The sequence below is a fragment of the Streptomyces sp. NPDC088910 genome (assembly GCF_044749865.1).
GTDB lineage: Bacteria > Actinomycetota > Actinomycetes > Streptomycetales > Streptomycetaceae > Actinacidiphila.
The window spans coordinates 173,015-230,685 of sequence record NZ_JBIVIV010000006.1 but is presented as its reverse complement, the minus strand read 5'-3'; the positions used below and the strand labels follow the sequence as shown (position 1 = coordinate 230,685).

43 protein-coding genes and 1 pseudogene (2 of these 44 running past the window's edge) are annotated in these 57,671 nt (G+C 74.4%); 28 read left to right on the top strand and 16 right to left on the bottom strand.

The window, feature by feature from the left end:
* The 6 genes from ACIP4Z_RS16290 to ACIP4Z_RS16265 form a co-directional block, all read left to right on the top strand.
* Window positions 1-245, top strand: the end of a protein-coding gene (locus ACIP4Z_RS16290; protein ID WP_401308520.1) for a hypothetical protein. Its footprint begins 748 nt before the window's first position; 245 of the gene's 993 nt are visible here — the last part of the coding sequence; its start codon lies beyond the left edge, outside the window; its stop codon occupies window positions 243-245.
* Between the two features lie 112 nt (window positions 246-357).
* Window positions 358-1,551, top strand: a complete 1,194-nt coding sequence (locus ACIP4Z_RS16285) for a CbiQ family ECF transporter T component (protein ID WP_401308914.1) — start codon at window positions 358-360, stop codon at window positions 1,549-1,551.
* Window positions 1,548-3,215, top strand: coding sequence for an ABC transporter ATP-binding protein (locus ACIP4Z_RS16280; RefSeq protein WP_401308517.1), 1,668 nt, complete (start codon window positions 1,548-1,550; stop codon window positions 3,213-3,215). The genes ACIP4Z_RS16285 and ACIP4Z_RS16280 overlap by 4 nt, the downstream gene beginning before the upstream one ends.
* A gap of 98 nt (window positions 3,216-3,313) precedes the next feature.
* Complete coding sequence (locus ACIP4Z_RS16275) at window positions 3,314-4,138, top strand: ECF transporter S component (RefSeq protein ID WP_401308911.1); 825 nt, start codon at window positions 3,314-3,316, stop codon at window positions 4,136-4,138.
* A 79-nt stretch (window positions 4,139-4,217) separates the two neighbouring features.
* Entirely contained in the window at window positions 4,218-4,511 is a 294-nt protein-coding gene (locus ACIP4Z_RS16270) for a DUF1905 domain-containing protein (RefSeq protein ID WP_355341469.1), read from the top strand.
* 136 nt (window positions 4,512-4,647) lie between these two features.
* On the top strand, window positions 4,648-5,283 hold the full coding sequence (locus ACIP4Z_RS16265) for a DUF1345 domain-containing protein (protein ID WP_391045963.1): 636 nt from the start codon (window positions 4,648-4,650) through the stop codon (window positions 5,281-5,283).
* A 161-nt stretch (window positions 5,284-5,444) separates the two neighbouring features.
* Here ACIP4Z_RS16265 and ACIP4Z_RS16260 read toward each other — a convergent pair whose 3' ends face one another.
* Both ACIP4Z_RS16260 and ACIP4Z_RS16255 read right to left on the bottom strand, forming a co-directional pair.
* Window positions 5,445-7,394: a hypothetical protein gene (locus ACIP4Z_RS16260; RefSeq protein WP_401308513.1), complete on the bottom strand. Its 1,950-nt coding sequence runs from the start codon at window positions 7,392-7,394 to the stop codon at window positions 5,445-5,447.
* 850 nt (window positions 7,395-8,244) lie between these two features.
* Window positions 8,245-8,667 carry a MerR family transcriptional regulator gene (locus ACIP4Z_RS16255; RefSeq protein WP_401308510.1) on the bottom strand — a complete coding sequence of 141 codons (423 nt, stop codon included), beginning with the start codon at window positions 8,665-8,667 and terminating at the stop codon, window positions 8,245-8,247.
* Window positions 8,668-8,766: 99 nt separating this feature from the next.
* Here ACIP4Z_RS16255 and ACIP4Z_RS16250 point away from each other — a divergent pair, with 99 nt between their 5' ends.
* Entirely contained in the window at window positions 8,767-9,222 is a 456-nt protein-coding gene (locus ACIP4Z_RS16250; RefSeq protein WP_401308507.1) for a hypothetical protein, read from the top strand.
* Window positions 9,223-9,347: 125 nt separating this feature from the next.
* On the opposite strand, the gene ACIP4Z_RS16245 is transcribed toward ACIP4Z_RS16250, so the two are convergent.
* A complete protein-coding gene (locus ACIP4Z_RS16245) occupies window positions 9,348-10,067 on the bottom strand; it encodes a TetR/AcrR family transcriptional regulator (RefSeq protein WP_401308504.1) in 720 nt (239 codons plus the stop codon).
* 190 nt (window positions 10,068-10,257) lie between these two features.
* Between ACIP4Z_RS16245 and ACIP4Z_RS16240 the strand changes: the two genes are divergently transcribed.
* Window positions 10,258-11,133 carry an SDR family oxidoreductase gene (locus tag ACIP4Z_RS16240; protein WP_401308501.1) on the top strand — a complete coding sequence of 292 codons (876 nt, stop codon included), beginning with the start codon at window positions 10,258-10,260 and terminating at the stop codon, window positions 11,131-11,133.
* A gap of 26 nt (window positions 11,134-11,159) precedes the next feature.
* On the opposite strand, the gene ACIP4Z_RS16235 is transcribed toward ACIP4Z_RS16240, so the two are convergent.
* Window positions 11,160-12,035, bottom strand: a complete 876-nt coding sequence (locus tag ACIP4Z_RS16235; protein WP_401308498.1) for an alpha/beta fold hydrolase — start codon at window positions 12,033-12,035, stop codon at window positions 11,160-11,162.
* Between the two features lie 462 nt (window positions 12,036-12,497).
* Here ACIP4Z_RS16235 and ACIP4Z_RS16230 point away from each other — a divergent pair, with 462 nt between their 5' ends.
* From ACIP4Z_RS16230 to ACIP4Z_RS16220, 3 genes are all read left to right on the top strand, one after another.
* Window positions 12,498-13,496: a hypothetical protein gene (locus tag ACIP4Z_RS16230; RefSeq protein WP_401308495.1), complete on the top strand. Its 999-nt coding sequence runs from the start codon at window positions 12,498-12,500 to the stop codon at window positions 13,494-13,496.
* Window positions 13,497-13,629: 133 nt separating this feature from the next.
* Window positions 13,630-14,190 (top strand): GNAT family protein, encoded by a 561-nt coding sequence (locus ACIP4Z_RS16225; RefSeq protein ID WP_355341499.1) that lies wholly within the window; start codon window positions 13,630-13,632, stop codon window positions 14,188-14,190.
* A gap of 107 nt (window positions 14,191-14,297) precedes the next feature.
* Window positions 14,298-15,158 (top strand): aminoglycoside adenylyltransferase domain-containing protein, encoded by an 861-nt coding sequence (locus tag ACIP4Z_RS16220; RefSeq protein ID WP_401308491.1) that lies wholly within the window; start codon window positions 14,298-14,300, stop codon window positions 15,156-15,158.
* A gap of 409 nt (window positions 15,159-15,567) precedes the next feature.
* On the opposite strand, the gene ACIP4Z_RS16215 is transcribed toward ACIP4Z_RS16220, so the two are convergent.
* The 3 genes from ACIP4Z_RS16215 to ACIP4Z_RS16205 form a co-directional block, all read right to left on the bottom strand.
* A complete protein-coding gene (locus ACIP4Z_RS16215) occupies window positions 15,568-15,939 on the bottom strand; it encodes a hypothetical protein (protein WP_401308488.1) in 372 nt (123 codons plus the stop codon).
* A gap of 116 nt (window positions 15,940-16,055) precedes the next feature.
* Window positions 16,056-16,583: an NUDIX hydrolase family protein gene (locus tag ACIP4Z_RS16210; protein WP_355341772.1), complete on the bottom strand. Its 528-nt coding sequence runs from the start codon at window positions 16,581-16,583 to the stop codon at window positions 16,056-16,058.
* 121 nt (window positions 16,584-16,704) lie between these two features.
* Window positions 16,705-17,445: an SAM-dependent methyltransferase gene (locus ACIP4Z_RS16205; protein ID WP_391163267.1), complete on the bottom strand. Its 741-nt coding sequence runs from the start codon at window positions 17,443-17,445 to the stop codon at window positions 16,705-16,707.
* Window positions 17,446-17,604: 159 nt separating this feature from the next.
* Between ACIP4Z_RS16205 and ACIP4Z_RS16200 the strand changes: the two genes are divergently transcribed.
* Both ACIP4Z_RS16200 and ACIP4Z_RS16195 read left to right on the top strand, forming a co-directional pair.
* A complete protein-coding gene (locus tag ACIP4Z_RS16200) occupies window positions 17,605-19,170 on the top strand; it encodes a PP2C family protein-serine/threonine phosphatase (protein ID WP_401308485.1) in 1,566 nt (521 codons plus the stop codon).
* A 90-nt stretch (window positions 19,171-19,260) separates the two neighbouring features.
* Entirely contained in the window at window positions 19,261-19,422 is a 162-nt protein-coding gene (locus ACIP4Z_RS16195; protein WP_401308906.1) for a hypothetical protein, read from the top strand.
* A 115-nt stretch (window positions 19,423-19,537) separates the two neighbouring features.
* On the opposite strand, the gene ACIP4Z_RS16190 is transcribed toward ACIP4Z_RS16195, so the two are convergent.
* Window positions 19,538-20,293: an SDR family oxidoreductase gene (locus ACIP4Z_RS16190; RefSeq protein ID WP_401308482.1), complete on the bottom strand. Its 756-nt coding sequence runs from the start codon at window positions 20,291-20,293 to the stop codon at window positions 19,538-19,540.
* 193 nt (window positions 20,294-20,486) lie between these two features.
* Here ACIP4Z_RS16190 and ACIP4Z_RS16185 point away from each other — a divergent pair, with 193 nt between their 5' ends.
* From ACIP4Z_RS16185 to ACIP4Z_RS16170, 4 genes are all read left to right on the top strand, one after another.
* Window positions 20,487-21,332: a helix-turn-helix domain-containing protein gene (locus ACIP4Z_RS16185; RefSeq protein ID WP_401308479.1), complete on the top strand. Its 846-nt coding sequence runs from the start codon at window positions 20,487-20,489 to the stop codon at window positions 21,330-21,332.
* A gap of 300 nt (window positions 21,333-21,632) precedes the next feature.
* Entirely contained in the window at window positions 21,633-22,232 is a 600-nt protein-coding gene (locus ACIP4Z_RS16180; RefSeq protein ID WP_401308476.1) for a sigma-70 family RNA polymerase sigma factor, read from the top strand.
* On the top strand, window positions 22,229-23,647 hold the full coding sequence (locus ACIP4Z_RS16175; protein WP_401308473.1) for a hypothetical protein: 1,419 nt from the start codon (window positions 22,229-22,231) through the stop codon (window positions 23,645-23,647). Before ACIP4Z_RS16180 ends, ACIP4Z_RS16175 begins: the two co-directional genes overlap by 4 nt.
* 58 nt (window positions 23,648-23,705) lie before the next feature.
* Entirely contained in the window at window positions 23,706-28,493 is a 4,788-nt protein-coding gene (locus ACIP4Z_RS16170; protein WP_401308470.1) for an FtsK/SpoIIIE domain-containing protein, read from the top strand.
* A 60-nt stretch (window positions 28,494-28,553) separates the two neighbouring features.
* Here ACIP4Z_RS16170 and ACIP4Z_RS16165 read toward each other — a convergent pair whose 3' ends face one another.
* A complete protein-coding gene (locus ACIP4Z_RS16165) occupies window positions 28,554-28,862 on the bottom strand; it encodes a WXG100 family type VII secretion target (RefSeq protein ID WP_188282265.1) in 309 nt (102 codons plus the stop codon).
* A gap of 55 nt (window positions 28,863-28,917) precedes the next feature.
* Complete coding sequence (locus ACIP4Z_RS16160; RefSeq protein ID WP_391045924.1) at window positions 28,918-29,820, bottom strand: hypothetical protein; 903 nt, start codon at window positions 29,818-29,820, stop codon at window positions 28,918-28,920.
* 209 nt (window positions 29,821-30,029) lie between these two features.
* Here ACIP4Z_RS16160 and ACIP4Z_RS16155 point away from each other — a divergent pair, with 209 nt between their 5' ends.
* The 3 genes from ACIP4Z_RS16155 (at window position 30,030) to ACIP4Z_RS16145 (ending at window position 41,600) form a co-directional block, all read left to right on the top strand.
* Window positions 30,030-37,892: a putative T7SS-secreted protein gene (locus ACIP4Z_RS16155; protein ID WP_401308466.1), complete on the top strand. Its 7,863-nt coding sequence runs from the start codon at window positions 30,030-30,032 to the stop codon at window positions 37,890-37,892.
* On the top strand, window positions 37,889-40,579 hold the full coding sequence (locus ACIP4Z_RS16150) for a right-handed parallel beta-helix repeat-containing protein (RefSeq protein WP_401308463.1): 2,691 nt from the start codon (window positions 37,889-37,891) through the stop codon (window positions 40,577-40,579). The genes ACIP4Z_RS16155 and ACIP4Z_RS16150 overlap by 4 nt, the downstream gene beginning before the upstream one ends.
* Before the next feature lie 88 nt (window positions 40,580-40,667).
* On the top strand, window positions 40,668-41,600 hold the full coding sequence (locus tag ACIP4Z_RS16145) for an RICIN domain-containing protein (protein ID WP_401308460.1): 933 nt from the start codon (window positions 40,668-40,670) through the stop codon (window positions 41,598-41,600).
* A gap of 90 nt (window positions 41,601-41,690) precedes the next feature.
* Here the strand turns inward: ACIP4Z_RS16145 and ACIP4Z_RS16140 are convergent.
* The 3 genes and pseudogenes from ACIP4Z_RS16140 to ACIP4Z_RS16130 all read right to left on the bottom strand — a co-directional run.
* Window positions 41,691-41,948: pseudogene (locus ACIP4Z_RS16140) on the bottom strand (hypothetical protein); the annotation flags it as partial.
* Between the two features lie 104 nt (window positions 41,949-42,052).
* Window positions 42,053-44,749: a YfhO family protein gene (locus ACIP4Z_RS16135; protein ID WP_401308457.1), complete on the bottom strand. Its 2,697-nt coding sequence runs from the start codon at window positions 44,747-44,749 to the stop codon at window positions 42,053-42,055.
* Window positions 44,750-44,864: 115 nt separating this feature from the next.
* Window positions 44,865-46,478 carry a glycosyltransferase family 2 protein gene (locus ACIP4Z_RS16130; RefSeq protein ID WP_401308454.1) on the bottom strand — a complete coding sequence of 538 codons (1,614 nt, stop codon included), beginning with the start codon at window positions 46,476-46,478 and terminating at the stop codon, window positions 44,865-44,867.
* Window positions 46,479-46,646: 168 nt separating this feature from the next.
* Between ACIP4Z_RS16130 and ACIP4Z_RS16125 the strand changes: the two genes are divergently transcribed.
* The 4 genes from ACIP4Z_RS16125 to ACIP4Z_RS16110 all read left to right on the top strand — a co-directional run bounded on the left by ACIP4Z_RS16125 (window position 46,647) and on the right by ACIP4Z_RS16110 (window position 50,125).
* Window positions 46,647-47,084 carry a BlaI/MecI/CopY family transcriptional regulator gene (locus tag ACIP4Z_RS16125; RefSeq protein ID WP_401308451.1) on the top strand — a complete coding sequence of 146 codons (438 nt, stop codon included), beginning with the start codon at window positions 46,647-46,649 and terminating at the stop codon, window positions 47,082-47,084.
* A 226-nt stretch (window positions 47,085-47,310) separates the two neighbouring features.
* Window positions 47,311-48,399: a M56 family metallopeptidase gene (locus ACIP4Z_RS16120; protein WP_401308448.1), complete on the top strand. Its 1,089-nt coding sequence runs from the start codon at window positions 47,311-47,313 to the stop codon at window positions 48,397-48,399.
* 105 nt (window positions 48,400-48,504) lie between these two features.
* Window positions 48,505-49,248 (top strand): glucose 1-dehydrogenase, encoded by a 744-nt coding sequence (locus tag ACIP4Z_RS16115; protein WP_355341557.1) that lies wholly within the window; start codon window positions 48,505-48,507, stop codon window positions 49,246-49,248.
* Window positions 49,249-49,363: 115 nt separating this feature from the next.
* Window positions 49,364-50,125, top strand: a complete 762-nt coding sequence (locus ACIP4Z_RS16110) for an NAD(P)H-binding protein (protein ID WP_391045909.1) — start codon at window positions 49,364-49,366, stop codon at window positions 50,123-50,125.
* A 58-nt stretch (window positions 50,126-50,183) separates the two neighbouring features.
* On the opposite strand, the gene ACIP4Z_RS16105 is transcribed toward ACIP4Z_RS16110, so the two are convergent.
* A complete protein-coding gene (locus ACIP4Z_RS16105) occupies window positions 50,184-51,485 on the bottom strand; it encodes an MFS transporter (RefSeq protein ID WP_401308443.1) in 1,302 nt (433 codons plus the stop codon).
* Window positions 51,486-51,688: 203 nt separating this feature from the next.
* Here ACIP4Z_RS16105 and ACIP4Z_RS16100 point away from each other — a divergent pair, with 203 nt between their 5' ends.
* Window positions 51,689-52,045 (top strand): YciI family protein, encoded by a 357-nt coding sequence (locus ACIP4Z_RS16100; RefSeq protein WP_391045906.1) that lies wholly within the window; start codon window positions 51,689-51,691, stop codon window positions 52,043-52,045.
* Window positions 52,046-52,052: 7 nt separating this feature from the next.
* A complete protein-coding gene (locus ACIP4Z_RS16095) occupies window positions 52,053-53,366 on the top strand; it encodes an RNA polymerase sigma factor (RefSeq protein WP_401308440.1) in 1,314 nt (437 codons plus the stop codon).
* Window positions 53,367-53,397: 31 nt separating this feature from the next.
* Here the strand turns inward: ACIP4Z_RS16095 and ACIP4Z_RS16090 are convergent, their stop codons facing one another.
* On the bottom strand, window positions 53,398-53,880 hold the full coding sequence (locus ACIP4Z_RS16090; RefSeq protein ID WP_401308437.1) for an NUDIX domain-containing protein: 483 nt from the start codon (window positions 53,878-53,880) through the stop codon (window positions 53,398-53,400).
* Window positions 53,881-54,163: 283 nt separating this feature from the next.
* Here ACIP4Z_RS16090 and ACIP4Z_RS16085 point away from each other — a divergent pair, with 283 nt between their 5' ends.
* Window positions 54,164-55,165, top strand: a complete 1,002-nt coding sequence (locus ACIP4Z_RS16085) for a threonine/serine dehydratase (protein ID WP_355341575.1) — start codon at window positions 54,164-54,166, stop codon at window positions 55,163-55,165.
* A 108-nt stretch (window positions 55,166-55,273) separates the two neighbouring features.
* On the opposite strand, the gene ACIP4Z_RS16080 is transcribed toward ACIP4Z_RS16085, so the two are convergent.
* Window positions 55,274-56,359, bottom strand: a complete 1,086-nt coding sequence (locus tag ACIP4Z_RS16080) for a DUF5937 family protein (RefSeq protein ID WP_401308434.1) — start codon at window positions 56,357-56,359, stop codon at window positions 55,274-55,276.
* A gap of 99 nt (window positions 56,360-56,458) precedes the next feature.
* On the opposite strand from ACIP4Z_RS16080, the gene ACIP4Z_RS16075 reads away from it, so the two are divergent.
* On the top strand, window positions 56,459-57,671 hold the 5' portion of the coding sequence (locus ACIP4Z_RS16075; RefSeq protein ID WP_401308431.1) for an MFS transporter. The gene runs 2 nt beyond the window's last position; 1,213 of the gene's 1,215 nt are visible here — the first part of the coding sequence; it begins with the start codon at window positions 56,459-56,461; the stop codon is cut by the window's right edge — 1 of its three bases falls inside, at window position 57,671.

Genomic DNA, 57,671 nt, shown 5'->3' with positions numbered 1-57,671 from the left:
CCACCTCGGCCCCGCCCACCGCGACCCCCACCGGGACCGCGCCCGCGAGCACCGCGCCGGGCACGGGCACGGCCACGGGCGCAACGCCGTCGCCAGGGCAGCCCCGCACGCAGGACGCGGAGCCGACCGCCGCCGCGAGCCATTCGTCCGGCTCGGTCCTGCCCTTCGCCCTGACCGCGGCCGTCGTGGCCGTGATCGCCGGATTCATCGTCGTCAGGACCCGGCGGCGGCGGAACGCGGAGTAGCGCGTTGTCCACCGCCCCGCCTCCGTCCCCGACCGGCGGTCCCGCGCACGCCGACGCGGTACCGCCGCGCGCCGCCGCCTCCCCGCACACCGGGCGGCGGCTCCCGCGCACCCTGCACCCGGTCGCCTGGTGGATCTGGGGCATCGCCCTGGCCACCGCGGTCAGCCGCACCACCAACCCGCTGCTGCTCGGCCTGGTCCTGGTCGTCCTCGGCTACGTCGTCACCGAGCGCCGCACCGACGCCCCCTGGGCGAAGGGCTTCAAGTACTACCTGTACCTCGCGCTGACGGTCGTCGTGATCCGCGTCGTCTTCCGCTGCGTCTTCGCCAGCGGCATCACACCCGCCGACCACATCATGTTCTCGCTGCCGCACATCCCGACTCCCCACTGGTACGCGGGAATTCAGCTCGGCGGCCCGGTGTCGCTCGAGGCCACCCTGTCCGCCGCGACCGACGGACTGCGGCTGGCCTGCCTGCTGTGCTGCATCGGCGCCGCGAACACCCTCGCCAACCCCAAGCGGGCCCTGCGCGTCCTGCCCGGCGCGCTGTACGAACTCGGCGTCGCCGTCACGGTGTCGCTGAGCGTCGCCCCCCAACTCGTCGAAAGCGTCCAGCGGGTGGCGCGCGCCCGACGGCTGCGGGCCGACCGGGCCAAGGGGCTGCGGGCGCTGCGCGGCATCCTCATCCCCGTACTGGAGGACGCGCTGGAACGCTCCCTGCACCTGGCCGCAGCCATGGACTCGCGCGGCTACGGCCGGGCCGGCACCGCGACCCGCGCCTCACGCCGTACCACCGCCGTCCTGATGCTCGGCGGCATGCTCGGCCTGTGCACCGGCATCTACGGGCTGCTGGACGGCACCACCCCGCGCGCGCTCGGACTGCCCGCCATGCTCGGCGGGTCGCTGCTGTGCTGCGCCGGACTCGCGCTCGGCGGGCGGCGGATACGGCGCACCAGCTACCGACCCGACCCCTGGCGGTCCGCGGAGTGGGTGGTCGCGCTGTGCGGCGTCGCCACCGCCACCGTGCTGTTCCTGACCGTCGGCTACAACGCCGCCGACCTCAACCCCAGCCTGTATCCGCTGCGTTGGCCGTCACTGCCGTGGCTGCCCGCCGCCGCGATCCTGCTCGCGGGCACCGCCGCCTTCGCCGCGCCGCCCCCGCCGCGCACGTCCGCAGCGAAGAGCGCGAAGAGCACGAAGAGCGCGAGAAGCGCCACGGCCGGGCGCTCCGCCGTGCCGCCCGGCGGAGCCGCCGCGACCGCCACCACCGCCGAAACCGCCGACAAGCCCAGCGAGGCCCTGCTGTGATCCGATTCGACCAGGTCAGCGTCGTGTACGCGGGCTCCGAGCAGCCCGTGCTGCGGGACGTGGACCTGACCTTGGAGGAAGGCGAACTGTGCCTGGTCGTCGGCAGGACCGGCGCGGGCAAGTCCACGCTGCTCGGCACGGTCAACGGCCTGGTGCCGCACTTCACCGGCGGCACACTCGCGGGCCGTGTCACCGTCGACGGCCGCGACACCGCGACGTACCCGCCGCGTGAACTCGCCGACGTGGTGGGCGTCGTGGGCCAGGACCCGCTCGCCGGATTCGTCACCGACACCGTCGAGGAGGAACTGGCCTATGTCATGGAGCAGTTGGCCGTCCCCGCCGACGTCATGCGCAAGCGCGTCGAGGAGACCCTCGATCTGATGGGCCTGGCCGACCTGCGGCACCGCGCGCTGAGCGAGCTGTCCGGCGGCCAGCAGCAACGCGTCGCCATCGGGTCCGTCCTCACCGCCCACCCCAAGGTCCTGGTGCTGGACGAGCCCACCTCCGCGCTCGACCCGACCGCCGCCGAGGAAGTCCTCGCCGCCGTGACCCGGCTCGTGCACGACCTCGGGGTGACCGTCGTGCTCGCGGAACACCGCCTGGAGCGCGTCGTGCAGTACGCCGACCGCGTCCTGCACCTGACCGGCGACGGCACCGTCACCTCCGCCCCGCCGTCCGTCGCCTTCCGTACCGCCTCGGTCGCGCCCCCCGTGGTCGACCTCGGCCGCCTGGCCCGCTGGGAACCGCTGCCGCTGTCCGTACGCGACGCCCGCCGCGCCGCAGTTCCCTTGCGCGAACGGCTCGCCGGACGCCCGGTGCCGCCGGTCCGCGTCTCGCACGGCACGGGCACACCGCTGCTGACCGCCAGCGGGATCGTCGTGCGCTACGGAGACGTGGTCGCCGTCCGCGAGGTGGACCTGGAACTGCGGGCCGGTGAGGTCACCGCGCTGATGGGCCGCAACGGCTCGGGCAAGTCGTCCCTGCTGTGGGCGGTCCACGGCGCCGGGCCGCGACAGGGCGGAACCGTACGGTTCGCTCAGGGCGCGGACCCGGCCGCACCCGAGCCGGGGGCCTCGGCACGGCGGTTCGGCGGACGGCGTACGACGTCGGGACCTGAGCGCCGCCGCGTCGGCCTGGTCCCGCAGACCCCCACCGATTTGCTCTACCTGGAGACGGTCGGCGCCGAACTGGCCCAGGCCGACCGGGAGTCGGCCGGGGCGGCCCCGAGCGCCGCGCGGGTGATCCTCGACCGGCTCGCGCCCGGCATCCCCGACGACACCCACCCCCGCGACCTGTCGGAAGGCCAGAAGCTCTCGCTCGTGCTGGCCATCCAGCTCACCACCGCCCCCGACGTCGTCCTGCTGGACGAGCCGACCCGCGGCCTCGACTACCAGGCCAAGCAGGCCCTCATCCGGATCGTGGACGCGCTCGCCGCCGAGGGCCGCAGCGTCGTGATCTCCACGCACGACGTGGAGTTCGTCGCCGCGAGCGCCGACCGCGTGATCGTCATGGCCGAGGGCGAGACGGTCGCCGACGGCCCCACCGCCGATGTCATCGTCGCCTCACCGGCCTTCGCGCCACAGGCCGCCAAGATCCTCGCCCCGCTGCCCTACCTGACGGTCGGTCAGGTCGCGGACGCGCTCGCGGAAGCCGAGGCGAAGTGATGGCCACGGCCAGGACGGGCGCCACGCACACGAGCGGGGGCGCGGGCAACGGCAAGGGCGCGGCCGGGCGTTGGACGGGCCGTACCACCGCCGTCCGGATGCACGCGACGGCCGTCGTCACCATCGTCCTGGCCGCCTTCATCGGCCTGGTCGCCTTCTTCTGGCCCTTCGTCGTCGCCCCCGGCCGCTTCGGCACCTCCTACGCGCCGCCGCTGATCTTCGGCGTCCTGCTGATCCTCGTCCTGGCGGTGGTCTTCGCCCAGATCGCCGACGGCGGCATCGACGCCAAGGCCCTGGCCATGCTCGGCGTGCTGTCCGCCGTCAACGCCGCCCTGCGCCCGCTCGGCGCGGGCACCGCGGGCATCGAGACCGTCTTCTTCGTCCTCGTGCTTGCGGGCCGCGTCTTCGGCCCCGGCTTCGGCTTCACCCTCGGCTGCACGTCCCTCTTCGCGTCCGCGCTGCTCACCGGCGGTGTCGGACCCTGGATGCCGTACCAGATGTTCGGCTGCGCCTTTGTCGGGATGCTCGCCGGGCTCCTCCCGCGCGCCCGCGGCAGGGCCGAGATCCTGATGCTCGCGGCCTACGGCTCGGCGTCCGGCTACCTCTTCGGCTTCCTGCTCAACCTCTCCTTCTGGCCCTTCTCGCTCGACCCCGGCAGCTCCATCGCCTACCTGCCGGGCCTGCCCTTCACCGAGCAGTGGCACCGCTACCTGGCCTTCGACGTGGCGACCTCCCTCGGCTGGGACACCGGCCGCGCGGTCACCAACTTCGTCGCCATCCTGCTGGCCGGCCCCGCCGCCCTCATCACCTTCCGCCGCGCCGCCCGCCGCGCCAACTTCACCGCCCCCATCCACTTCGCCCCGCCCGCCCCGCCCTCTCCGCCCGCTGGGTCCGCTCCGGGCGCGGGCGCGGACGAGACGTAACCCGTACTGGTCTAGCCTGGCTGTCCCCGACGGACGCGCGGGACGCGGGACGTAGGACGTGGGAGAAGGGGCTGGGGGCGTGGAGCTGGTGTTCGCGGGGCGGGTCGTGGAGTGGCGCGGACCGGCGCCGTACTACTTCGTGCCCGTGCCGGAGGAGGAGTCCGCGGACATCCGCGAGGTGGCGACGACGGCCTCGTACGGGTGGGGGGTGATCCCGGTGCTGGCCCGGATCGGCGGCACCGATTTCGCGACCTCGCTCTTTCCCAAGGACGGCGGCTATCTGCTGCCGCTCAAGAACGCCGTGCGCAAACCGGAGGGGCTTTCCGAGGGGGACGACGTGACGGTGGAGATGACCGTCCGCCTCGACACGTAGGGAAGGCGATCCCGTGCCGAATCCCGCCGAATCCCCGGACCGATTCCCCGGGCCGATTCCCCGGCGCCGATCCGGCACGGCACTTTTGCGCGGCCATTGCCGTGCCGACAGCGGTGAACCACTAGCGTTACGGCCTGTGAGTACGAGTATCCGGTTTTCGCCGTCCGCGGCTCCGCGCCTTGCCGGTTCGGTCGCCTTCGGGGCGGTGGTCGGGGCGTGCGTGGGGTCGTCGACCGACACGCCGCTGGGAATTCTCTCGGCCATCGCGGCCACCGAGTCGTTCTTCGTCGTGGTCGGCTGGTGCGTGCTGTGGCCGATGGACGCCGCCGCGACCCGCCACAATTCGCGGCGCGAGGACCTGCGACCGCTCGCCGAGGAGATCGTGGTCGTCGCGGTCGCGCTCTGCGGCCTCATCGGCATCGTCGTGTTCCTGCTCGGCAACTCCGACACCGCCCACGCCGCGACCGCGCTCATCGGCGTCTTCATGGCCTGGGCCGCACTGCATCTGATGTACGCGGCACGGTACGCGTATCTGTATTACGAGGAGTCCGAGGGCGGGATCGATTTCAACTCCGAGGACGAGGCCCCGGCCTACCGCGATTTCTTCTACTTCAGCTACAACCTCGGCATGACCTACCAGGTCTCCGACACCGACGTCTCCAGTTCGACGATCCGCGCGGTCGTCCTGCGGCACACACTGCTGTCGTATCTGTTCGGTACGAGCATTCTCGCGACCGCCATCAACCTCGTCGCCGGAATCTTCACGCGGTGAGCGCACGGCACTTGCCCTGGCGCCTGTCCTGATACCTGCCTGACGCCTGCAACGTCCTGAGACCTGCGCTGTCCTGATCCTGCGCTGTCCTGACGCCCGCACTGACACGTGTCCGGCACCGCGCGATGCCTTCCGCGCGGTGCCGGACACGTGCCGGAGGGTCAGCGGCAGCCCACTCCGTAGGTGCCGTTGCCGGAGTCGGCGGCCGGGTCGCTGGAGACGGACAGCCCGACGTACGGGTGATCGCGGTCCGGGGTGAACGTGTACCGGTCCGTGAAGGTGTAGCTCTGCGCGCCCTTGGGGAACTGGGCGGTCTGCCGGGCCAGCGTGACGGCGCCCTGCGGCTTGCCCGTGGCGCTGTGCCACCACGTCAGGTGCAAGGTGCCCGCCTCGGTGCCGTCGTAGGTCACGTACACCGTGGCGGTCGCCGTGCGGCGCTTGCCGGTCGGGCAGTCGAAACCGGTGACGGCGATGGACGCCACGTGCGGCCCGGCAGCGGGCTTCCCGGTCGTCGTCGGGTCGGCCGAAGGGGTGGTCGGCGCGGTGGTGGGCGGCGTGCTCGGCGTGCTCGGCGTGCCGGTGGGCGTGCTCGACACGGTCCTGCTGGGCGTGACCGCCGTCGTCGGTGTGCCGGTCGGCGAGACGTTGACCGTGGGCGACGCCGACAGGCTGACGGTGGGGGACGGGTTGGCGGGCGCGGTGGTCGGGGTCGTCGCGGTCAGCGACGTGACGGCGGTCGGCGTCGGGCCCGCCACGGGGGTGTCGTCGCTCTTGTTGCCGGTCGCCACCGCCGTGACGGTCACCGCGCCCGCGATGATCACGGCCGCCGCGACGACGGCGAGGACCTTCGCGCGTCGGCTGAAGCGGGGTGCGGGAGCCTCGGGGCCGCCCGCGGGGGCGTGGTGGGGCGCGTGCTTGGGCGGTACGGGCGGCGCACCCGCCCCGGACGCGGCGGACGCGGCCACGGCGACCGGTACGGCGGCGGGCTGCGGCTGCTGGGCCGCTTCCGCCGCGGCCTCGCCGGACGGCGCCGCCAACAGGACGACCAGCGCGGCGAGTTCACCGCGCCCGCGCTCCTCCCAGTCCTCGCCGTAGGCGGCGACGGCGACCGCCTCGGCCTCGGCGGCGAACTCGGCCGCGCTCTGCGGCCGTTCCGCCGGGTCCTTCGCCAACCCGAATGCGAGCAGCGGCCGTACGGGCTCCGGAGCCTGCTCGGCCGGGACCGGCGCCTCGGCGTGCTGGGCCGCCGGTTCCGCCGCCGTGGCACCCGCGTACGGCGGCGCGCCGGTGAGGCTCTGGTGGAAGACGGCCGTCGCCGCGTAGACGTCGGAGGCCGCGGTCGCCGGTGCGCCCGCCCACCGCTCGGGCGCGCTGTAGGGGGTGGCGGAGGGTACGGCGTCCGGCTCGGCGTTCGCCTCCGCCTGATCCGGGGCGGGAGCCGCCGGTTCGGCGTCGGTGAGCTGGACCGTGCCTTCGGGAGTGAGCAGGACGTTCTCGGGCGTGTCCGGCTCGGCGTTCGCCTCCGCCTGATCCGGGGCGGGAGCCGCCGGTTCGGCGTCGGTGAGCTGGACCGTGCCTTCGGGAGTGAGCAGGACGTTCTCGGGCGCGATGTCGCCGTGGGCGCCACCGGCCTCGTGGGCTGCGGCGAGCGCGAGCAGCGAGCCCTTGAGGACGACGAGCGCCGCCTCGGGCGCGAGCGCGCCCTGCTCCTGGAGGAGGGCGACAAGTCCGTTGCTGCTGACCGGAGTCGGCGTCCCGGCCGCGGGCTCCTGGGGCTCCGGGGCCTCGGTCGCGGCCTGGGACGGTGCCGCCTTCGAAGCGGCCGGTGCCGTCTTCCGCCCCTTCGCCGGGGGCCTGGTCCCCGCCGCCTTCTTCGCCGCGCCCGCGGGCGCGGCCGCCGCCGCGGTCTTCCGTGTCTGCGCCGTCTTGGCCGCGGTTCTCGCGGGCGCCTTCGCGGGTGCCTTCGCCGGAGTCCCGGCCGGTGCCTTGGCCGCCGTCTTCGCGGTCTTGGCGGCCTTCACGGCGGGCTTCTCCGCCACCTGCTTCTGCGCCGCCTTCGCCGCCGCGGCTGCCATGGGAGCGGCCTCGGGCTGCTTCTGAGCCTCCGTCACCTTGCTTGCGGTGGCGGGTACTTCGGCCGCCGCGGTCTTCTCGGCGGGCTTTGCGGCAGCGCGCTTCGGCGCGGCCTTCGTGGGCTTCGCGGGCTTTGGCGCCGCCTCGGACGGGGCGGCTTCCTGAGCGCCGCCCTCGGGCTGCGCGTCCGCCACCGCGTCCGTGTCCCCTGCCGTGCCCCCTGCCGTGTCCGCTGGCGTCTCCGCTGCCGTCTCCGCTTCCGCCCGGGCGGGAGCCTGGGCGCGCTTACGGGGCTGCGCCGCAGCCTTCCGCGCCCGGGCCATGGGCCTCGGGCCCGGCTGCCGCTGTCCGGCCGGCTTGCCGTCCCCGGCCGTCGCGCCGTCCTCGCCGGGTATGCCCGTGCCGTTGTCGTCGTCCACCTGATTCCGCCCCTCGCGCTGCCCCTTGAGGAGGAGCCGCTGTGCGCGGCACCTCGACGCCCTGTTCCGTACTCGGATTTCCCACCGCCAGCCGGGCCGATCTGCCGGGGGTCACGGCTGTCCGCCCGAACTGCCCCTTCCACGGGAGGGCCGAGCGCCGAAGGCGCCGACAGGGGACCGGGGTTCGCCCGGGAACCGTGGAGGAGGTGCCGTGAGGATCAAGAGGGTACTGGTGGCCGGGCACCAAGGGGAGATCGGGGCGGCCCTCATCCCGCCCCCGCACCCCCCTTTGCCGGACAGCCAGGGGCATATGCCTCGCCGATCCACCCCCTACGCGTGTCCCCCGATGCGGACGGTACGCACGGGGCGGCGGCGATGACGGCGCGGGCGCGGAACAGACGCTCGGCGCGGCCGGGTTGGGCCTTGCCGCCGTATCGGCGCCAGCACCGGCACCGTGTCACTCGGTCCTTCAGACGACTGGCCGGATGGCGTGGGCCAGGGGGCGGGCCGTCACGCGCATGGCACCGTCGCCGTCCGGTTCGACCGCCCGGAGGGGGCAGCCTGTGCCGACGCGGTCGGTGAGTTCGGTGCGCAGGGTGGCGAGTTCGGCCATGCGGGCGTCGAGGAGGCGGATCTTCTCCTCGAACAGCGCGGAGAGCGCTACGGCGGGGTCCGGTGCCGCGCGCAACTCCTCGCCGGTCCGGGCGATTTCGGCCAGGGAGAATCCGAGCGTCTGCGCGGTGCGGACGTAGTGCAGCCAGGCCACCGACTCGGGCGGGAAGTCGCGGTAGCCGTTGGTGAGGCGTCGGCCCGTGACGAGGCCGACCTTCTCGTAGAACCGGATCGCGTCCCTGGTCATCCCGGTCTGAGCGGCCAGCTCTCCGATACGCATGCCGCGCCTCCCCCTCGGCCGATGAGCTTGACCTTGGACCGTACTCCACTGTTTAGCGTGAGGCCGTCGCTGAGCCCCCCAACCGGCCGGAGCCTCCCCATGATCCGTTTCCACGCCCCCGCACGCCCCGCCTATCTCCGCGTCGTACGCGCGAGTGCCTGGTACGACCTCGCGGTCACCGTGGGGTTCGTCACACCGTGGACCTACGCGCGGGTGCACGACGCGCTGTCCTCGGCGGGCGACGCGCTCGGCTGGGGCGGCCTGCCCGAACTCGACGTGTGGCAGACCCTGTTCGCGAATCTGATGGGCTCTGTGGTGGTCGTCTGGGCCGCCCTCCGCATCGTACGGACCCTGCCCGAACACGGCCTGCTCGACGGCATCGCGCGCACCCTGTTCTCCGCGTGGATGGCGTACGCGCTGGCCCAAGGCGCCTCGCGGATCCTGTGGCTGTTCCTCGCCGCCGAGGCCACCTGGGGAATCGTCCAACTCACGCCCTGGCTGCGCCCCGCCGTCGACCACCGGACCGCCCGACCGGAACACTCAGGGCTGGGTTGATCGCCAGCCGCCAGCCGCCAGCCGCCAGCCGCCAGCCGCCAGCCGCCAGCCGCCAGCCGCCAGCCGCCAGCCGCCAGCCACGGCGGCCCTTCGGGGCGCGGACGGGCTACGGCCTACGGCTACTGCTACGGCTTCGCGGTGGCGATGCGGTCGAGCCAGTCGCGCAGGAGGGCTTGTTCGGTGGCGGTGAGGGCGGAGGTCCGGGGGAGGACGGCGCGCAGGGCCACGGCGGCGGTGACGGGACCGGAGGCGGGGTCGGTGGCGGCCGGGGCGTCGGTGGTGATCGCGGCGATGACCGCTTCGCGGGCCAGGGCGGCCAGTTCCGGGTCGCGGCGGTCGGGCGGCAGGGAGATCAGCGTGTTGGTGATGCCCTGGCCCGCGGCCTGGACGAGCAGCGAGGCGCGTTCCTCGCTCACGCGCAGTCGGCCCGCCTCGGCGATCCGGCGGATGTGCCCGGCCAGCACCGCCACGCCCGCGACCTCGGCGGGTGTCGGCGGCACCGAGCCCCTGGTCCGCTCGTACATGACCTGGTAGAGCGCCGGGTTGGCGAGGCCGAAGCCGACGTGCAGGTCCCAGCCGGTCCGCAGGTCCGCCACCGGGTCCGCGCCGGGTTCCAGGTCCGTCTTGCTGGCCAGGTAGGCCGCGAAGCCGTCGGCCGCGACCGCGTCGAGCAGACCCTGCTTGTCGCCGAAGAGCCGGTAGATCGTCGGTGCCTGCACTCCGGCCGCCGCGCCGACCGCCCGGGTCGACACGGCCTCCCGGCCGCCCTCGGCGAGCAGCTTGGCGGTGGCGGCGAGGATGCGCTCGCGCGGGCCTTCCCCAGGGGCGATGTCTCCGACGCTCATGGTGTCGACGGTAACAGGAATCGCGTTAGCGGTGATTCATTATCGGTGCTAGCGTGTGAGTTGTTAGCAGTGATTCAGTGCTGCTCGTCCCGCCACCGGTACGGCGACACCTATCGGCATGTCGATCTGTCGACCGCGCGTCGCCCGTGCGCCGAGGCCGCGCAAACCCTCACCCACCTGGAGACACCTCATGATCATCGTCACCGGAGCCACCGGAAAACTCGGCCGGGCCGTCGTCGACCGGCTGCTCACCCGCGTCCCCGCCGAGGAGATCGGCGTCAGCGTCCGCGACCCCGACAAGGCACGGGACCTGGCGGAGAAGGGCGTCCGCGTACGGCGGGGCGACTTCACGGACCCGGCGACCCTCGCGCACGCCTTCGAGGGCGCCGCGCAGGTGCTGATCGTCTCGGCCGACGTCACCGGAGAGCCCGCCCTCGCCATGCACCACGCCGCGATCGACGGAGCCAAGGCCGCCGGGGCCGGCCGCATCCTCTACACCAGCCACATGGGCGCGAGCCCGACCTCCCTCTTCGCGCCCATGCCCGACCACGCCGCCACCGAGGCGGCGCTGCGCGACTCGGGCGTGCCGTGGACCTCCCTGCGCAACGGCTACTACGCCAGCTCGGCGATCATGCTGCTCGGCGCCGCCGTGCGCACGGGCGAGCTGGCCGCGCCGGAGGACGGCCTCATCTCCTGGACGGCCCACGCCGACCTCGCCGAGGCCACCGCGCGCGTGCTGACCGCCGACGACCGGTCCGTACGCCCGTCGGGTCCGACCGCGCCGCTCACCGGCTCCGAAGCGCTCGATCTCGCCGACGTCGCGGAGACCGCCGCCGAACTGTCCGGGCGCCCGGTCAAGCGCGTCGTCATCGGCGACGACGAGTACCGGGACCTCCTCGTCGGGCACGGCGCCTCACCCGCGCAGGCGGAACTGCTCCTCGGGATGTTCGCGGCCGGCAGGCAGGGCGAGTTCACCGCGGTCGACCCGGCGCTCGCCACCTTGATCGGCCGCCCGCCGACGCCGTTCAGGGACGTACTCGACGAGGCGATCACGTCCGCTGCCTGACGGCCGACCTCTCGGCCGCGTGCTCGTCAGCGCAGGAAGGCCGCCACGGTCGACACGAAACGCGCCGGGTCGTCGAGCCAGGGGAAGTGACCGGCGCCGGGCTGGACGGCCGACTCGGCGCGCGGGAACAGACCGGCGACCTCGGCCGCGGCGGAGGGCGGGGTGTTGAGGTCGACCTCCCCGGCCAGTACGAGGACGGGGGAGGTGAAACGCGCCAGGGCCGCGCGGGTGGCGGCCGGGTCGAAGGCGCCCTCGGAACCGAAGACCTCCCCGGCTTCCGTGTTCTTGCGCGCCTCGCCCGCGTCCCGGTGCGCGCGGGCCGCGTCGTCCCAACGCCCGTAGAAGAAGGGGTCGACGGCCCGGAACGTCCCGGCGTCGCCCTTGCCCGCGACGACCGCCTCCAGCGCGGCGAAAGCGGCCGGGAACCACGGCTCGCCCTCGCGCAGCAGCGCCGTCCCGCGCCGCGTGTCCCCGGTGACCGGGACATCGACCGCCCGGACGCTCGGCGTGATCAGCGCGAGCCGCCCGACGCGTTCGGGATGCCGGGCGACGTACAGCACGGCCAGATTCGTACCGGCGGAGTGCCCGAGCAGATCCGCCCGGTCAAGGCCCAGATGGACGCGGAGGGCTTCCACGTCGTCCACGAGCCGGTCGCAGCGGTAGGAGCCGGTGTCCTGGGGGACCGCCGAGCCGCCGGTGCCCCGCGGGTCCAGCAGGATCAACCGCCGGTGCGCGGCGAGACCGCCGAGGTCCCCGAGATACGCGCTGTCCTGCATCGGGCCTCCGGGCAGGCAGATCAGCGGCGGCCCCTCGCCGAGAGCGTGGTAGGCGAGCCGGGTCCCGTCGGGCGCGGTGAAAGAACTCGTGGCGGTCGTGGCGGTCGCGGTGGAGTCGGCGGTCATGGCGACGACTGTGGCAGCGGCCTCGGGACGGGGGCAACCGGGTTCCGGCGGCGGCCGTCCGCCGGGGAGCGGGAGCGTCGTACCCCGCGAGTAGCGTCGGTCGGCGTGGATCTCGACGCCGTACGCACCTTCGTCGCCGTCAGCGACGCGGGAAGGTTCCAGCAGGCCGCGACGGACCCGCACTCGCTGGTCCGGCGCGCCGACAACCCGCATCCGCCGGTGGCGCGGTACGCGGGTCCCGGACTGGGGCCGCGCCGTGCCGGACCGGCCGGGGACGCCGTACGTCCAGGGGCCGGATGGGCCGTGCGGGCCGCAGCGGGCGAGGAGCGTGCGAGGGCGGCCACCGGATCGGCGACGTACCAGCGAGGGACGGGCCACGTACCGGCGAGAGGCGGCCACCGTACCGGCGGGAGGGGGCCACCGGACCGGCGACGATCGGGCGCCCGGCGTATTCTGCGTCGTATGTCCTGGACCAGCCTCTTGAGGGTGCGCCGCGCGGAGGGGGAGACCTTCCTGCTGCGCCGCAAGCGGGTCCCCGGCATCGACCTGTCCTACGGTGACGCGCGGCTCGCCGAGATCCGGGCGGCGGCGCGCGAGGGCGTCGAGCAGTGGCCGCTGATCCGCGCGCGACTGGCCGCCGCGACGGACGGCGAGGACCTGACCTTCCTGCTGGAGGGCGTGCAGAGCGTCGCCGGGGTGGAGCGGTGGATCGGCGACGTGATCGCCGCCGAGCCGGACGACGCGCTGCCGCTGCTGGTCTCCGGCGCCCGGCATGTCGCCTGGGCCTGGCACGCCCGTACGGGTTTCGCGGCGCGATACGTGTCGGACGAGCAGTGGGAGCTCTTCCGGGCCCGGCTGACCGTCGCCGAGGACCACCTGCTGGAGGCGGCCGAGCGCGAGCCGACCTGGGCGGCGCCCTGGTACTTCCTCCAGATCACCGGGCGCGGTCTCGGCGTCGGATCCGATGTCGCGGAGCGCCGCTTCGCGGCGACCTGCCGCCGCTCGCCCGGCCATGTCGCCGCCCACCGGCAGCACGTGCAGCAGCTCTGCCCGAAGTGGGGCGGCTCGTGGGCCCGGACGCACGCCTTCGCCCGCGAGTCGATGCTGACGGCCCCCGCCGGGAGCCCGATGGGCCACCTCGTCGCCCAGGCCCACCTGGAGGAGTGGCTGGCACTCGGCGGCGACGCGGAGTCGCCGTATCTGGCCGACGCCGACGTGGTCCGCGCCGTGAACGAGGCCGCCGCGCGCTCGGTCTACCACCCGGACTTCGTACGCCGCCGGGACTGGCCGCTGGCCTTCAACACCTTCGCGATGACCTTCGCGCTCGCCGGGGACCTCCGCCTCGCGCGTCCGCTGTTCCAGGTCCTCGGGGACCGGGCCACCGAGATGCCCTGGATCTACCTGGACGGCCAGTCGCCCCTGGTCCCGTTCCTCGCCTGGCGCGCCCGCGCCGACCGCTGACCCCGTACGTCCGAAGGGGTACGGACCCGCGCCGGGCGAAAACCGCTGGTCGCGGCGGCTCCCTTTGCGGTAGGTCTGCGGGGGCGCGTGCCGTGGAGCGGCGCCGCTGTGCGATGCCGACGTGGAGGACGAGATGTTCGCGATTTCCCTGGGAGACGACGCCGAGCTGCGCCCGCTGGAGCCGTGGCGGGCCGAGGAGTTCCTGGCCCACATGGACCGCGGGCGCGAGTACATCGGACAGCACATCGGCCTGGCCGACGCCACCGCCGACCTGGACTCGGCGCGGAACTGGCTCCAGTCGTACGCCGACAAGACGGCGGCCGACGCGGGCCGCCTCTACGGCATCTGGCTCGACGGACTGCTCGTCGGCGGTGTCCTGTTCAAGGTCTTCGACGCGGCGGCGGGCAACTGCGAGGTGGGCTGCTGGCTCGAACCGGCCGCCGCCGGACGGGGGTTGGTCACCCGGGCGGCCCGCGTCATCATCGACTGGGCGGTGTACGAACGCGGCATCCACCGGGTGGAGTGGATGGTGTCGCCCAAGAACACGCCGAGCGTCAACGTCGCCAAGCGGCTCGGCATGACCCGCGAAGGGCTGCTGCGCGCCACCTACCTCTACCGGGGCGTACGGCAGGACGCCGAGGTCTGGTCGATCCTCGCACCGGAGTGGCGCGCCGCCGGGCGGGACGCCCGCTGACCGACCGACCGATCGACCGCCCGCTGACCGCCCGCCCGCCGTCCTCGTACCGGACGCCGGGCCGGCAGCGCACCGCGGCCCCGGGGCACCCGTGGCAGACTCCCCGAATGCTCCATCCCGACGCCGCCCGCCTCACCCGCCGCTATCTGTCCGTCGCCGACCGGCTGCTGCCGGGCCGGATCACCCACTTCTACGTGGTCGGCTCGGCCGCGCTCGGGGCGTGGCGCGCGGGCGGCAGCGACATCGACGTCGTCGCGGCGGTGGACGGCGGCTTCACGGCGGGGGACCTCCGGCGGCTGCGGGTGCTGCACCCGGTCGGCAACACCACCCCCGTCGTACGGGCGCTGCTGCGGGCGCGGGTGACGGTCCCCGGCACGGTGAACGCGGTCTACGTGTCGGCCGCCGACCTCCGCCGACCGGTGACGGCCATCCGCCCGCTGGCCTCGCACACCGGGAACTCCTTCGCGCGCGGCCGTGCCTTCGACGTCAACCCTGTGGTGTGGAAGGTGCTGCGCGAACGCGGCATCCCGCTGCGCGGCGCGGCCCCCGGCGCCCTCGGGCTCGACCCGGAACCGGAACGCCTGCGCGCGTGGAATCTGGAGAATCTGCACGGCTACTGGCACCCCTGGGCCGAGAAGGCGCTGGCCGGGAAGACGCCCGGCAAGCCGCTGGTCGCGGCGCGCTCGGCGGGACGTTCGCTCACCACCTGGGGCGCGCTCGGGGTGTCCCGGCTGCACCGCACGGTCGCCACCGGGGACATCGTCTCCAAGGAGGGCGCGGGGGAGTACGCCCTGGACACCTTCGCGCCGCGCTGGCACCCGCTGATCCGCACGGCCCTCGCCCATCGCCGCGCGGAGCCGCTTCCGGCCGGGCTCGCCCGCGACCCGGACCTCGCCGACCGGGTGCGGCGGCTCCGGCTGACCGGCGCGTTCGTCATGGAAGTGATCGCGGACGCCGACCGGCTCTGAGGACCGCCGCCGCCGAGCAGCCGTCCAGCGGTCGCCCCCCCCGCCCCCTCCGGGGGGCCGTCACGACCCGGAATCCCGGCACGACCGGCCGTTGGCCCGTGCCGCGCCCTGCCGCCGTACGGGCGACCCCTGTCACCTGTCAGGAGCGGCAGGCGCGGGCCCGCTCCTACCTCGGCGCCGTGGCCCCCCAGGCGCTGGCGCAAGCGCAGGGCCAAGCGGCGCCGAGCGGCCGGTCGCACCCGTACACCGACACGTACGCGACGGGCACAGCCGCCGATACGACGTCCCGTACGGCCTCCGGTGCGACGTCCGGCACGGTCTCCGGTGCGCGGACTGCGTACACCGACCTCGACCGGCTGGTGCGGACTTTGAACGTGCCCGGCGGCCCGGTCAGTAGGCTGACGGACCGTCAGGGGTGGTCCAGGGTGATGGAGTTGACCGGGCCGAGGTCGTAGTGCCAGGCGCCGCCCGCCACCAGGTCGTCGACGACCTGGCCGGTGCCGTTGTAGCCCGTCCACAGCCTCGCCCGAGCGCCCCCGGACTGGTTGTTGAGCACGTCGTGCCACCCGTACTGATTGCTCAGGTTGTGGGCGCCGTAGCTCCAGTACACGAAGCTGGGGTGGTCGTTGCCCCAGTCCGTGTCGTTCGGGTAGACGCAGACGGCGCCGTACGGGCAGCCGTGGACCGTGCCGCCCGCCGCGTCGGCCCGCACCGCGCCGACCGTCCCGACGGCCGCCACCGAAAGTGCCAGCGCCGCCACGCCCCGCATGACCGTGCCCATGTCGCTCTCCCTCTCCTCGCGGAACCGGCCCTTCGAGGCCGCCACCAGCACCGTAGGAAAGGGGAACGGCCCGCCGCTCCTGACAGATGACAGGGCGGCGGGCCGGGACCGGACCGTCAGGACAGGCAGCCGACGCTCGCCAGGGCCTGCCGGAGCAGGACACCGCGACCGCCCGGCATCTCCTGCTGGAGCTGCGGCGAGGACGCCTCCTGCGGGGTGAACCACACCAGGTCGAGCGCGTCCTGGCGCGGGCGGCAGTCGCCCGCGACCGGTACGACGTAGGCGAGGGACACCGCGTGCTGCCGGGGGTCGTGGTACGCGGTGACCCCCTCGGTCGGGAAGTACTCGGCGACGGTGAACGGCTGCGGGGAGGCCGGGATCCGGGGCAGCGCCACCGGGCCGAGGTCCTTCTCCAGATGCCGCAGCAGCGCGTCGCGGACCCGCTCGTGGTGCAGCACCCGGCCCGACACCAGCGTGCGGCTGATCGTCCCGTCGGGCCCGATGCGCAGCAGCAGCCCGATGTGGGTGACTTCCCCGCTGTCGTCCACCCGCACCGGCACGGCGTCGACATACAGGATCGGCATACGTGCGCGCGTCAGCTCCAGTTCGTCGGGAGCCAGCCAGCCGGGCGTGGTTTCGGTCATGTCAGCCATCCGCTGATCGTACGTCGCCACCCGCCCGCGCACAGGCCCGGGAGCCGAACCGGACCCGTGCGGTCCGCTGTCCGGACCTGCGCGGTTGCCGGGCCCGCCGCGATCCGCCGCCCTAGCCGCTCTTGCGGCCCACGCCCGCGTAGACCCAGAACTCCGAGGGATTGTCCGGGATTTCGTCGGCCGGATCGGGGCGCCACAGCGGGACGTAGACCAGTCCCGGCGGGACCAGGTCGAAGCCGGTGAAGAGCGCGGCGATCTGGTCGTGGGAGCGGGCGGTGACCGGAGAGGTGGCCTTCGACCGGTAGAGCTGGCCGACGGCGGCGGCGGTGCCGGGGCGGTCCTGGTCGGTCGCGTGGCTCAGCGCGAGCCAGCTCCCCTCGGGCAGCCCGTCGCGGTAGGCGGCGACCAGTCCCTCGGGGTCCTCGGCGTGCGTGATGAAGTGCAGGATCGTGATCATCAGGACGGCGACCGGCTGGTTGAAGTCGATCAGCTTCCGTAGCTGCGGCGAGTTCAGTACGTCGTCGGGCCGCCGGATGTCCGCGCTCACGATGTCGGCGTCCGGATTGTCCGCGAGCAGCGACGCGCTGTGCGCGACGGCCACCGGATCGTTGTCCACGTAGATCACCCGCGTGCCCGGCGCGATCGACTGCGCGACCTCGTGGACGTTGCCCTGCGTGGGGATGCCGGAGCCCAGATCGACGAACTGCCGGACGCCCGCGTCGACCAGATAGCGCACCGCCCGGCCCAGGAAGGCCCGGTTCGCCCGCGCCAGCGCCCGCACCTGCGGGTCGATGGCGGTGAAAGCGGCCAACGCCTCCCGGTCTATGGCGAAATTGTGCTCCCCGCCGAGCATCGCGTCGTAGATCCGCGCCACGCTCGCCTTGGCCGGATCCACGCCCTCCGGGACATCTTTGCGTCCGCTCACCACAAGTCCCTTTCGACGGCCGCGTCTTGAACGGTCATCATAGAATCCTGGTGACGGGGCGCTGCGGGGTGCGTACGTCTCCACCGGGTGGTTTCGGCCGCCCGCCGCAACGGCTCGGCGGAAGGCACGACCCTGCGACACGAAGCGCACGAACAGCCCGAGGACAGCGCCCTCGAGGACGCGCCGGGGGCCGCTTCCGCGTTCCGCGAGAAGCCGCCGCCCCCGCGCCGCGGGCGGCTGGCGGTCGGTCCAGCGGCCGATGTCATCGGTTCCGCGCTCGATCTGCATATGACCGGAAACCATGTCGTCCACGCGATGGCGCCCGGATTCTGCGACGCCGCCTCCGTCTATCTGCTGGAGCGCTGGCTCGTCGACGAGAGCGCGGGGACGTCCGCCGATCCGCCGCAGATCGAGGCCAGGCGGCTCGCGCTGCGGATGGGCGCGGCGGCGGCCGAGAGCACCGAAGGCGTCCTGCCGATCGACGAGGTGCTGGTCTTCCCGCGCCAGACCCCGTACGCCCGCGCGCTCGCCACCGGCCACGCCCAACTGCTCGACGCGGTCGACACCCACACCTTCGACCGGCTCGCCGCCTCGGGACGCGGCGACGCCCGCATCCACGACCTGTTACGCACCGCGTCCTTCCTCGTGGTTCCCATACGCCTCCAGGGCGCCGTGATCGGCTTCATCGCCTGCACCCGCGGCCCGCACCTGCCGCCGTTCGGCCTGGAGGACATGGCGGGCGTCGAGTCGCTGGCCGCGCGGGCCGCGGTCGCCCTGGACAACGCCCGCCGATACGAGCACGAGCGCCGTACCGCGCTGGCCATCCGCAGGAGCATGCTGCCCGACACCGACCGGACCTTCGAGGGCTGCCGCGTCGCCCACGACTACCGGCCCGCGGGCCCGCACGACATCATCGGCGGCGACTGGTTCGACGTCCTGCCCAGGCCCGGCGGCCGGGTCGGCCTGATCGTCGGCGACGCCATGGGACACGGCCCGGAAGCCGCCGTCGCGATGATCCAACTGCGCACCGCCGCAAGGACGTTGGCCGCACTGGACACCGACCCGCGTGAACTGCTGCACCGGCTCGACGCCCTCGCCGCCGACACCCCCGACGCCTCCTTCGCCACCTGTGTGTACGCCGAGTGGGACGCGGAACAGCACACCTGCACCGTCGTCGGCGCGGGCCACCCGCCGCCGCTGATCCGCGCACCGGGCGAGGCCGCCCGCCCCGTCCCGCTCGGCGCAGGACTGCCGCTGGGGCTCAGCGCCTGGAGCGCCGAGCCCTCGGTGCTGGAGATCCACCAGCCCACGCTCCTGCTGCTCTACAGCGACGGCCTGATCGAGAGCCGCCGCTCCGACATCGACGCCGGTATCGCCCGGCTCGCCCGCTCCCTCGACCACGGCATAGGCGAACGGGCGCCGGGCGGCCCGGCCATCGGTGCCGACGGTGCGGACCGCGCCCCAACCGGCCCCGGTACGGGTCCCGTTGGCGGCGCCACCGCCCGCGCCGCCGCCGAGGCCGCCGCACTGGCCGAAGTCGACGTCGGCCAGGAGCAGTTGCAGTCCCTCTGCGACACCCTCCTCCGCGACCCGCCCGCCGACGCCACCACGGACGACCGCACGGTCCTGCTGGCAGCGCTGACACCGGGATAGGCCACGGGCGCGTGCTTTGCGCGAAGCGCCCGGTGGCGCCCGGCGCGCCGTCGCGCACCGGCGGGTGTCTCCACGGCCCCGCTCGGCCAGATCGCCACGGGACCGACGGCCGAGGCGAGCCACGTCCGCTGCGCCGACTTCGACGGCGACGGGAAGACCGACTCCATCCTGATCGGCGCGGGCGGCGAGATCTCGGCGTGGCTGAACCGCGGCGGCGACGGGCGCGTCGCCCTGGGCCCGGTCATCGGCTGACCGCGCGCCCGAGGCCGTACGGCCGTGTGTGTGTGCGCGCGGCCGTACGCGACGGCCCTGGTCGCCGGGGCCCGAGGCCGTACGGCCGCGCGCGACGCCCGCTCGAAGGGGCCGGTCAGACGATGCCGCCGTTGGCGCGGACGACCTGGCCGTTGACCCAGTGACCGGCCTGGGAGGCGAGGAAGGCGACGACCTCGGCGATGTCGGCGGGGGTGCCGAGCCGCTCCAGCGGGGGCTGGGCGGCCAGGCGGGCGACGGTCTCCTCGTCCTTGCCGTCGAGGAACAGGTCGGTCGCGGTGGGGCCTGGTGCCACCGCGTTGACGGTGACGTCCCGGCCGCGCAGCTCGCGGGCGAGGATCAGCGTCACCGCCTCGACCGCGCCCTTGCTGGCGGCGTAACCGGCGTATCCGGGGAAGGACAGGCCCAGCACGGACGTGGAGAAGGTGACCACGGCGCCGCCGGGGCGCACCCTGCGGGCGGCCTGCTGGGCGACGACGAAGGTGCCGCGGATGTTCGTGCGGTGCATCGCGTCCAGCTCGGCCAGGTCCAGCTCGGCCACGGTCGACAGCGCCATGCGCCCGGCGGCGTGCACGACGACGTCGACACCGCCGTACGCGGACTCGGCGGCGTCGAAGAGCGCCGCGGCGGCCGTCTCGTCGGCGATGTCGGCCTGGACGGCGAGCGCCCGGCCGCCGGCCGAGGTCACCTCCTCGACGGCGGCCTCGGCCAGGCCGCGGTTGCCCGCGTAGCCGATCACCACGGCGTGGCCGTCGGCGGCCAGCCGGGTCACCACCTGGCGGCCGATACCGCGTGAGCCGCCGGTGACGACGGCGACGCGCGGCCGGGAGGGGGTTTCGGGGGTGGTCGTCATGGGGGGCTCCTGTACGGAAACGGGGGCGGTCGGGCGGGCGGACCGCCCCGGCGTTCGTACGTCCTGCCGGGGGCCGGTCCGCTTCCCACTGTCGGCCGCTTCCACGCGGTCAGCCAGGGCTGAGCCCACCCAGGGGTTGCCGTCCCCTGGCTGCGGCCTGGCCCCGCCGGGCGCGGCGAGTGACGATGGAGGGGTGAATCTTCCCGAGCTGGCGGCGTTCCTGAAGACCCGGCGCGACCGGATACGGCCGGACGCCGTGGGGCTGCCCGCCGGGCCGCGGCGGCGGGTGCCGGGGCTGCGCCGCGAGGAGGTCGCCCAGCTCGCCGGGCTCTCCGCGGACTACTACACCGAGCTGGAGCGGGGCCGCGGCGCCCAGCCCTCGGCCCAGACGCTGGCCGCGCTGGCCAGGGCGCTGCGGCTGACCACGGACGAGCGCGACCACCTGTTCCACCTCGCCGAGCGGCCCGTGCCCCCTTCCGCGCACGGCTCGGCCGCCCCCGTACAGCCCGCGCTGCTGGGCCTGCTCGACCGGCTGACCACCACCCGCGCCCAGGTCATCTCAGACCTGCACGAGACGCTGGCGCAGAACGAGCCGGCCGCCGCGCTCCTCGGCCGTCCACCCGCCGTACGCGGCCCCGCCCGCAGCTTCGTCTTCCGCTGGTTCACCGATCCGCGGGCGCGCGGCATCTACCCGCCCGAGGACCACCCGCACCACTCGCGGGTTTTCGTCTCCGACCTCCAGGCGGTCGCGGGCCAGCGCGGCCGGGACACCGAGGTCGCGCGGATGGTCGCCCATCTGCGGCCCGAGAGCGCCGAATTCGCCGCTCTGTGGGACGCCCACGACGTGGCCTTCCGCCGCACCGACCACAAGCGGATCGTCCATCCGTCGCTGGGCGTCATCGAGTTGGACTGCCACTGCCTGTTCAGTGAGGACGGCCGGCAGCGGCTGCTCTGGTTCAGCGCCGCCCCCGGCACCGAGGGCGCGGAGCAACTGGAGCTGCTCTCGGTCATCGGCACGCAGGACATGACGGCGCGGTAGGGCGGGACGCGGTAGGGCGCGGGGTGCGGCAGGGCGGGGCGCGGCAGGACGTGGGGCGCGGCAGGGCGCGCGGACGCCCTCGGCGCGGCGGCGGCGTCCCGTTCGCACGGACCGCACCGGTCTCGGCTGCCCGCGAACTCCTCCCAGCTCAGAGGGTGTTCGGCGGGCCGCTAGCGCCGGGGCAGCTGATTCGCATGGGAGTCATGTGGTTGTTGCGCGGTGTTCATCAGGGGTTCTCGGACGGTGACGACCGGCCGCCTACTGTGATCGGGAGAGCTGGCAGGCAGAAAGGGAACTGTGGTGAAACCGACACAGGATCTTCCTGACGCACTGTCAGGCGGTGAGGTCTCCGGCGAGGCGGGCGGCTTAACCGGCCCTTCCGTCGCGGGCGGTGAACTGGCCGCCGCCCGGCTGCGCGGCGAACGCGAGGCGCTACTGCGGTACGTGGCGAAGCTGCTCGCCCCCGACCTGCGGCACGCCGAGGACGTCGTGCAGGAGACCCTGCTGCGGGCGTGGCTGAGGGCCGATCAACTGGACTGGCAGGAAAGACCGATCAGGCCCTGGCTGTTCAGGATCGCGCACAATCTGGCCGTCGACACCTGGCGCAAGGACCGCGCGATACCCGTCGGCAGCGCGGCCGACGTCCGCCCCGACACCGCCGACTGGGACGACCTCGCCGACCGCGTGGTGGACCGGCGGTGGCTGCAACAGGCCATGCGGCGACTGCCCTACGCGCACCACGAGGTACTGGTGCACGTGCACATCTACGGACGCGGCAGCGAAGAGGTCGCCGACGTCCTCGGGATACCCCGCGGGACCGTCAAGTCCCGTACCCACCACGCGATCCGCTCGCTGCGCCGCGAGCTGGGTGTGCTGGAGAACGAGGAGACGGCCGCATGACCCGTCCGCAACCGGCCGTCGTCGAGCTGGCGGGCGGGCCCCTCCAGGTGTTCACCGACCACCGGGGCGCCATCTGCACGGTGCTGGGCGTCCTCGGCCTGGTCATCGCCGTGCTGGTCCTCACCAACCGGTCGGTCCGCCGGATCGGCGGATGGCGCGTGGTGCGCCGCTGGGCGCGCCGCGAGAGCCGCCTCACCGCGAACGCCTTCACCGCGCCGCTGCGCGGGTGGGTCCGCTACCGGCGACAACTCCGGCTGCTGGGACGCCTGTTGGACGACCCCGCCGTCTGGCGGACCGGGGAGCGCGCGCTGCGCGCCGCCCACGCCGCCGCCCCCGACCGCTGCCGCCCGTACGGCGTGCTGGTCGGCGACGGGGCCGACGACGGTCTCGTCGGGGTCCTCGTCGCGGGCCGGGACGTCCCCCAACCGCCGCCGCCGTGGGTCGCCGACGACCGCGACCCGCGCGTGTGGTGGAGCGCGTACGAGGAGTGGCACGACCTCCAACCCGCCGGACTCGCCGGCCGGTTGGCCATCGGGGAAGGCGCCGGCTGGGAGCAGGAGCCGGTCGCACCGCCCGTACTGATCGCGGCCGTCGGCGTCGAGGGGGACCGCGCGGTCTTCCTCGACCTCGCCTCGGGCGCGCCGGTCACCTCGCTGGACGGTGACGAACGCGTCGCCCGCCCGCTCGTCCACGCGCTCGCCGCCCAGCTCGACCGGCGGCTGCCGCCCGGCGCCGTCACCGTCGCCGACGGCGTGCACCCCCGGCACGCGGGGCCGCCCGTCGCCCAGGCGCTGCGCGACGCCGCCCGGTGGAGCGACACCCACGAAGGCCCCGCCTTCGTGGTCTGCCAGGGCCCGCTCCCCGACGCCGCCGCCGACCTCGCGGGCGCCGCGGGACCGCGCGTGCTGGCGTACGGCAGGACGCACGGCCGCGCCCGGCTGCTGGACGTGGACCGCGACGGACTGCTCACCGTGCACGGCACACCGCTGCGGGTCCGGGCGACCTCCGTGCCGCGCGCGGTGGCCGCCGCGATCGGGTCGCTGCCGCCGTACGAACCGCCGCCGCTGGCCGCGCCCGTCCGAGCCCCGGCACCGCACGCGCACGTCGAACGGGCCGAGGAGCCGGGCCCGGTGGGCGTCTCCGCGGTCTCCGCAGTCGGCGCGCCGCCGACGGGTTCCACGCGAGGCGTCGGCCATGCCCAGGTGACGCCTCGTCAACGGGGCGGCGGCGAAGCTGAGTCGGGCCCGATCGGCGTCTCGGCGTCGGCCGCCGCCGGGCCCGGCGCGACCCCGCCAGCGGGACGCGCCCGCACCGGACCCGCCGCCGGTGAATCCGCGGGCGGAGCCGGGACACCCGACGCCGAGTCCGTGGGCTCGGGAGCCGTGACCACCGCGCCCACCCCGCGCGGCGACTGACCGCCGACCGACCGTTGACCGCCGCCCCCGGCCGCCCCCACCACCCCGGTTGGACATCGTGAAGCTGACTCTCACCACCGTCGACGCCGTCGGCACCACCGCGGGCGCCGTGCACCGCGACCACCTGCTGGAACTCCCCGACGGCTGCACCGTGGGCGACCTGGCCGAGGCACTGGGCGTCCGGGCCGACGGCACACCCGCCACCGCGGGCCGCCCCGGCGCGCCCGTGGCGGACCCGGCACGCCCCGACGGCCCGGCGGACCCCGACGCGGGCCCCGCCCTCCACCTCGGCGCCGCACCGCTCGCCCCCGAGGCCCCGATCCGCGACAGCGGCATCCGCGAGGGCAGCGTCCTCGGCGTCGGCGGCACCCCGCCCGACCCCGACCCGCTCGCGGGCCGCGTCCAGCCCGCGCCCGGCGAACCCGTGCTCGCCGAGGTGCACAGCGTCTCGGGCCCCGGCGCGGGCCGCAGTTGGCAGCTCGCGCAGGGCAGTTACGAGATCGGCACGGACGCCCGCTGCGCGATCCGGGTCCGCGGCGCCGACGCGCCCGAGTACGGGCTGTGGGTGACGATCGCCGCGGACGGCAGCGCGTACTGGCACCGCGAGCGCGCCGAGGACCGGATCGACGGCGGCTCCGTACGGCTCTGCGTCCCCGTCCCGCCCTCCGACGTCGACCCGCTGACCGGCACCGCGCCCGACCGGACCACACCCGAGGAGCGGATGGACGCGGCGCGCGCCGTGGACGAGGCGGAGAAGGCGGCGCGGGCCGCGCGGAAGGCGGCCAGGAAGGCGGCGCGCGGACCGGCCGCCGACCCCCGTACCGTCGCGGCCCGTACGCCCGCGCAGGCCGACACCACCGCCCGCCGTGAGGCCGACCACCGCACCGCGTGGCCGGTGGACGTCGACCTGGCCGTCGGCACGACGCTGCTGCGCATGGTCGCCCCCGTGGAGGCGGACGCCGCGGTCGCCGACTCCGCCGACGGCATCGGCGTCGACTTCAACCGGCCGCCGCGCATCGCGCCGCACCTGGACGCCGAGTCGCTGCGCCTGCCGTCCCCGCCGGGACAGCGCGTCCGCGTGCCGTTCCCGCTGCTGATGATGTTCGCGCCGGTCGTGCTCGGCCTGGTCATGGTCGGCATCTTCCACTCGTACTTCTACCTGGTGTTCATCCTCTTCACGCCGCTGATGGCGATCTCCAACTGGGTGATGGGCCGCCGCAACAACCACAAGACGCACGTGGAGTCGCGCCGCCGCTACCGGGCCCGGCGCCGCGTGGTGGAGCGGGAGATCCGCGCGGCCGTCGTACGCGAGCGCCGGGTGCGCTGCGACACCGGACCCGACCCGGCGGCCCTCGGCCTGATCGCCACCGGACCCGGCAGCCGGCTGTGGGAACGCCGCCGCCGCGACCCCGATCACCTCGTGCTGCGGGTCGGCACCGTCGACATGCCGTCGGTGAAGGCGATCGAGGACCCGGCGCAGGACGAGAACCACCGCACCGTGCGCTGGAATCTGCCCGACATCCCGATCGGCGTGGAGATCACCGAACTCGGCGTCGTCGGCGTCGCGGGCACCGCCGCGCCCGTCCAGGCGCTGGCCCGCTGGTGCGTGGCCCAGTCCGCGGTCCTGCACAGTCCGCGCGACCTGCGGATCGTCGTGCTCACCGAGCCGTCCCGCGCGCAGGAGTGGGGCTGGGTGCGATGGCTGCCGCACCTGCGGCCGTACTCGCCCAACGGCCCGGTCGTGGCCATCGGCAACGACCCGGAGAGCGTCGCCAACCGCGTCTCGGAACTGGTCTCGCAGATCCAGGCACGGCAGCGGGCGCTCGGCTCGTCCATCGGACGCGCGATGTTCACCGCGCCCGACATCCTCGTGATCGCCGACAGCGCACGGCAGTTGCGCGACGTGCCGGGCATGGTGCAGATCCTCACCGAGGGTCCGCCGGTCCGCGTCTTCAGCCTCTGCCTCGACGAGCAGGAACGGCTGCTGCCCGAGGAGTGCGGCGCGGTCGTCACCGTCTCCGGCACCGGTCTGACGGTCCGCAGGACCGGACTGCCCGAAGTCACCGGCGTACGGCCCGACCTGGTCGCCTCCGCCTGGTGCGAGCGGGTGGCCAGGGCGCTCGCGCCGCTGCGCGACGTCAGCCCGGACAACGACAGCGGACTGCCCGACGAGGTACGGCTGCTGGACCTGCTCGGCCAGGAACCGCCGGACGCGCGGGCGCTGGTGGACCGCTGGACCAGGCGCCCGGCGACCACCACCTTCGTACTGGGCACCGGATACGACGGGCCGATGTCGCTGGACCTGGTACGCGACGGGCCGCACGGCCTGGTCGCCGGGACCACCGGATCCGGCAAGTCCGAACTCCTCCAGTCCTTCGTCGCCTCCCTCGCCGCGGGCAACCGCCCCGACGAACTCACCTTCGTACTGGTCGACTACAAGGGCGGCAGCGCCTTCCGCGAGTGCGCCAACCTGCCGCACACCCTCGGCATGGTCACCGACCTCGACGCGCACCTCGTCCAGCGCGCCCTGGACTCGCTCGCCGCCGAACTGCGGCGCAGGGAACGGATCCTGGCCGAGCACGACGCCAAGGACCACCCCGAGTACCGGGCCAAGCGCGCCGCCGCCGCTGCCTCCGCCACCGACCCGCAACTCCCGCCGCTGCCGAGGCTGCTGCTGGTCATCGACGAATTCGCCACGCTGGTGCGCGAGGTGCCGGACTTCGTCACCGGGCTGATCAGCATCGCCCAGCGCGGCCGGTCGCTCGGCATCCACCTCATCCTCGCCACGCAGCGCCCGGCGGGCGCGGTCACCGCGGACATCAAGGCCAACACCAACCTGCGGATCGCGCTGCGCGTCACCGACATGGTCGAGAGCCAGGACATCATCGACACCGGCGACGCCGTGCACATCTCGCCGAGCACCCCGGGACGCGCGCTGGTCCGCTACGGACACCGCTCGGCCGTCCCGTTCCAGTCCGCGTGGGTCGGCGCGGAACGCCCCGCCGAAGAGAGCGAGGACCCGGACGGCCGGCCGCGCCCCGCGCTCGCCCGCCCCAAGGTCCACGCCGCGGAACTGTCCTGGACCCGGCTCGGCCGCCCCGCCGCCCTGCCCGCGGGCGACGACGACACCCCGCAGGAGCAGGGGCCGCTCGCGCCCACCGACCTCCAGGTCCTGGTGGCGGCGCTGCGCGAGGCCGCCGACCTGCTCGACGACTACGAGCCGCAGCCCAGCCCGTGGCTGCCCGCCCTGGAGCCGAAGGTGCTGCTGGAGGAGCTGCCCGCGGTCGAACGCCCCGGCGCCACCGGCCTGAAGACGCTCCCGCCGCCGTTCCCGTACGCCCTGGAGGACATCCCGCAGCTCCAGGAACGCCGGGTCGCCACCGTGGACCTGGCCACCTTCGGGCACCTCTACGTGATCGGCGCCCCGCGCTCGGGCCGCACCCAGGCGCTGCGCACCATCGCGGGCTCCGCCGCGCGCACCGCCCGCCTCAGCGACCTGCACATCTACGGGATCGACGCGGCGGGTGGCGGACTGGCCGCCGTGGCCGCGCTGCCGCACTGCGGAGCCGTGGTGTCCCGGCACGACTTCGAGCACCTGGAACGCCTTCTCGGCCGCCTGGTAAGGGAGTTGACCGAACGTCAGGAGGCGTGCTCGGCGCGGAGCTGTTCCGGGCTCAACGAACTGCGCGACCTGCTGCCGGAGGCGGAACGGCCCGCGCACATCCTGCTGCTCGTGGACGGCTGGGACGCGCTGTCCCCGCTGATCGACGACTACGACAACGGGCGGCTGCTCGGCGACATCACCCGCCTGCTGCGCGAGGGCGCGGCCGCGGGCATCCACGTCGTCGCCACCTCGGAACGCTCCCTGATCGCGGGCCGGATCGCCGCCCACAACGACCACAAGCTGCTGCTGCGGCAGGCCGACCGCAGCGACTACAACCTCATCGGCATGCTGCCCAGCCAGGTCCCCGCGTCCGTCCCCGACGGCCGCGGCTGGCACATCGTCAGCCGCACCGAGACGCAGATCGCGCTCCTCGACGCCGACGACAGCGGCCAGGGCCAGGTCGAGGCGCTGCGCAGGATCGGCGCCGCGGCCACCCGGCGGGCGGTGAACGTCCCCGACGACCGGCGCCCGTTCCCGGTCGCCCCGCTGCCCGCGGTGGCCGACTTCTCCGAGGTCTACGAGAAGGTGCCCGCCAATCTGCGCCGCCCGATGTGGGGCCTGCTGGGCGTCGGCGGCGACGGCGCGGGCGCGGTCGGCGTGGACTTCGCGCAGGGCGCGCCGTCCTTCCTCGTCGCCGGGCCGCCCGGCTCCGGGCGCAGCAACACCCTTGCCTGCCTGGCCGTTTCGCTGCTCGCGGGCGGCACCTCGCTGGTGGTGCTGACCCCGCGCGAGTCGCCGCTGCGGGCGCTCGCCCGGCACCCGCAGGTCCGGCTGCTGACCGAGCCCGACCCGTCCGCCGACACCGTGCGCGAAGCGCTGGACGCGATGGCGGGACCGCGCGTGGTCATCGTGGACGACGCCGACCTGGTCGCGATGGGCGGCGCGGAGAAGATCCTCAAGGACATCGTGGTCTCCGGAAGGGAACGCGGCACCGGCCTGCTCGCCGCCGGTCCCGCCGACTCCCTCTCGCTGGGCCTGGGCAGTTGGCTCACCGCGGCCAAGCGGTCCCGGCGCGGCCTGGTCCTCGCCCCGCGCAACATGTCCGACGGCGACCTGATCGGCGCCCGGCTGTCCATAAGCGCCGTACGGTCGCACGCCCGCGCGGGCCGCGCCTGGACCTCGGGCCCCGGCGGCACGGCGCTCACCGTGCAGGTCCCGGTCACCACGCTCAAGACGTCCTGAACGCACAAGCGCCGGGCTCCCGTACCAACGGGAAGCCCGGCGCGGGTGCGTGACGGGCCGTCAGCCGTTGGCGGCGTCGCGGATCTTCTTCGCCAGGTCGGCGTCGTTGTCCGCCATCGACTGCTTGATGCCGCGGAACTGCTCCGCGAAGTCCTTGATGCCCTTCACCGCGAGCAGCAGGCTGGAGTTGAACTTCTCGTACGACTCCTTCAGCGCCGCGCTGGACTGCTCGAAGACCATGCCGTCGTCCAGCAGGTTGTTCACGTCGGTGCGGAGCTGGTTGAGCATCGGGACGATGTTCTCGTTGGCGGTGTCCAGCTTGGACGAAGTGGTCTCGATCTTCTCGTAGTCGAGGGAGATGTTGGGCATCGCGGGTGTGCTCCTCGCGGGTTGACGGGCCGGGCTGACGGGCAGGTTGACGGCGCTAGTAGCCGATGTAGTCGTAACTGGGGTCGGGTTCTTCCTCGCTGTCCACCACGCCGTCGCCGTCCTCGTCGCCGACGAGCTTCCACTCCGCGCCCGCCCCGGTGCGCGTGTAGTCGCTCTCCTTGCCGTCACCGTCGGTGACGGCCATGGTGCCGCTGCCGTCCTCGTTGATGTGGACGTCGGAGTGCGCCTTGCTGCCGTCGGCGTAGACGGTGTCCGTGATGTACGACCGGTGGTCGTCCTGGTACGTGGTGGTCGAGGTGTACGTCTGACCCGCGCCGGTGGTGACGGTGGTCTTCTCCGTGACGACGTTGTAGTCGTCGTCCAGGGTCAGTTGGGTGTGTACGGTGCCGCCGTCCGCGGTGGTCAGCGTCTTGTCGGTGGGCGGCGCGCCGGGGTCGGTGGGCTCGGGCCCCGGGTCGGACGCCGAGCAGTACGCCGGGGCGGTCTCGCCCGGCGCGACCTCGCAGGAGTCCGGATTCGCCTGGTACTGCTCCCACAGGTCGTGGTCCTTGACCCACTGGTCGTGGCCCAGCCACGCCTTGTGCTTGGCGACCCAGTCGCTCAGGCCCATGTCGGCGCTCATGATGCCCGCGCCCTCGGCGATCTGCGCGTCCATGTTGAAGAAGCCGTCGGCCACCGCCCCGAAGGTGTCCCCGAGTTGCCGCAGGTCGTCCTCGGCCTTCTCCATCGGGTGCTTGGAGCGGTAGTACAGCGTGCTGAAGGCGGCGGTGAGCTGGGCGTCGCCGAACACGTCCTGCGCGTCGCCCGAGTCGTCGTTGCCGAGCGTGGCGTAGTCGCTGTTCTTGAGCGTCGGCCCGATCTTGTCGGCCAGCTCGTGCAGGTCGTTGCGGGCGGTGTGCAGAACGGTGTAGTCGAGCGCGAAGTCGACCAATGCCATCTCCTCCTTACGGGCGCCGGGCGCCGGGGGCCGCCGGGGTCACCGGAACCAGCCGGTCCGACATGTTCACGTACCAGCGGTCCCCGCGGTTCACCCAGGTCCGGGACGTGGGTCCGGGACTTCCCGCAGTGAACCGCCGGGGCTCCTCGTACGTGAGACATGCGGCAGACCTTCGCGGCACACGGCGGTACGGCAGGAGAGGACCCGGAATGCCACGCCCCACGGACTGGGACGCGCTCGGTGTGAGCGGCGACCCCACGCCCGGCGACCCGGTGCGGATCCACACCGTGGCGACCTCGATCGGCGACCTGGGCAGGACCGCCCGGGAGATCGACACCGCGATGGAGACGGTCCTCAACAAGACCGGGCCTGAGGCGTTCTCGGGCGAGACCGCCGAGGCGCTGCGGGACCAGATCAGCGGGCGGCTGCGCGGCTTCGTACAGAGCATCGCCGAGGCGTTCGAGTGGTCGAGCACCGCTCTGACCACGTACGCGGACGCCATGTCGACCGCGCAGAGCAAGGCGGACGCGGCGCTCGACCAGGGGCGTGGGCTGGCCAAGGACGACCCGAATCTGGAGACGCTGGCGAGCACCGCGCGCGACGCGGGTCAGACGCAGAAGGACGCGGCGAGCGCCGCCACCACCACGCTGCGCAAGGCGTCGGGCAACATCAAGTCGCCGGTGTCCGGCTGCGCGGAGTTCTGGGAGATCTTCCAGTGGATCGCCATCGCGCTGATCCTGCCCGCGCTGATCTTCGGCGGTCCGATCGCGCTGGTCGCGATGGCGGTCAACCTCACCATCTTCATCAAGACCGCGGTGGACTTCGCGCAGGGCAAGGTCGGCGCGCTTGACCTGTTCCTGTCCGCGCTCGGCATGATCGCGCCCACCACCCGCGCCGTGCCGATCTTCTCGCTGATCGCGAAGGGCTTCAAACTCGGCTGGCAGGCCATCAAGGCGGGCGGCATCGCCACCCTGACCTTCCTCAAGGACATGATGACCGGCATCGCCAGGCCGTTCGTCGCGCTGCCCTCGTTCAGTGAACTCGCCCACCTGACCGGGAGCTGGACCAAGGCGGGCGGGCTGTGGCTGTCGGGCGTCGGCAAGGGCCTCGGCCAACTCGGCGCCAACGCCTTCAAGGTCGGCTCGCTCACCGTCCTCACCGGCATCAAGGGAATTCCCGCCTTCTTCAAGGGAGTTCCGGAATTCATCACCAACTTCGGCAAGAGCAGCGCGACGTTCTTCAAGAACGAGTTCGGCGGCGCGAAGTGGCTGCGGGTGTTCCTGCCCGCCGAGGGCGACGAGATCGGGAAGTTCGGCGTCTTCGGCGCCATGAAGATCGCGCTCGTCGACCGCGGTGTGTTCGGCAAGTTCAAGTACGGCGCGGCGGACATCGTACGGCCCGGCGTGCAGGCCGTCGGCAGCGGCGTCAGCCACCTGCCGACGCCGGAGTTCAGCGGCGCGGGCCACTCGGCGCCCGGCCTGTTCATCCCCGACCCGCCCAAGCTCAGCCTCGACCTCGGGCCCAAGTTCAGCGACTCGATCACCTTCAGCTTCCAGGCGATCATGGGCAAGGACGCGCTGCTTGACACCCCGATCACCGAACTGTCCTCGATGCACCTGGGCGAGTGGGCGAACGTCACGCACACCCCGACCGGCATCACCTTCGACGTCGGCGCAGGGGTGCACGCGCTGCCGCCGCCCGCCGCCGCGATCCTGGCTCCGCCGCCGCCGATCCACATCTCCACCACCGGCATCAACACCGCGGGCATCGGCGCGACCGGCGTGCACGCCCAGGTCGGCGCGCCCTCCTTCCACGTGCCGGGCATCGGCGCCAACGCCGTCCCCAGCCACATCGTCACGCAGGCCACCGACCTGGTCGTGCCGCCGCAGACCGTGGTCTCCTCGATCGGGGTCCCGCACATCACCCCGGCGGCCGTCGTGACCACCCCGCCCGCCGGGACCGTGCACGCCTTCACCCCGACCACCCCGGTGACCAGTGCCCATCTGACGAACCCGGCCGCGGCGATCGCCACCCCGCCGCCCGCCTCGGCCGTCAACGTCAATGTGAGCGTGGCGGGCGCGGTCTCGATGCCGCCGCCCGCCGCCACCGCCGGTTTCGCCCCCACGGTGCCCGCGCCCGCCCTGCCGCACCTGGCCACCAACGGCGCGGTGAACTTCCACGCGGCGACCGTGCCGGTCACCGGGCACGTCCCCGCGACCTTCACCGGCGGCGTCACCCACGTGGTCACCGACATCCACACCGGCGGCTCCTTCAACGCGCTCGACCTGCTGCACACCCCGAACCCGGTCGCCGTGCACGCCCTGGCGCCGACCCCCAACGCGCTCATCACCGGCACCGCCGCGAACATCGCCAACAGCCACACGATGGCGACGCTCGCCCAGCACATCTCGGTGGACCTCGGCCCGGTCCACACCGTCGGGCACAGCGCGAGCGACCTCACCCCGCCGCCGACCACCGCGCTGACCGCGACCCCGCCGCCCGCGTCGGTCGTCTCCGCCCCGCCGCCCGCGAGCGTCACCCACATGCCGCCGCCCGCCGCCGTCGCCGCGGTCCCGCCGTCCGCCGCGGTCACGCACATGCCGCCGCCCGTGGCCGTCACCCACATGCCGGGTACGCCCGCGGTGACCACCTTCGACCTCGGCGGTACGGGCGCGGGGGCGGGCAAGGGCAAGGGGCCCGAAGTCCTCACGGCCAACGGCAGCGGAAGCGGCGCGGCGGGCGTGGACCTCCCGCCCGCGCACCGCTTCGACGCCGCGATGGACCTGCTCGACAACGGCTCACTCGGCCGCCCCTCGCCGCTGCCGCACCCCGCGTCCGGCCACGGCACAGCTGGCCACGGCGCTTCGGGCCACGGGGTTTCGGGCCACGGCGCGGACGGCCCGGCCTTCGCCGGCACCGCCGTGCCGGGACTCGGCGACAAGGCGTTCGCGGGCGCCCCTGCGCGTTTCCCAGAACCGGCACACGTCCCAGAACCGGCCCACGTCCCCGAACCGGCCCCCGCTCCCGAACCGGCGCCCGTGCCCGCCGCGCCCCCGCACACGACCGGTGACGTACGGCTCGGCGGACCGCCGCCGCGGCTGACCGCCAAGGAACTGGACCGGGCGTGGTCGGCCGACAGCGAGCGGATCGGCGCGCTGTTCGGCCCGGCGACCGACCCGTCACGGCCGCTGCGCTTCGACGCCTGGGGCGACTTCGTCCTGGCACGCCACGACCTCGGCCGCCTCGAACAGCACCTGGACGACCTGCGCGCGATGCCCGGCGGACCCTCCAGCGGCGAATCCCGCGCCGTCGCCGAGATCAGGACCCAACTGGCCGCCGCCCAGCAGCAGTTCAACGTCGCGGTACGCGGCCTGCGCGAGCACGGCATCAACCCGGCCGCGATGGACCAGCACATCACCGACCTCAACCTCCAGTCGCTGCGCGAGCGGCCCCGGCTCCTCGGCGGCGCGGTGCCGCCGCCCGTCATCCGGGTCGAGGGCGCCGAAGGCGGGCGTCTCATCGAGGAGTCGGTGCCGCTGAGCGGCCCGACCGGCCTGCCGCACGGCCTCAGCGTCAGCATCGGCTACCACGTCAACGGCGTGGACATCAGGCTCCTCGACGGCGCGGGCAACGACCTGACCGCCACCACCCACCAGGTCGTCCAGGTCAACGGCGGCGGACTGTCCGTCCACGACGTGAACACCGGCATCCGGCAGACCTTCGACTCGCACGGATCGCTGCGCGCCGAGACCGTCCCGCTGCGCGGCCCGCAGGCGCCGCTCGGCACCGGCATCTCCGTCACCTTCGACCCGACGGGCGCGGCCACCCACCACCTGGTCACCGGCGGGGCCGTGGACGCGGGCGCCACCGTCACCCGGCTGCCCGTACCCGGCGACGGCTTCCGCAGCGACCGCGCCGCGACACCCGGCACGTCCGCCACGTACCAGCTCTTCGACTCCGGCGGCCTGCACCTCGCGGACGGCCACGGGCTCCACACTGCCACCGGAGCCCCGCACTTCGTGGAATTCCCCGCGCCCGGCCGGGGCGGCGGCGCACAGCTCCTCGACGCCAACGGCGCGCCCGTGCACGGCTTCACGCCGGTCCGCGAGACCGACGCGACCGGCGCCACCGTCGCCGTGCGGATCGACCGCAACGGCGCGGACGGCGCCTTCGTCCGCCACGACATCACCGGCGGGCAGGCCGTGGAGACCGGTACGCCGCTGCGGCTGCCCGGCGGCGCGGCGGACGGGCGGCTCGTGGTGCGCCCGGTGGGCGGCGGCGCCCCGCACATCGAACTGCCCGGCGGCGTCAGGCCCGGCGGCGTCCAGGTCTTCGACCACGCGGGAGGCGGCCTGCGCGTCGAACGGCCCGGCGGCGCGGGACAGGCCATGACGTACCAGCGTTTCGGCCCCGACCACATGCTGGCCGGGGACGGCCGCCAACTCCTCGGCGCGGACGGCCGACCGAGCGGCGCCGTGGACTTCCCCGTCGGCGGCGGCGCTGCCGGGCACCTGGACGGCGCGTGGCAGCCGGTGCCGCACCACGCCGTACGCGTCGACCTCGACCCGGCCACCGGCAACCCCGCCACGATCCGCGTCACCGACACCGGCCGCGGCGACTACTGGACGCACGACCACGCGGGCGGCCACCTCGGCGACCACGCCGTGATGCTGCACGGCCCCGGCGGCGCGCCCCTGCACGAATTCGGCGTCACCCGCTATCCGGCGCCCGGCACCATGGGCGCCGCCCAGCGGCTCGCGATCGACGCCAACGGCGTACCGCTGCCGCACTTCGCGCCGCACGGCGACGGCTGGCGCGTCACGGACCGCACGGCGGGCGTACGCGGCGGCGAGTACCGGCAGTTCGGCGCGGACGGCGGCATCCACCAGCAGGCGATCAACGTCACGCGCGACGGCGTGCGCGTGCCGGGACAGCGGTTCGTCCTCACCTTCACGCCGAACGCGAAGACCTGGCAGCTCATGGACACCGTCGCGGGCGCCCCCTTCACGGGCGCCGGGCGCGGCCTGCTGCACTCCGGGACGGTCGACGTGGCCACCGACGCGGGCCACGTCAAGCTGGTCGCCAAGCCCGGCAAGAGCGCCGTGGAGGTCTTCGAACGCCGGCCGCTGGCGACCGGCGGCTTCCTCGACTCCCTCCGCCGTACCGACGCGAGCGGCTTCGGCAGGCTCTCCGGCCAGAACACCCGCTGGACGCACACCGATAACGCGGGCAACGTCACCAACTGGGGCCTGCGCAACGTCGGGACGCTGGACGGCAAGGCGTGGCGGGGCATCGACCACCACGGCACCCTGGTCCACGAGTTCCGCACCGGCATCGACGGCGGCGGCGTCCTCGGCGTCCGCGACGGCGCGGGCGACTGGTCGTGGGTGCGCTACGACGCCCACCACCGGCCGGTGCTCGGCGGCAGGCGCACGATGGACGCCGACGGCGGCTGGACCGACCATCTGCGGCTCGGCGGCGACGACATCGTCGTGCAGCGCCAGTGGGGCCCCGCGCACCTGCCGCAGTCCCACGCCAACCACTACCGCGAGGCCGTGCTCGACCCGGCCAACGGGCACCTGCCCAAGACGGTCACCATCGACCCCAACGGGGCGAATTCCACCAGGCAGTTGTGGAAGGAGCAGTCGGAGCACGGCAAGTCGGCCGGAGCCCTGGAGAAGCTGCCGGACAACCAACTCCTGGAAGTCCGGCGCTGGTCCGAGCAGCGCCCGCCGCAGTGGGTTCGCAAGCATCTCATCGGCATCGGCGACGCCGTGTGGGACACGCACGGCTTCCTCAAGGGCGACACCCGCTTCCAGATGTCGAAGTGGACCAGGACGGATCTAGCGACCGGCGCCGAGACCCACGGCTTCCGCTTCACCGCCATGAACGACAACGTGCTGGACATCGCGGCGGACGGCACCTTGACGCGCGGCACGTTCAAGCTGGACCACGGCAACACCCTCACCGTCGGCGACTCCGTCACGCTGCCCGCGGGCGTCGCCCCCGTCGCCCACCGGATGCCGTGGACCGAGGGGGCGGGGAAGCTCTCCGGCTACCGGATCGAGACGCCCGGCGCGCCCGGCGGCCGGATCTGGGAGGACCACTTCAAGGTCGACCACAACGGGGCCTTCACCGGCGGCGACTGGTACGGCGCGGACGCCGCCCCGACCCGGGTGGCGCGCGCGGGCTACGCGGACGGCACCGTCGTGGAGTTCCAGCCGGTCCCGGCGGCCGGTACCGTCCTGGACGGCGGCCCGGGCGTGCGTGCGGGCGCCTTCGAGGGCAACGGCGGCCCGGCCCTGACCAAGAACGTGCACGGCGCGCCCATCGGCGACGTACGGACCTGGCCCGGCGCCGACCTGCGGCCCGGCCACGGACACGGCCCGACGACCGTCACCACCACCGCGCCGCGCTCCCGGCACTGGGACTGGTCGGGCTACAACGGCCGGACCGACACCCGCCATTGGGCCTGGGACGGACTCGACGGCGCGGGCAACCGCACCACCGGATTCACCGAGTTCGGCCGCGGCTTCAACGGCGCCACACCGTTCGACGACTCCTTCCGCGCGTATCTCCGCACCGACAACGGCCCGGTGGCGATCCGCGGCCGGGACATGCTCGGCGGCGGCGAGCACGTGGACTCCTGGCGCGTCACCAACCCCGACGGCAGCCACCAGTGGCGCTGGGCGAAGTACGACGCGTTCGGCAACGCCGTGGACTTCCACGGCGCCGGCACCCGTCAGTGGTGGAATCCGCGCGCGGGCGGCGGGGCCGGCGCGTACGTGGACGACTGGTTCACCGGCGCCCGGTCCTTCCGCGACCGGGTCGACCTCGGCGGCGGCGCCGCGCCGATCACCGTCCGCGAGGTGCCCACCACCAGCACCACGGGACGTGTGCGCGAGTACCTGCCCGACGGCGCCCGCCTCGGCCCCGGCGCCGCCAACCCCGTGGACCTGAACGTGTGGAAGGAGTTCGACCACAACGCGGCCGTCGTGGAGAGCAAGGTCGTCGGCACCAACCAGGTCCTGACCACGGACGCCTGGCGCGGCCAGTGGGTACGGCACGACGGCAACGGCGTCATCCACGCCCAGGGCTCCGACAGCGGCTACATCTTCGAGGCGGACACCTTCGGACGCCTCCAACTCACCGGACGCGGCGTCGACTTCCGCGGCCCGGCGGCCGAACTGCGCGGCTGGGGACGACGGCTGCGCGAGCCCAACCGCATGCAGTGGAAGACCGACCTCAGCGGCCTGGACATCTCCCGGATCGGCGACGGCCTCTACCAGCCGCAGTGGAAGCTGGTCATGGAGAAGGCCGCCATCGAACTCTTCCAGGAATTCGTCCTGGAGTTCACCGCGAATCTCGCTGTCAACGCGATCGTCGCGGACATCCAGAACAGGCCGTTCTCCGGGAAGGACGCGCTCAAGGCGTTCGCGAACGCGAGCGTGAGCGCGGGCATCAAGACCGCCGTCGGCAGCCTCGTCCACGACAACAAGATCAGCGGGTTGCAGCGCACCGGCGACTGGCGCAACGGCCTGGCCAACACCGACAGCGGAAAGCCCTGGTACCGCAAGCCGATGAACCACGACAAGCACTGGTCCAACGAGTGGGCGGGCAACGAGGCCCCCACCCGCTGGCGCGGCGGCATGTACGACTTCGGCTACAACGCGGGCACCTCCACGCTCGCCGCCTGGGTCAACGGCAGCATGAACGCCTCGGTGTTCGGCATCACCGACGCCAATGGCGACACCGTCTACCTCAGCGGCGGAGCCGCGGCCCTGGACGGCCTGATCAACGCCGTCTCCGGCATGACCGGCGCGGTCAGCGTCGGCGCCATGAAGAACCTGTTCATCATGGGCGGCGGCAGCCGGCTCTTCCACCGGCAGGGCTTCGCCGAGTTCTTCCTCCAGTTCGGCTGGAAGCTCCCCGAGAAGGTCTTCACCTCCCAGCTCACCAACTGGTACCGCGCCGGCATCAACCCCTGGTGGTACCAGGGCGGTTACGGCGACACCGCCACCGCCGAGACCGGCACCGGCACCTCCGACACCAGCGGGGAGCCGCAGCCGTGACCACCGACCGTACGACCGCCCACACCGTCCACGTCGCCGCCAAGGGACGCGGCGCCCACCGTACGATCGCCGCCGCCGTACGCGCCGCCCGGCCCGGCGCGACCGTCCTGGTGGAGCCCGGCGAGTACCGGGAGTCGCTGACCGTGGACCGGCCGGTGGTGCTGCGCGCCGAACACGGCGCGGGCAGCGTCACGCTGTACCCGGCGGCCGAGGGAACGCCCGCGCTGACCGTGGCCGACGCGCACTGCGCGGTCCACGGATTCACCCTGCGCGGCGCCGGCCCCGGAGAGGCGGCGGTCCGGGTGACCGACGGTTCGACGCTGGCGCTGCACGACTGCGTGGTCCTCGGCGGCCGGGTCGAGGTGACGGGCACGGGCGCCGACGAGGGCTCCCAAGGGATGCACGGAACAAGGGAGTTGGCTGTCCCCGACCCCGACGGCCTGGACTTCGACGCCGACCCGGACCCCGATCCGGCCCCGACCCGCGACCCGGGACCCGCGCTGCTCCTGCTGCGCTGCCGGATCGCGGGCGCGGTCGGCGCGGGCCTGCACCTGTCGGGCACCGCCCGCGCCCGCGCCGACGACCTGCGGATCGAGGAGGTCGACGGCACCGCGGTCGTCCTGTCCGGCACCGCCCGGCTCTCCGCCGAGCGGCTGCGCGTACGCGACTGCACCGGCACGGGCCTGCGGATCCGGGGCCGGGCCGCCGCCGCACTGGTGGACTGCGCGCTGGAAGGGACCGGCGGCAGCGGACTGCTCGTCGAGGACGAGGCGGCGCTCGTCGCGGGCGACACCCGCGTCACCGGCGCGGGCGCGGTCGGCATCCGCCTCACCGGCTCCGCCACCGCCGAGATCGCCGACTGCCGGATCACCGGCTCCGTCACCAGCGGTCTCGTCGCCCAGGACGCCGCGCGCCTGGCCGCCACCGGCTGCGCGGTCACCGACTCCCGCGCCAACGGCCTGCTGGTCCTCGGCGCCGCCACGGCCCGCCTCGCCGACTGCGCGATCTCCGGCACCGGCTACAGCGCCGTCCACCTCGCCGACGCCGCCAAAGCCGACCTGCTCGACTGCCGGATACGCGACAGCGCCGAGCACGGCCTGCACGCCGTCGGCACCGCGCACGCCGACCTCACCGAATGCGGCCTGTCCCGTATCGCCATGACCGGCCTGCACACCGCGCAGACCGCGACCCTCACCGCCCGCGGCTGCCGCCTCACCGACACCGCGACCGGAGTGCACGCCGTCTCCGCCGCTGGCACCGAGTTGGAGCACTGCACGGTGCTGCGCGCCGCGAAGACCGGCGTCGAGGTCGGCGCGGGCGGCGGCGTACGGCTCTCCCACGTCCGGGTCGTCGCCGCGGGAGCGGCCGGGATCGTGGTCGACTCTGGCGGCACCGCGCGGGTCGACGGCGGCTCAGTCGAAGGCAGCGCCGGCTCCGCGATCGTCGTGTGGACCGGCGCGTTCCCCGAGGTCAGCGGGGTCTTCATCGACGCGCCCGCGAAGAACGGCATCTACCTCGCCGAGGACGCGGGCGGCACCTTCACCTCCTGCGAGGTCGCGGGCGCGGGCTTCCCCGCCCTCCACGTGGCACGCGGCGCCGCCCCGGTCTTCCGCCGCTGCCGGGTCCGCGACTGCGCCGAGGATCTGGGCCAGGACGAGGGAGCGCGGCCCGCCTTCGAGGACTGCGTCTCCTACGACGTACGGCGGCCGACGATTCCGCAGCTCGGCGGGGGAGCGGCGGGCCGGGCCGCGGGCCTGCCCGCGTCGCCGTCCGGGACGGCCCCGCCCGGCGCACCCGGTGACGACGGACCGGACCCGGACGCGCCGGAGGAGGATCTGGACGACCTGCTCGCCGAACTCCACTCGCTGGTCGGCCTCGACGGCGTCAAGGGCGATGTCGGCTCGCTGGTCAAGCTGATGCGGACGGTACGGCGACGGCAGGAGGCCGGGCTGCCCGCGCCGCCGCTCAGCCGCCACCTGGTCTTCGCGGGCAACCCCGGCACCGGCAAGACCACCGTCGCCCGGCTCTACGGCCGTCTGCTCAAGGCGCTCGGCCTGCTGCGCCGCGGCCACCTGATCGAGGTCGACCGCAGCGCGCTGGTCGGCGAGTACGTCGGCCACACCGGGCCGCGTACCACCGCCGCCTTCCAACAGGCGCTGGGCGGCGTGCTGTTCATCGACGAGGCGTACGCGCTGTCGCCGCTGCACAGCGGCAACGACTTCGGCACCGAGGCCGTCTCGACGCTCGTCAAGCTCATGGAGGACCACCGCGACGACATCGTGGTGATCGCCGCGGGCTACCCCACCGAGATGGATCGCTTCGTCTCCTCCAACCCCGGCCTGTCCTCCCGCTTCAGCCGCACCCTGCACTTCGTGGACTACGACGCGGCGGAACTCGTCTCGATCGTGGAGCACCAGGCGGCCGAGCACCGCTACGAACTCACCGAGAAGGCCCGCGCGGAACTGAGCGGCTTCTTCGACCGGATGCCGCGCGGCGAGGGCTTCGGCAACGGCCGCTCCGCGCGCCAGGTGTTCCAGGAAATGACGGAACGTCAGGCGCAACGGGTCGCGGAACTGGCCGATCCTCGCGCCGAGGACCTGGTCGCCCTCGAAGCCGACGACTTGCCGCCGCAGTCCGTGGCCCTGCCCGCGGCACCCGCCGTCGCCCGCCCCGTCCTCAGACTCTGAGGAGACGCCGAGGCCCCGGCCCCGAGCGAACACCCCGGCCCCGAGCGAACACCCCGCCCCCGCGCCCGACATCCCCCGGAGACCCCCCGTGCCGACGCCCGACCTCCCGCCGCCCGCCCTGGACAAGCCCGCGTCCGCGCCGCCGCCCGCCGCCTCGGACTTCTCCGCCACCTTCGCCGAGCACGCCTCCGTGCCCCGCCGCGGCCTGGTGCCCGGCGTGCGCGTGTGGGGCACGATCGGCGGCGCCGCGGCGGTGACGGCCGTCTGCGTGCTCGTCGTCCCGCTGCTCGGCGCCCTCGGCGGCGACAACGGCGGGGACGGCGGCCGTACGTCGGACACGGTGGTCGCCGCCGCGCGGACCCAGTCGCCGAGCGCGACGCCGTCGAGCACCGCCACCACCCCCGAGGCGGCGGTGACCACGACGAGCCCGCCGCCGACGACCAAGGCGCCCGCGGCCAAGCACGCCGCCGCCCCGCCCGCCGGGAACTCCAGCGGTTCCGGCGGCTCGGGGGGCTCGGCCGGATCAGGGGGCGGCGCTCCGCGCACCCAGGCCACGAAGAAGGCCACGAGCCCGGCGACCAGGCAGACCGCCAAGCCGCCGGCGAAGGCGACCAAGGCCGCCGCGCCGCCCGCTTCGGCCAGGGTCGGCGACTTCCTGGTCAGCGGCGGGTCGGGCAAGTGCCTGAACGCCTCGGCCGGTTCGGACGGCACCCACCTGCAACTGTGGACCTGCAACGGCAATGTCAACGAGCAGTGGACCTTCGCCTCCGACGGCACGATCCGCAGCAAGGGCCTGTGCATGGACGCCGCTTGGGGCAGCACGGACGACGGGACGATCGTCCAGATCGCCTATTGCAGCGGCAATCCGGCGCAGCAGTTCACGCTGAGCGGCGGCGTGATCCGCGGCGACCAGTCGGGCCTGTGCGTCGACGTATGGATGGCCGCGACCTCCGACGGCACTCCGATCAAGCTCCACCCGTGCAACGGCGGCAGCAACCAGGCGTGGAAACGCAAGAGTTGACGGCTCATCGTCCCGAACTGCGGGCCCGTGCGGGCGTGCGGTGTCGGCGCGGCGGCAGTGGGGGCCGCGGCGCGACAGGGTGATACACCGTCAGATCACCCTGCCGTGCCGGAGCTCCCGCTGCCGCCGGTGCCGGAGGGCGTCCAGCGGTTCCGGCGCCTGCGACGACGGATGGTGGGCCTCCTTGACCAGGAAGTGCGGGCGCCGCTTGGTCTCGTAGGAGATCCGGCCGATGTACTCGCCGATCAGGCCGGGCATCACCATCTGGACGCCGCCCAGGCCCGCGATGATGGCGACCAGGGTGACACGACCGGGCGCGTCGACCCCGGTGACCAGAGCGTCCACCGTGACCCCGGCCGTGGAGAGCCCGCCGAGCCCGGCACGGGTCCGCGCGTCGAAGCGGTCGATGACCGCCTCCTCGTCGTCACAGGGCACGACGACCGAGAGCTTGGTCATGCGCGCCTCCCGGGGCGACGGAGACCGAGGGCGGTTCCGGGGAGCGCGGACCCGTCCAAGAGCTTGTCGCGCGTGGGGTGTTGGGGGAAGAGCCGTCGTGCGAGGGTGCGTCCGGCGGTACCCGAGGAGCCGTCGCGCCCCGAGCGGTCGCGGAACCGGCCGCCGACGCCGACCGCGAGCAGCACGGCCAGGGCGAGGCCGGAGGCCGGGAGCCCGGCGTTCAGACCGGGTGTGCGGAACGAGCAGGAGACCCGCGAACCGCCGCCCAGATCCACGGCGATGAGGCCGCCGAGGGTGCGGGGGGCCGCCGACGCCCCGCCGTCGACCGAACAGCGCCAGCCGGTCACGGCGGGCACGGCGAGGACCGCGGTGCCGTGGCCGCCCCGGCGGAAGGCGGCCGTGATCGTGTGGCCGCCCGCCGTGGCCTCGGCCGGGCCGGTGGCCCGCAGCTTCGTGACCGCGCGCCGCAGCGCGCCCTGGTCGAGGCAGCCGACCGGGAACCGCGGGATGTCCTGCGCGGTGGTGGTGCCCAGCGCCAGCCGGATCCAGCCGCTCGCGGGCACGGCGCCGAGCGGCATGATCCCGTTGGCGGCCAGGTCGTGGACGCCGACTGCCCGGTACTCGGCGCCGTTCGCGCGGACCGGGCCGGAGAACCAGGGCGCGTACAGATACGCGAGGGTGCCCGGCGCGCAGGCCGCGGTGAACGACGTCCAGGCCGCGCCCTTGGCGTTGCCCGGCAGCCGCCAGGTGCCGTTCGGCTCGGGGACGGGCCGGGGCCCGGAGGCGGGGGAGAGCAGCGGCACGCGGTAGACCCGGGCGCCGAGCACGCGCTGCTGCCGGGCGAAGACCGAGGTGTCGCGGACGGCGCCGTCGAAGGCCGCGCCGGGCCTGAGGGTGACGATCGGGGGAGCGGGCGCGGTGTGCTGGGCGACGGCGCTCGGCGCGCCGGGCACAATGCCGAGGGAACTGCTCACTCCCATGATCGCCCGGCCCACCGGGTCGTCGAGGCCGTAGATGTGACGGCCCCTCATGGTCCAGGCGGAGCCGAGGGCCTGGAGGGTGGCCGCGGTCCGCGCGGGCAGATAGCTGCTGTAGTACGAGCCGCCCTCGCCGCCGAGCAGCAGCGGGTCGTTGGCGGTGTACTGGTGCGGACCGGGGTCGGTGCGGGTCGCGGGCCAGTCGTCCCGCGCGCCGACCGCCGCGTGCGCGGTCAGCGACGCGGCGCTGATCGTCTCCCTCGGCGTCCACTGGGGGTTGTCGTCCCTGATCACGCTGACGGAGAAGACGCTGTAGGCGGTGGCGAGGAAGACCGAGCAGGTCAGCGCGGCGAACACGCCGATACGTACCCGGCGGTCGGTCCTGTGACGGGCGAGCAGCAGCAGAAGGCCGAGGACGAGGGCGCTGTCGGCGAGGATCAGGATCCACTCGCCGCGCGTGAAGTAGCGACCGCCGCTCACCACGGCGAGCAGGACCGCCAACGCGGCCGCGCCCGCGAGCAGTTCACGTGGGCGTGGCCTGCGGGAGAGCACCAGCCAGGCGACCGCCACCAGCATGGACGTCAGCGCGATGGCGGCGCGGTAGGGGCTGCCGTTGGGCATGGCCAGGCCGTGCCACAGCAGGACCGTCGGCTTCCAGACGTACGACAGGGCCACCAGGACCAGCAGCCCGGTCCAGACCGCGCGTTCCCTGCCCGGCACCCGCCGCATGAAGGGGAAGGCGAGCACGAGCAGCAGCGGCAGCAGCCCGACGGAGATCCGCGGGGCGGACGGGTAGAGGCCGCCGGGCAGCAGGTGCGCGAGGTAGTCGAGGGCGGCGGGCGGCGTGTAGTCCTGGGGCTCGGCGGGCTGGGACGCCTTGCTGGCGGTGTAGCTCACCGTCAGCACGGGCGCGGCCAGCAGCAGGCCGGTCGCGGTCGCCGCCGCGGCGCGCAGCAGTGCGCGCCACCGGTCCCGCACCGGACGGGAGTCGAGCAGCAGGCGGGCGCCGAGGACCAGACCCATGCCGAGGGTCGCCATGGCCGCGGTGTAGAAGTTCGCCGCCCAGCACAGGGTGATCACCAGCGTCGCGGGCACCCAACGGCGGTTGTGCAGACACCAGTCGTAGGCGATGCCGAGCAGCGGGAAGGACGACAGGCCCCACATCCACATGGGGTCGCCGAAGCCGTCCGAGACCGTCCAGGTGCTCACCGCGTAGCCGACCGCGAGCAGCGCGCGCAGCCACGGCGAGCCCGGCCGCAGCCTGCCGAGGTAGACCGTCATCAGGGCCGCGCCGAGTCCGATGCTCAGCACCGTGGCCGTGAAGACGGCCGCGTTGACGGCGTCGCGCGGGAAGAGCCCGACCAGCCAGGAGAACGGGTTCATCAGATAGGTGAAGAAGTCGGCGAGGAAGGGGACGCCGTATCCGCTGCCCCAGTTGACGATCAGGTCGCCGGTGGCGCGGCCGTGCATCAGGTCCCACAAGTGGGCGTGGTACGGCACGAATTGGTTGCCGAGGTCGTTGACGGCCCGCGATCTCGGTCCGAACGGATACGTCCCGTGCACGGCCAGCGCCAGGCAGTAGGCGCCCATGGAGACGGCCGCCGCGAGCAGCGCCGCCAGCGGTGTCGCGGCGGCCCGGAGCGCCGGGCGGCGCGGCGGACCGGCGGGCGGCGCCGCTGGGGGTGTGTCGATGGCCGCGGAGGAGGAGGTCAGCACCGTGTCCCGCTTGCTCGTATGCCTCGGATCGTCTCCCGGCGCATCCTACTACGTTCTTTGTAGTAGTTTTCGGCATCTCGTCGCTTCGTCGTCCTCCGGCGCCGACCGCCGGGGTTCATACCGCGGACGCCGTCGTACGCGACCGGCTCCGCAGCCGTCTCAGGGCCACGTCGAAGGCCCCGCGCGCGCCGGGTGCCAGGCGCAGCGCCAGCGAACCGCCCGCCGTCCGGTACGCCTGGATCAGCGCGACGCCGTACCGCCCGCAGGGGGTGACCGTGCGCCGCAGCCCCGAGTCCTGGGCGCGCGGCGCGAGCGGGGCCGTCACCGTGCCGTCGGCGTACCGCAGCCGCACCCGTACGTCCCAGGTCTGGGTGCCGCGACAGCCCGCGGCGGCGAGCCGGCCCACGTCGAGCGGGACGCTGGCGCGCCAGCGACCGCACTCGTCGTACGCCGTGGCCGTGGTGGTGACGGCGGGTTCCGCGCCGTCCCGCGCGATGACGTCGACCTCCACGGAGACCGGGCCGCCGACCGCGGCGAGGCGGCCGTACAGATCGCGGATTCGCAGCCGCAGTCGCCCGTGACGGCCGGTGAACAGCGTGCCGTCCACTGTCAACGGCAGTGCTTGGAGCGGAAGTTGGCCGAGCCCGTCGAGCCTGACGTCGCGCAGGCCGTCCGACCAGACGGGACCGGCCGACGTCCGCGCGTACGGCGGGGCCAGTCTGGCCGGGTCCGCCGCGAGCTGCGCGAGCCGGGCCAGGTCGCGCGGGGCGTCACCGGCCAGCACCACCGCGGTGATCCAGCGGGCGGGGGCCGCAGCCGCGGCCCGCTCGGCGTCGGTGAAGGAGGCCAGGTAGGCGCGGGCGAGTCTCCACCACGCGCGCTGGTACGCGGGGTCGCGGCCGGGCAGTTCGCGGACGTACAGGCACAGGTCGTCGTCGAGGAATTTGGTGCGGCAGGCGGCGGCGAGCAGGGGGCGGCGGGCGGCGGTGAAGACGTCGACGGCATGGCGGTGGGCGGCGACGCGGGCGGCCCAGTCGCCGATGTCCCGGCGGGCGGGCGCGACCGGCTCCCCGGCCTCGCGGCGCGCCCGCCGGACGCAGACGGTGTCGGGCACGACGGCGATCGGCGGTCCCGCGGCCAGGACGCGGGCGGTGAAGACGAAGTCCTCGTAGGCGAAGGTGCCTTCGGGGCAGCGGAGCCGGTGCCGGTCGAGGAAGGCGCGCCGGTAGAGCTTGTTGACGCACAGGGTGTCGCGCAGGAGCTCCGGATGGTCCTCGGGGGACGCGAGGACGGCGGCCTCGCGGTAGAGCGCGGGCTGCCAGCGGACCTCACGGCCGCCGGGCAGTTCGCGGCGGACGGCGACGCCGACGGTGACCGGCGTGCCGTGGGTCTCCGCGGCGGTGAGCAGCGCGCGTACGGCGCCGTCCGGCAGCACGCCGTCGCTGTCGAGGAACATCACGTACTCGGCGGTGGCGACCGCGACGCCGTCGTTGCGGGGCGTGCCGCGACCGCCGCTGTTCTCGGCGCGGCGCACGACGCGCAGCCGGGGCTCGCGGGCGGCCAGCGCGTCCAGGACGTCGGGCGTCCGGTCGCGGGAGGCGTCGTCCACCGCGACGACCTCGGTGACGGCCGGGCCCTGCGCGAGCGCGGACCGTACGGCGGCGCCGACGGACTCCGCGTCGTCGCGGGCGATGACGACGACGCACACGCCCGGCCCTGTCATCCGCATGGCGAACCGTCCATGGCGGCCACTCCCTGTCGGCCCTCTCCCGGTCGGCGGCCCGGTGCTCCGGGACGCCGTGATGCCGGTGGTTACTACACTCCTTGTAGTAACCACCCGGAACCGGAAGCTACTACAGACCTTGTAGTAGCGTAATAAGGGGAGACGAGATCACCGATGGCCCCTCAGCGCCGGAGCCGCGGCAGTCTGGCACGCGACATCCAGGCCGTACTCGCCGCGGGCGCAGGACCGATGACCCCCGCGCAGGTCCGCGACGCGCTCGGCGGGGAGCTGGCCTACACGACGGTGATGACGGTGCTCACCCGGCTGCACGCCAAGGGCGAGGTCACCCGGCGGCAGGAGGGCCGCGGCTACGCGTACACCGCGCCCGCGCACCCGGCCGAGGTCACCGCGCAGCGCATGCAGCGACTGCTCGACGCCGACGACGACCGCGCCGGCGTGCTGGTCCGCTTCGTCGGCACGCTCAAGGCCGCCGACGAACACCTCCTGCGCAGCCTCCTCGACCCTCCGGGCCCCGAAAGTCGCCGGGACGGCGAGGCAACCGACGGCGCGGCCGATCCGTCTGACGGACCGGAGCCGGACGGAGAGCGGTGAAGGTGCTGACAGCGGTGGACGCGACGAACGGGCGGCACGCGACGGGCGCGACCGCCGTGCGCGGGCCGACGCCCAGGGACCCGACCGCCGTGCCCGGATCGGCGTCCCCGGACCCGACCGACTCGACCGCGCGCGGATCGACGCTTCAGGCCCCGACCTGCTCGACCGCGTCACGCCGTCCGGCACCCCCGGACCGGCGGCGGGCGGCCGACACCGGGGAGGCGGCGTGACCGGAGCCGTCTGCGCGACCACCCTCGTCTGCCTGCTGTTCGCGCTCACCGCCCCCCGGCTCGGAAAGCTGCTGCCGCCCGCCACGGCCACCCGGCTGCTCGTGCCCGCCGCGCTCGCGGTGGCCGCCTCGACCCTGTTCGTCCTCGGCGAGCTGGGCTTCACCTGGCTCGGACAGGTGCCCGCGATCGCCGCGCTCGGACCGTGGTCGCCCAAGCGCCTCGACGCCCTCGACCCCGTGCCCGACCCGCTGGCGGCGGCCAGCCTCGTCCTGCTGGCCGCGGCCGTCGCGCACGCCTCGCTCACCGTCGTCCGCCGACTGCGCGCGCTGGCCGCCGTCTACCGGATCGCCCGCGGCCCCCGCACCGCCGACCCCGTGCTCGTCGTTGACAACGCGTGGCCCGACGCCTTCACCACCCCCGCCCCCGCCGCGCGCATCGTCATCACCACCGGCCTGCTCAGGGCGCTCACCCCGCAGGAGCGGCAGGTCGTCCTCGCCCACGAGCACTCCCACCTCAACCACCGGCACGTCTGGTGGATCCTCGCCGCCGAACTGGCCGCAGGCGTCAACCCGTTGCTGCGCCGTACCGCCAAGGCGGCCGGTCAGGCCGTCGAGCGCTGGGCGGACGAGGACGCCGCCCGCAGCGTCGGCGACCGGCAGCTCGTCGCCAGGACCATCGCCCGCGCGGCGCTGCTCCAGCACGACGCGCCGCACCCGGCCGCCGGAGCCGCGCCCGTCGCGGCGGCCACCGGCAGCGACGTCCCCGCGCGGGTGCACGCCCTGCTCGGCCGCCCGCCGCGCCGCCGCCCGCTGGCCCTCACGACACTGGCCGCGCTGCTGGTCGCCAGCACGGTCGCCACCGCCGCCGTCGAACGCACCGGCGAGCACCTCTTCGACCGCGCGGCCCAGCCGCCGCCCGCCACCGTGCGCGACCACGTCCACGCGGTCGCGCGCGTCCCCGCGCCCGACCGCGCGCGCACCCCCGCACCGGGTCGGGTCACGCGCCACCTCCACTCGTCGCTGGTGCCCGCCCTCGCACGGGACCGGGCCGACCGCGACACGGGCGGCGACCGCCTCCGGGGGTGAGCGCGGCTCGCACCGCCCTTGGCGCGCCCTGTTCCGCGCCGGTACGGACCGGCGTAGGTTCTGGGGCGGAGACCGCGGCCGCAACGGCCGCCGGGGGAGGGCTGCATGACCGTGCTCAAGGGCAAGACCGCTGTGGTCACCGGCGGTTCGCGGGGCATCGGCCGGGCGATCGTGGAACGGCTCGCACGCGACGGCGCGGACGTGGTGTTCGGCTACGCGCGCGACGCCGAGGCCGCGGCCGATGTCGTACGCACCGTCGAAGAGGCGGGCGGGACCGCGCGGGCGCTCCGGGCCGATCTCGTGGAACCCGGCGCCGCCGAGCGGCTGATGGCCACCGCCGACCGCCACCTCGGCGGCCTGGACATCCTGGTCAACAACGCCGCGCTGAGCATCACCCCCGCGCCCCTGGCCGACACCGACGAGGAGATGTACGACCGCGTGATGGCGGGCAACGCCAAGTCCACCTTCCTGACCATGCGTTACGCGGCCAGGCACCTGCGCGACGACGGCCGTGTCATCAACATCTCCACCCTCAACACGCTCCGCCCGGCGCCCGGGAACGCGCCCTACGCGGCCAGCAAGGGCGCGATCGAGCAACTGACCCGCGTGGCCTCCCGCGAGCTCGGCGCGCGCGGCATCACCGTCAACACGGTCTCGCCCGGCGCCACCGACACCGACCTCCTGCGCGAGGCCAACCCGGGTGCGGACTTCCAGCCGCTCATCGACCTCACCCCGCTCGGCCGCCTGGGCCGCCCCGCCGACATCGCGGACGTCGTCGCCTTCCTCGCCGGCCCCGCCGCCCGCTGGCTCACCGGCCAGAATCTCCGCGCGGACGGCGGCCTCAGCTAGTGGGGACCTGCGGTCTCCCCGCCGTGTCCCCACGGTGGCCCCGCGACAGACCATCGGATTCCGGCTCCGAACGAGACCGCCGGACGACTCGCCAGACGAACACGGAGAAGACGTCATGACAGCATCCATCCTGGTCACCGGCGGTACGGGCACCCTCGGGCGGCACGTGATCCCGCTCCTGCCGGAGGCGGGCACCAAACCCCGGGTGCTGAGCCGTACGGCCCACGCGTCCGGCGACGGCGTCGAGTACGTCACCGGCGACCTGCTCACGGGCGAGGGAATCGACGCGGCGGTGGACGGCATCGAGACCGTCCTGCACCTCGCGGGCGACGCGAAGAGCGACGACAAGTCCACCCGCGCCCTGCTGACCGCCGCGTCGGCCGCGGGCGTACGGCACTTCGTCTACATCTCGGTCGTCGCGGCGGACAAGGTCCCGCTCGGCTACTTCAAGGTGAAACTGGCCGCCGAGCGGATGGTGGCCGAGTCCGGGCTGCCGTGGACGACGCTGCGCGCCGCGCAGTTCCACGAGTTCGCCTTCACCGTGATCGGGAAGATGGCCAAGCTGCCGGTGCTGCCGATCCCCGGCGTGATGCGGCTCCAGCCGGTCGACTCACGCGAAGTCGCCGCCCGCATGGTGGAGTTGGCCCTCGCCGAGCCCGCGGGGCGGGTTCCCGACATGGTGGGTCCCACCGTCTACACGCTGGCCGAGGCGGCCCGCGGCTACCTCCAGGCGGTTGGCAAGCGCCGCCCGATCATGCCGGTCCCGATGCCGGGCAAGGCCGGGCGCGTGTACCGGGACGGGGAGAATCTGACGACTGAGGGCGCCACCGTCGGCGAGCGCACCTGGGAGGCGTTCCTGGCCGAACGGGCGGTCTGACCAGGGTACGTGGGCACACCGCGGGCCGCCGTCCGCTCCGCGTACGAGGGGGCGGCCCTCACGTACGCGGAGGTTCGCCCCTGCCCCGGACCGGATGCTCCGGCTGCCCGGACGCGTCCCCCGGCGGGCGCGGCTCGGGTACGGGGGCGGGGGCCGCGCCGCCCGCGACCCGTGTGCTCGACCGGCGGGTACCGGTCGTCGCGTAGGCCGAATAGCGCGGCACCCAGCGCAGCAGCGCGCCCGCCGCCGCGAGGCCGACCGCGCCCATGAGGGCGATCCCGGCCGCGAGGCTGCCGAGGGCGGCGGCGGCCGAGACGACCAGCGGGCCGCCCGCCGCGCCGGAGTCCGCGCACAGCCGCCACACACCGAGGAACTGCGAGCGGGCGCGCGGCGGCGCGACATCGGCGCCGAGGGTCATGAGGATGCCGCTGCCGATCCCGTTGCCGAAGCCCATCAGCATGGCGACGACGGTCAGCGACGCCAGGCCGTGGGCCAGCGGCAGCGCGGCCTGCGCGCAGCCCAGCACCACCATGGACGGCACGGCGATCCACAGGCGGCCCGCCCGGTCCATCACCTGCCCCGACGGGTAGAAGGTCAGGGTGTCGACCAGCCCCGCGATCCCGAAGACCACACTGGTGGACGAAGGGCTCAGACCCAGATGGTCGGCCCACAGCGGCAGCACCGTCTGCCGGGTCGCGCGGACCGAGGCCACCAGCAGGACGGCCAGGCCCAGCGTCAGGAAGACCCGGCGGTGGCCGCGCAGCACCGACCGTACCGAGGCGGTCTCCCGCACGGCCCCCGCCGCCGGGTCCGCGACGTCGCGCACGGTCAGCAGCACCACGACCGTCACCGCCGTGCACAGCAGCGCCAGCCAGTAGATGTCGTGCACCGGGAACCTGGTGAGCACGGCCGCGCCGAGGAACGGCCCGACGAAGGCGCCGACGCGCGACATGCCGCCGAGTGTGGACATCGCCCGCGCGCGCAGCCCGGTGGGCACGACCTCGGTGAGATACGACTGTCTGGCCAGGATGAAGACGGCGTTGGAGGCGCCGGTGACGGTCACGGCCGCCGCGAGCTGCCACACGCTGCGGGCCAGCGCGCAGCCCGACAGCGTCACCGCCGTGACCCCGGAGGCGACCAGCATCGCCTTGCGGTCGCCGAGCCGCGCCGCCAGCGCGCCGGCCGGCACGTCGCCGAGGATCTGCCCGACGCCGAGCAGCGCCAGTACCAGCCCGGCGCTGCCGACGCTCGCGCCGAGCGCTCTGCCGCTGAGCGCGAGCACCGGAGCGAGGGCGCCCATGCCCGTCTCGAAGATCAGGACCGGCAGGAAGACCGCCGGTATCAGACTCCTCAGGGACACGGGACGCGCACTCACCTGTTGATTGCCTCACCTCGGGCCGGACCTCACCGGGCACGCCCTCGGTCGGCGGCGGGCCGTCCACCATTCAACAACAGCCGAGATGTCGATCCGGGCCCGACCCGTTCGTATGGACAGTGAGAGCCGGTCGGCGGACCGGCCGCAGGAGCCGGGCAGGAGCCCGGTACGGACCCGGGAGGCACCCCATGCCGCAGTATCTGCTCAGCGTCTACCAGCCCGACACCGACGAGCCGCCGTCCGCCGAATTCCTCGCCCCGATCCGGCGCGACCTCGACACGCTCAACGCCGAGATGAAGGCCGCCGGGGCCTGGGTCTTCGCCGCGGGCCTGTTCCCCGCGGGCACGGCCACCGTGCTGCGGCACAAGGGCGACGACATCCTGACCACGGACGGCCCGTACGTCGAGGGCAAGGAGCACCTCGGCGGCTTCACGATCGTCGAGGCGCCCGACCTGGACGCCGCCCTCGCGTGGGGCCGCGCGCTCGCCCGCGCGACGACCCTCCCGATCGAGGTCAGGCCCCTCCGGTACGGGCCGTCCGAGTGACGTCGGCATGACGCGCGAGCCGGAGCGACGGCCACCGTACGAGGGGCCGGAGCCGGGGCCGGAGCCACGGGCGGCGTACGGGCCGGGAAAGGGGGCGGCGCCCGAGCCGGAGGTCGCCCGCGTCTTCCGCGAGCAGTACGGCCGCGCCGTCGCCGTCCTCGTCCGCTCCTTCGGCGACATCGACATCGCCGAGGAGGCGGTCCAGGACGCGTTCACCACGGCGGTACGGCGCTGGCCGGCCGACGGGGTGCCGCCGAGCCCGGCGGGCTGGATCATCACCACGGCGCGCAACCGCGCGATCGACCGGCTGCGCCGCGAGTCCTCCCGCGCGGACCACCACGCCCGGGCCGCGCTGCTGCGGGCCGACCGGGAACCGGCGCGAGAGGAGGGCCCCGTGCACGACGACCGGCTGCGGCTGATCTTCACCTGCTGCCACCCGGCCCTCTCCCCGGCGGCCAGGACCGCCCTGACGCTGCGGCTGCTCGGCGGGCTGACCACGGCCGAGATCGCGCGGGCCTTCCTGGTGCCCGAGCCGACCATGGCGCAGCGGCTGGTGCGGGCCAAGGGCAAGATCCGCGACGCGCGCATCCCGTACCGCGTCCCGTCCGACGCCGACCTGCCCGACCGGCTCCGCGCGGTGCTCGCGGTCGTCTATCTGATCTTCAACGAGGGCCACACAGCCGGTTCGGGCGACCGACTGGTCCGCGCCGACCTGTGCGCCGAGGCGGTACGGCTCGGCCGCCTGCTGCACGCGCTGATGCCCGACGAGCCCGAAGTGCCCGGCCTGCTGGCGCTGATGCTGCTCACCCGGTCGCGGGAGGCGGCGCGCACCGCCGGGGACGGCGGCCTCGTCCTCCTCGCCGACCAGGACCGGAGCCGGTGGGACCGCGCCCTGATCGCGGAGGGCCAGGATCTCGTACGGCAGTGCCTGCGGCGGGGGCAGCCGGGTCCGTACCAGATCCAGGCGGCGATCAACGCCGTGCACAGCGACGCGCCGACGGCGGCTGCCACGGACTGGCCGCAGATCGTGACGCTGTACGACCAGTTGCTCGCCGTCGCCCCCGGCCCGGTCGTCGCCCTCAACCGCGCGGTCGCGGTGGCCGAGGTCGAGGGACCGGCGGCGGCGCTCGCCCTCGTCGACCGCCTCGACCTGGACGGCTACCACGTCCTGCACGCCGTCCGCGCCGACCTGTTGCGCCGCCTGGGCCGTACGCGGGAGGCCGCGGCGGCCTACGACGCGGCGCTCGGGCGGACCGACAACGCGGCCGAGCGGGCCTTTCTGCGCGGCAGGCGGCGGTCGCTCGACGGGCCGACGCCGTAGGGCCGGTGGCGGCGGCCCCGTATGCCCCTCGTCAACCGGCGCGCAGCGCGGCCAGGCGGTCGAGGAAGACGCGCTGCCTCTCCACGATCTTCTCGTGGGCCTGCGGCAGACCGAGCCAGGCCACCCGGTCGATCTCCGGGAACTCCTGGGGGCGGCCCGACCCCTTCGGCCACTCCATCGTGAAGGTGCCGGGCACGGCGAGGGCCGGGTCGAAGTCGGCGTGCAGCGCCCAGGCCGTGACGACCTTGCCGCCGGACTGCTCGGTCTCGCCGAGCGGGAGGAGTTCGCCGTCGGGCAGCGGCAGGCCGACCTCCTCCCGGAACTCGCGCCGGGCTGCGTCCACCGCGGCTTCGTCCGGCCCGTACTCGCCCTTGACGATCGACCACGCGCCCGCGTCGCGCCGGGCCCAGAAGGGCCCGCCCATGTGCCCAAGAAGGACCTCGATCCCGGCGTCCCGGTCCGCGCCGCCGACCTCGCGGAAGAGCAGGACCCCGGCGCTGCGCTTGTTCACCACACCGCCAAGTCTGGCCTCCCGGCCGAGGTTTACGGGAGAGGCGCACCAGACAGACGCCTGCCGGACCGGGCCCGCGCAAGGCCGCGTCCCCCCGCGCCCCGGTCGGCACCCTCGCACGGCGCCGCTTTGGCCGCAGCCGTCGCCGTCCGCGCGGCGGGGGGATCTCCATGGCGACGTCGACCGGGTGCCACCAGGCGTCCTGGGCGGCGCGGGGCGCCGATCGGGCGCGTGGCACGATGATCGGACCGCGAACCCCCGAACCCCCGAACCCCCGGAGCAGCGCGTGCGCCACCTCGACTATGACGACATCCGGCAGGCGGCCGACCGCATCGACGGCCACATCAGGCCGGTGGCCGTCACCAGGGCCGACCCCGGCCTCGTCGGCGGCGGCCGGGGCGGCGAGCCCTACGAGCTGTGGTTCGCCCTGGAATACCTCCAGTTCACGGGCTCCTTCAAAGCGCGCGGCGCGCGGAATTTCCTGCTCGCGCACAGCGCCGCCGGCACCCTCCCGGCCGCGGGCGTCACCATCGCGTCCGGCGGCAACGCCGGGCTCGCCTGCGCGTGGGCGGCCAAGGCGCTCGGCGTCCCCGCCACCGTCTTCGTGCCCGAGACGGCCCCCGCGGTGAAGGTCGCGCGCCTGCGGGCGTACGGCGCGGACGTACGCCTGGTGGGCAAGGAGTACGCCGAAGCGCTCGCCGCCTGCGAGGAGTTCACCGCCACCGCGGGCGCGCTGGGCAGCCACGCCTACGACCACCCGTACATCGCCGCAGGGGCGGGCACCGTACTGGACGAGATCCGTACCGCGATTCCCGGCCTGGACACCGTCCTTGTGGCGGTCGGCGGCGGCGGACTGTTCGCCGGGGTCGCCACCGCCGCGCGCGAGCACGGCATCCGCGCCGTCGCCGTGGAGCCGGAGAACGCCCGTACGCTGCACGCGGCCGTCGAGGCCGGCCACCCGGTCGACGTGACCGTGGACTCCGTCGCGGGCGACTCGCTCGGCGCGCGCCGCGCCACCGAGATGGCGGTCCACGCGGGCCGTCAGGACAACGCGCGGTCCGTCCTGGTGCCCGACCGGGCCATCATCGCCGCCCGCCAGACGCTCTGGGACGAGCTGAGGATCGTCACCGAGGTGGGCGGGGCCACCGCCTTCGCGCCGCTGCTGCCGACCGGGGGAGAGGACGGCGGCGGGCGGCCGTACGAGCCGCGCCCCGGCGAGAAGGTGGCGGTCCTGCTGTGCGGGGCCAACACCGACCCCGGCGATCTGGTGGCCCGCGCGGAAGGCTGAGCCGCGGCCGTTCGAGGGCGTCCCGCCGGGGCGGGGCGTTCCGAGCGGCGGGGCGTTCCGAGCGGCACCGCTCAGCGCAGGACGGCCGCCAGCGCCGAGCGGCGCCGCTCAGCGCAGGACGGCCGCCAGCAGATCGGAGCCGAGCGACGTCAGATCGGGTGCGTTGAGGGTGTACCGGACGTAACGGCCGTAGCGTTGGCTCGTGAGCAGGCCCGCGCGGCGCAGGACGGCGAGGTGGCGGGAGACCTCGGGGGGCGACAGCTCCCAGGCGTGGGCCAGTTCGACGGTGGTGTGCGGGCCGCGCGCGAGGGTGCGCAGCAGCCGCAGCCGTACCGGATGCGCGAGCGCTTCCAGCCGGAGGGTGACCGTCTCCATCGGCACCTGCTCGGACGGGCCCGGCTCGGCCACCGGGTACTGCACCACCGGCCGCCACCCGGGCGCGTGCACCGCCACCAGGTGCGGGCGGCCGAAGACGCTCGGGATGAAGGTGACCCCGTCGTCGCGGGCGGCGGTCGCGCTGTCCTGGAGCTTGTCCACGACGATCCGGTCACCGCCCGGCGCCAGGGCGACCGCGCCGGAGACCGAGGCGAGCGCCGCACCGAGACCCTGCCGCTTGAGCAGGTCGTGCTTCAGGCGCAGGTCGGAGGCGATGCGTACGGCGGCCCCCGACCAGGCGGCGTCGAAGAACGCCCCGGCGCACTGTTCGAGGGTGTCGCGCACCCGCGCCCGCACGGCGGCCGGGTCCGCGAGCAGCCGTTCCGCGAACGCCTCCTGCAACGCGCCGCGCGCCTGGGCGAGGTCCAGGGCCCGTTCGCGCGCGGTCGCGTCGGTGAGCGGCGACGGGGAGCCGAAGTGGATCCGGTTGCTGCCGCAGGTGGTGACCAGCGCGGCGGTCACGTACCGGGCGTCGTCGATCCGGTCCACATCGTCCAGTTCCTCGGCGAGGGTCGGCCGGGGCCGGGCGGGCACCAGGAAGTCGGCGCGCGAGGACCGCCACAAGAACTCCGCCTCCCGCAGCCGCTCGGCCAGCTCGGGCCGCAGCGCGGCCCACACGTCCGCGGCCCACCCGGCGAGCTGCGGATGGTGTCCGGGTTCCGCCAGGACGTGCAGCATCGCCGTCAGCTCCGCCAGCGGGGAGGCGGCGAACCGCAGCCGCTCGGGCGGCAGGCCGCCGATGTCGATCCGCAAGGTCACCCGCCCATTATGAGCAGCGCAAAGGCCCCTGGCCGCGTCGGTTGACGGTCTGCGTCAACCGACGCGGCGGGCGCGGCGGCCGAACGCACCGTTGTCGCCATGGCAACCACCACCCAGATCCGGCCCCGCGCCCTCGTCCGCGCCTTCGGAGGCCCCCGCTACGCCGTCGCCATGACCGTGGACGCGCTCGGCACCGGCCTGCTCCGGCCGTTCCTGCTGCTCTACGGGGTGACGGTGCTGAGCCTGTCCGCGCCCGCCACCGGCATCGCCATGACGGCCGGTGTCGTCGTGGGGCTGGTGTGCGTGCCCGCCGTCGGGCTGTGGCTGGACCGGGGCGCGCGCAGTACGGCCGTGGCGGCGTCGATGCTGGTGCGCGTGCTGGGCGTGGCGCTGCTGCTGGCCACTCCGGCGGGCAACGGCTGGATGTTCGCGGCGGCGGCGCTCTTCCTCGGCATCGGCAACCAGGCGTGGCCCGCCGCCCACGCCGCCGTGGTGGCCACCGTCGCCCACGGCAGGGACCGCGACACCGCGCTCGCGGCGGGCCGCGCCCTGCGCAACGCCGGTATGGGCGCGGGCGGGCTGCTCGCCACCGCGTGCCTGGCGGGCGGCGCCGCCGCGTTGCAGGTCCTGGCGGGCGTCACCGGGCTCGCGTATCTCACCGCCGCGGCCCTGGCGTGGTCGGTCCGGCTGCGCGCGGACCCGGCCGCCGCCCCCGCCGAGGGCGGCGACAGCGGTCCCGCGCCCCGGATGCGCGCGCTGCTGGCCGCCAACGTGGTCTACGTCTTCTGCCTCAACGTCCCCGAGATCGCGCTCCCGTTGGTCCTGGTGACCCAACTGCACGCGTCCCCGGTGTGGTCGGCGGCCGTCTTCGTGGCCAACACCGTGCTGGTGGTCACCCTCCAGGTCCCGGTCACCGTCCTGATGTCCCGCTTCTCCCGGCGGTCCGTGCTCGCCCTCGCTGGTGTCGTCCTCACCGCGTCCTACCTCGGCTTCCTCGCTGCCACCGAACTGCGGCACGGCTGGGGCGCCCCGGCCGTGGCCACCGTGTCCGTGGTCTGCACGCTCGGCGAGATCATCTACGCCGGAAGCGCCACCGCGCTGGTCACCGCCCTCGCACCGGCCCACGTCCTGGGACGCACCCTCGCCCGCTTCCAACTCTCCACCGGCTTCGGCCTCGCCGTCTCTCCCGCGGCCATCACCGCCCTCGCCCCGTACGGCTCGACGGCTCTGTGGGGCAGCCTCGCCGCCGCGACGCTCCTGTCCTCCGCCGCGGTCGCCACGGAGAAGGACCAGGGGGCACGGCTCAGCGGTT

Excerpts from the sequence above, each read along its gene's own strand:
- ACIP4Z_RS16275 (WP_401308911.1), top strand. The coding sequence starts at position 3,314 with ATGCACGCGACGGCCGTCGTCACCATCGTCCTGGCCGCCTTCATCGGC.
- ACIP4Z_RS16255 (WP_401308510.1), bottom strand. The coding sequence starts at position 8,667 with ATGCGTATCGGAGAGCTGGCCGCTCAGACCGGGATGACCAGGGACGCG.
- ACIP4Z_RS16250 (WP_401308507.1), top strand. The coding sequence starts at position 8,767 with ATGATCCGTTTCCACGCCCCCGCACGCCCCGCCTATCTCCGCGTCGTA.
- ACIP4Z_RS16245 (WP_401308504.1), bottom strand. The coding sequence starts at position 10,067 with ATGAGCGTCGGAGACATCGCCCCTGGGGAAGGCCCGCGCGAGCGCATC.
- ACIP4Z_RS16240 (WP_401308501.1), top strand. The coding sequence starts at position 10,258 with ATGATCATCGTCACCGGAGCCACCGGAAAACTCGGCCGGGCCGTCGTC.
- ACIP4Z_RS16235 (WP_401308498.1), bottom strand. The coding sequence starts at position 12,035 with ATGACCGCCGACTCCACCGCGACCGCCACGACCGCCACGAGTTCTTTC.
- ACIP4Z_RS16230 (WP_401308495.1), top strand. The coding sequence starts at position 12,498 with ATGTCCTGGACCAGCCTCTTGAGGGTGCGCCGCGCGGAGGGGGAGACC.
- ACIP4Z_RS16225 (WP_355341499.1), top strand. The coding sequence starts at position 13,630 with ATGTTCGCGATTTCCCTGGGAGACGACGCCGAGCTGCGCCCGCTGGAG.
- ACIP4Z_RS16220 (WP_401308491.1), top strand. The coding sequence starts at position 14,298 with ATGCTCCATCCCGACGCCGCCCGCCTCACCCGCCGCTATCTGTCCGTC.
- ACIP4Z_RS16215 (WP_401308488.1), bottom strand. The coding sequence starts at position 15,939 with ATGGGCACGGTCATGCGGGGCGTGGCGGCGCTGGCACTTTCGGTGGCG.
- ACIP4Z_RS16210 (WP_355341772.1), bottom strand. The coding sequence starts at position 16,583 with ATGACCGAAACCACGCCCGGCTGGCTGGCTCCCGACGAACTGGAGCTG.
- ACIP4Z_RS16205 (WP_391163267.1), bottom strand. The coding sequence starts at position 17,445 with ATGCTCGGCGGGGAGCACAATTTCGCCATAGACCGGGAGGCGTTGGCC.
- ACIP4Z_RS16190 (WP_401308482.1), bottom strand. The coding sequence starts at position 20,293 with ATGACGACCACCCCCGAAACCCCCTCCCGGCCGCGCGTCGCCGTCGTC.
- ACIP4Z_RS16175 (WP_401308473.1), top strand. The coding sequence starts at position 22,229 with ATGACCCGTCCGCAACCGGCCGTCGTCGAGCTGGCGGGCGGGCCCCTC.
- ACIP4Z_RS16165 (WP_188282265.1), bottom strand. The coding sequence starts at position 28,862 with ATGCCCAACATCTCCCTCGACTACGAGAAGATCGAGACCACTTCGTCC.
- ACIP4Z_RS16160 (WP_391045924.1), bottom strand. The coding sequence starts at position 29,820 with ATGGCATTGGTCGACTTCGCGCTCGACTACACCGTTCTGCACACCGCC.
- ACIP4Z_RS16155 (WP_401308466.1), top strand. The coding sequence starts at position 30,030 with ATGCCACGCCCCACGGACTGGGACGCGCTCGGTGTGAGCGGCGACCCC.
- ACIP4Z_RS16130 (WP_401308454.1), bottom strand. The coding sequence starts at position 46,478 with ATGCGGATGACAGGGCCGGGCGTGTGCGTCGTCGTCATCGCCCGCGAC.
- ACIP4Z_RS16125 (WP_401308451.1), top strand. The coding sequence starts at position 46,647 with ATGGCCCCTCAGCGCCGGAGCCGCGGCAGTCTGGCACGCGACATCCAG.
- ACIP4Z_RS16115 (WP_355341557.1), top strand. The coding sequence starts at position 48,505 with ATGACCGTGCTCAAGGGCAAGACCGCTGTGGTCACCGGCGGTTCGCGG.
- ACIP4Z_RS16110 (WP_391045909.1), top strand. The coding sequence starts at position 49,364 with ATGACAGCATCCATCCTGGTCACCGGCGGTACGGGCACCCTCGGGCGG.
- ACIP4Z_RS16100 (WP_391045906.1), top strand. The coding sequence starts at position 51,689 with ATGCCGCAGTATCTGCTCAGCGTCTACCAGCCCGACACCGACGAGCCG.
- ACIP4Z_RS16095 (WP_401308440.1), top strand. The coding sequence starts at position 52,053 with ATGACGCGCGAGCCGGAGCGACGGCCACCGTACGAGGGGCCGGAGCCG.